Origin of the sequence: Pseudomonas sp. URMO17WK12:I6, from assembly GCF_003253625.1 — a bacterium.
Lineage (GTDB): Bacteria > Pseudomonadota > Gammaproteobacteria > Pseudomonadales > Pseudomonadaceae > Aquipseudomonas.
This window is the reverse complement of record NZ_QKYZ01000002.1, coordinates 286,068-343,738: the sequence shown is the minus strand read 5'-3', so window position 1 is coordinate 343,738 and position 57,671 is coordinate 286,068. Positions and strand designations below refer to the sequence as shown.

The following is a 57,671-nucleotide window of genomic DNA, read 5'->3' as shown; positions in this document are numbered from 1 at the left end:
ACGTCGCTGCGCAACAACAGCATCTCGGAGACTTGCTCGGCGCCCGGCGCATTGCGGTAGATCTCGTTGAACGCCTCGAAGGACGACAAGGCCCGCAACAAGGCACTCCACTGGTAGTAGCCGCGCGCGGAGTTGTCACTCACCTCCTCCGACTCCTCGCCGAACATTTCGTAGCGTGCATCCAGCAGGCGCAGCGTGTTGTCTGCCCGCTCAAGGAAAGTCCCCAGGCGAATGAAGCAGTAGGCATCGTTGCGCATGATGGTGCCCGAGGTCGCACCGCGGAACAGGTGCGAACGCTCCTTGACCCACTCGCAGAAATGGCTGATGCCATAGCGCGCCAGACCATTGCTGGCGATGTTGCGCATCTCCAGCCAGGTGGCGTTGATGTTCTCCCACATGTCGGCGGTGATGCGTCCGCGCACGGCATGAGCATTGGCTCGCGCGGCTTGCAAACAGCAATAGATACTCCCGGGGTTGGTTTCATCCAGCGCGAAGAAGTGCAACATGCGTTCGGTGTTGAGCTCTCCATAACGCTCGTTGTAATCGTCCAGCGTACCAGCGGCGAGCAGCGACATTGCCAGTTCGGCGCGGCCATCGGTACGCCCCGCCTGAGGCATCAACGACAACGAGTAACTGACTTCGAGCATGCGCGCCAGGTTTTCGGCGCGCTCCAGGTAACGGGACATCCAGTAGAGGTCCGAAGCGGTTCTTGAAAGCATGTCTTAGTCCTCCACTACCCAAGTGTCTTTGGTGCCGCCGCCCTGAGACGAGTTCACCACCAGTGAGCCTTCGCGCAATGCCACGCGGGTCAGGCCACCGGGCACCAGACGGGTTTCTCTGCCCGACAGCACAAACGGGCGCAGGTCAATGTGGCGTGGGGCGATGCCGTTTTCGACAAAGGTCGGGCACGTTGACAGGCACAGGGTTGGTTGGGCGATATAAGCTTCGGGGCGTGCCTTGAGGCGCGCGCGGAAGTCTTCGATTTCCGCCGCCGTGGCCGCCGGGCCGACCAGCATGCCGTAGCCACCGGAACCCTGGGTTTCCTTGACCACCAGTTCAGGCAGATTCGCCAACACATGGGACAGTTCTTCCGGTTTGCGGCATTGCCAGGTAGGCACGTTCTTGAGGATCGGTTCCTCGGCGAGGTAGAAGCGGATCATGTCGCCGACATAGGGATAGATCGACTTGTCGTCGGCCACACCAGTGCCGACGGCGTTCGCCAGCACCACGTTGCCTGAGCGGTAAGCGGCAATCAGGCCCGGTACGCCGAGCATGGAGTCCGGGTTGAACGACAGTGGATCGAGATACGCATCGTCGAGACGGCGGTAAATGACGTCCACCTGTCTGGGGCCTGCGGTGGTGCGCATATAGACGTGATCGTCGCGGACAAACAGATCGGCGCCTTCAACCAGTTCCACGCCCATTTCACGGGCCAGGAACGCATGCTCGAAGTAAGCGCTGTTGAAGCGGCCCGGGGTCAGCACCACGGTCGTGGGATTGTCCAGCGGGCTGGAGCTCCTCAGGGTGTCCAGCAGCAGGTTCGGGTAGTGATCGATGGGCGCCACACGCTGGGCGGCGAAGAGCTCGGGGAACAAACGCATCATCATCTTGCGGTCTTCAAGCATGTAGCTGACGCCGCTGGGAGTGCGCAGATTGTCTTCCAGTACGTAGTAGCTGCCATCGCCGTCGCGGACCAGATCGACCCCGGCGATGTGGGCGTAGATGCCCCGGTGCAGATTCAGGCCCTGCATGGCGACCTGATAACCCTCATTGGCCAATACCTGTTCGGCCGGAATGATGCCCTCCTTGAGAATACGTTGCCCGTGGTAGATGTCGTCCAGGAACATGTTCAATGCCTGGACCCGCTGAATGCAGCCCTTCTCGACCATTTGCCATTCGCTGGCCTTGATGCTGCGCGGAATGATGTCGAACGGAATCAACCGTTCGGTGCCCTGCTCGTCCCCGTATAAAGTGAAGGTGATGCCGGCTCGGTGGAACAACAGGTCGGCTTCGCGACGACGTTGATCCAGTAACTCCAGAGGTGTGTCCGCCAACCAACGTGCGAACTCCTGGTAATGTGGGCGGCAGCCACCACTCGCATCATACATTTCGTTAAAAAAAGCTCGGGACATACCCTACTCCTTGCCGCGATACAGACGGCATTTTCTTATAACTTCGCTATTTCAATAAAATCAGGCCTTACGTTGTTTTAGTGAGTACTGTTTCTGTTGAGCACCTCAGTGTGCGTCGTTAACTTCCTGTCTCATTTGGAAACAAATTCCGCATGAATTCGGCAACCTCTTGACGCGTTCCGACGCCAGAGACTTGGCCTTTGCGGTTTGATTTCTGGCGCCCCATTTATAACGTTCCCCCATTATTTTTTTTCGATGAAAAACCACACTTGCGGTGGTTTGAAAGTACTTTTGCAAGGGCTGTGCCCAACTATTGTTACGATCGATAAAAACCGGAAAAACCCTTAGACAAGCCGGAATAGCGACACATCGTTTCATTTTTGAGACGAAAATCGATAAGACTACTGAAACGGTTTTTCCACTTGTAACTTGCACAACTCTGGATCGGACGAAAATGGTGCATTTGGCAACTGATTTGAGTTTTATGCCCTACAAGCGGGAAATTCCTACTCACTGTTTTTATTCTCCGTGTAATACAAGGCGTCCAGCGCGGCGCATTGATGAATACCGACGCACTATTAATGGTCAATAAAATGCACCCGGAGATGACGCCTGAAGCGAAGATGCAAAGTAGTGAAGCATGGAGGACGGCCCGACACTGAGCCTTACCATCCGTACTACGCCAACATCATGTTTCACGTCCCGATGGCCCATCTACAACCCAATAGGCATGCTAGACAGTCGCTGTCCGACGCACGGCATCAGGCCGCGGGCAAACAGACCAGGATAGTTGATCCTGATCAATAGTTTGCCGGTTGATCGCGCACACGCTTGTCGAGCACGCAACGACGCAATGCCATGGATTGCTCACCGCCAGGGTACTCAGAAAGCAAAGGATGTGCCTGCACACATCAGGATGATTGATTCCTGCCTTTTTGGAGCGCCGTCAATGAAGATTTATGTTGAAAAAGACCCTGCACAGAATTGTTGGTGGGTTCACATGGGTCTGTGGATGGCGAGCTTCCGCAGCCTTGATGGTGCCGAGTCTTTTGTCGAGAGATTGAACTCCCGAATCAATGCCCCGCACTCTCTGGAAATGATTACAAACCGTCCTTTGTGGCCGGGAACGATTTCCCGCAGCTCGCCTCTCGATCAGCACGATGAACCTCACTTGGCAAAGCCTGGGCCGAACGTATCAAGCAACTGTTGCCGTACTAGGTCAACACGGACTTGATGAAAGCCACCGGCAACCCGCGCCCCCGGTTCATGCACTGCCTTCCGGCATTCGTTCTGTGAAATCCGAGCGTCCACGCGCGCTTTGCTTTCCCGGGAAATCCCGCCTGCGAAGCTCATTGGCGCGGGCTAACCCACTGGATAAATCACGAGATAACTTTCGACCGCATCGTCTATCGTTGGAAAAAACGCCGTTTCGCCCAGCTTGGCGAAAAGCCCGAATCGCTTTAGCTTGTCCTTGACCGGATCCTTCATCTCGGCCACGCACAACTTGATACCCGCCCCACGCAAGGTTTCATCGAGTTCAGCCAGCATATCGGCAGAAGTTACGTCCACGCTGGTGACCGGTTCCGACGCTACAACCAGCCAACGCACGGGCGAAGGCGATGTTGCCACGGCGTCCAGTACCCGGTCATTGAACAGCTCGGCATTGGCGAAAAACAAAGGCGCATCCCAGCGAAACAAAACCAGGCCTGGGATAAGGCGCGCGTCGGGATAGCGCTTGATATCGTGGTAACCCCGGATCTTTTCCGGGCTGCCCAGAACCGCCGAGTACGGGCGCCAGCCATCCCACAGGAACTCGATGACGGCGATCACGATGGCCAGGCCGATGCCCTCGATCGCGCCCAGTACGACCACACCGATGGTGCAGACGATCGACAGCCAGAATTCCCAGCGCTGGATGCGATAGATTCGTCGCAGGTCGGTCACTTCGATCAGGCCGATGGCGGATGCGATCACCACTGCCGCCAATGCGCTGGTAGGCAGGTTCTGCAACAGGTTCGGCGCCACCATCAGCAATAAGGCAACGGCGATCGCACCGACGACACCGGTCAATTGGGTTTTCGCGCCTGCGGCCTCGGCCACGGGTGTCCGGGATGAACTGCTGCTGATTGGAAACCCCTGAAAAAGCCCGGCGGTCAGGTTGGCGAAGCCGAGCCCGACCATTTCCTGGTTCGGGTCCACATAAGTACGAGTCCGCGCCGCATAGACACGAGAGAGCACACTGGTGTCGGCGAACGAAACGAGGGCGACGGCACAACCACCAATCAGGACGGGGACGATATCAGCCCTGGTGATCCAGGGAATGGCGAATGCTGGCAACCCCTGTGGGAGCGATCCCAGGACCGACACCCCGGCGCGCGCTGCAAGGTCCAGTACACCAACGGCAACGGTCGCGCCTGCCACTGCGACCAGAATGTCCGGCACGCGTTTATTGCCCTTGAGTAGCAGGATCACCGCCAGAGTGCCTGCGCCCACCATGAACGCGGCCCAGTTGGTTTTCCCAGCCATCACTGCTGTAGCGATCGCCCATACATTTCTCAGCGGCCCGTCGGTTTCGATCGAAAAACCGAAAAACTTTGGCAGTTGACTGATCAATACCACCAGCGCAATCCCGTTCATGTATCCGTAGCGGATCGGTTTGGAAAGCAGCTCAGTAATGAAGCCCAGACGCGCGATGCCAGCCAGGATGCACACCACCCCCGAGACGATCGCCATCATGCCCGCGAGGGCGATTGCGCGATGCGGATCGCCGCCGGACAGTGGCAAGACGACGGCCAGGATGACGGCAGCCAGCGAAGAGTCTGGCCCAAGCACCAGAATCCGGCTGGGACCGAACAACGCATAAGCGAGTAATGGAACGATCGTTGCGTAGAGCCCATAAATACCGGGTACGCCCGATGCCACCGCATAGGCGATGCCGACGGGTATCAGCATAGTGGTGAGCACCAGTCCGGCCACGAGGTCGTGGCGCAACCAAATCATTTGGTATCCGCGCAACGTACGCAGTCCCGGGAACCAGCGGTCCCAGAGGGTCTGGCCGTCGTTCGACTTGCGGTGCGCAATCCGCCCCGGTTCCGGGACGGGAGGCACAATATCCGAATGACTCATGGCAATGCAGCCCTTGGCGGAGACTCGCTCGGCAATCCGTCAGAATTTTTCGGGAATTCGCCGCAACGGATAATCCGGCTCGCGATAACCGCCTGCCTTCTCTTGCAGACCGCTCATTCGTTTTATCCAGATCGCGTGGACGGCCCTTCTGCTCTTGACGTTTAACTCCATCAGGCCCCCGGTGAGTCTAGAACATGATCAGCGATCATGAGGGGCGTTCGCCCTGATGAAAAACCAGAGCGAATACCAACCGAATCGACCGTTGCAGGGTTGTCCTGCAACATAGAATCTCCCACAGGGTTTGGATCAACCTGGCTGTCAGGTCAGCAACACTTCGGCCCTGCCTTGCCGCCGTAACGAGCCTCCTGGCGTTCGCGAAAGAACATCTCGTAGCTCATCACCGGCTTGTCCGGGTGTTCGGTTTGCATATGCTCGACGTAGTTGTCGTAGTCGGGCATGCCGACCATCAGGCGCGCGGCCTGACCGAGGTATTTACCGAGGCGACTCAGGTCATTGAACATTCTGCCCTCCTCGATCAAGCATCCGGCAGCGCATGGAATGGCGCTTCTTTATCCGTACGTTCTTTGGTGCCCCAGGCGGCGATACCGACCTTGAGCGCAAAGAACAGGATGCTGAACACCACGAGCAGGAACAACACCGTCAGCGTTGCGTTGGTGTAGGCGTTGTAGATCACATGCTGCATCTGCTCAATGCTCTTGGCCGGCGCCAGCACCTGACCGTTGGCCAGGGCATCGCTGTACTTCTTCGCCAGCGACAGGAAGCCGATCGCCGGGTTGGCGTCGAACAGCTTGATGAAGCCTGCAGTGGTGGTGCAGATCAGCAACCATACCGCTGGCAGCATGGTCACCCACACATAGCGTTGGCGTTTCATTTTGATCAGCACAACGGTTGCCAACATCAGCGCGATACCGGCCAGCATCTGGTTGGAAATACCGAACAGCGGCCACAAGGTGTTGATCCCGCCCAACGGGTCGATCACACCTTGGTACAGCAGGTAACCCCACATCGCCACGCAACCGGCGGTGGCGATCAGGTTGGCGGTCCAGGATTCGGTGCGTTTCAACGCCGGCACGAAGGAACCAAGCAAATCCTGCAGCATGAAACGTCCGGCACGGGTACCGGCATCGACCGCAGTGAGGATGAACAGCGCTTCAAACAGGATCGCGAAGTGGTACCAGAACGCCATGGTGTTTTCACCCGGCAGCACGTGGTGCAGGATCTGCGCGATACCGACCGCCAGGGTCGGCGCACCGCCGGCACGGGCCAGGACGGTGGTTTCACCGATGTCCTTGGCCACCGCTTGCAACGCTTCCGGCGTGATGGCAAAGCCCCAGCTGCTGACTGTCTGCGCAACCGAAACAGCATCGGCGCCGACCAGAGCTGCCGGGCTGTTCATGGCGAAGTACACGCCCGGCTCGATCACCGAAGCGGCCACCATCGCCATGATCGCCACGAAGGATTCCATCAGCATGCCGCCGTAACCGATGTAACGGGCATGGCCTTCGCTGGCGAGCAGCTTCGGCGTGGTGCCGGAAGCGATCAGTGCGTGGAAACCGGACACTGCGCCACAGGCAATGGTGATGAACAGGAACGGGAACAGCCCACCCTTCCACACCGGCCCGGTGCCGTCGATGAACTGGGTCAATGCCGGCATTTTCAGCACGGGCATGGTGATCAGAATGCCGATCGCCAGGGCGACGATGGTGCCGATCTTGAGGAACGTGGACAGGTAATCACGCGGCGCCAGAATCAGCCATACCGGCAACACCGCCGCCACGAAACCGTAGCCGATCAGCATCCAGGTAATCTGCAGTCCAGTGAAGGTAAAGGCTTTGGCCCAGACCGGGTCAGCAGCAATTTGCCCGCCCAGCCAGATCGAACCGAGCAGCAACGCCACGCCGATCACCGAGATTTCACCAATACGGCCCGGACGGATGTAGCGCATGTAGATGCCCATGAACATCGCGATCGGGATGGTCGCCATCACCGTGAAAATGCCCCACGGGCTCTCGGCCAGGGCCTTGACCACGATCAGCGCCAGCACCGCGAGGATGATGATCATGATCAGGAAGCAGCCGAACAGCGCTATGGTCCCGGGGATGCGGCCCATTTCTTCACGGACCATGTCGCCCAGGGAACGGCCGTTGCGGCGAGTGGACATGAACAGGACCATGAAGTCCTGAACCGCACCGGCCAGCACCACGCCGGCAATCAGCCACAGCGTACCGGGCAGATAGCCCATCTGCGCCGCCAACACCGGACCGACCAGCGGCCCCGCGCCGGCAATGGCTGCGAAGTGATGACCGAAGAGTACGTGTTTATTGGTCGGCACATAGTCCAGACCATCGTTGTTGAGTACGGCGGGAGTGGCCCGATTGGGGTCGAGCTGCATCACCTTGGTGGCGATGAACAGGCTGTAATAGCGGTATGCGACGAGATAAATAGCGACGGCTGCGACTACGATCCAGAGGGCGTTGATGGCTTCGCCGCGGCGCAGGGCCACGACACTTAGCGCAAACGCTCCCAAGACAGCCACGGCAAACCAGGCGAGGTGTTTAGCCAGACGGGGCATAGCGTGTCTCCTGCCGACAGTCAGTGACTGCGGCGGTAATTATTATAATTGTGTCCGCTTTGCGGAGCGGGCCCAATATCCACCCATGCTGTCGACAAATAAATCCGCGTTACTACGTACGTGGCGTCTACGTAGTTCTACGTAGACGGTTTGTCATTCTGTCCAGCACCGCTACTGGAGGCGCGTATCTTTGGCATATGATGCCGGGCCTTCGCCCTCCCTCGGTCTGGCCAGGAGTAGAGATGCAGCTCAAACACAAAATCGTCGCGCTCGGCATTCTGCCGCTGGTGTTGGCGATCGCGGTCATCTGCGCGCTGGTGATTTCCCTGAACCGCCAATTGGGTGATCAACAGGCGCAACTGATCGAAGACAGCATTCTGGCCAGCAAGCGCGCAGAGCTGAAAAACTACGTTGAAATGGCACAAAGCCTGATCGCGCCGCTGTACGACAACGGCCGTGGTGACGAACACGCACAGCAACAAGTGCTGGAAGAACTGCGCAAGCTCAGTTTTGGCATCAATGGCTACTTCTTCGTCTACGACCGCGAAGGCCGTAGCCTGATGCACGCACGCCAGTCAGAGCTGGTGGGCCAATACCTGTGGGACATGAAAGACCCTCACGGCCTGCCGGTAATCCAGGCGTTGCTCAAAAGCGCGGCATCCGGCGAAGGCTTTCAACGTTACGCCTGGAACAAACCCTCTTCCGGCCAAGTGACCGACAAGCTCGCCTACGTAGTGATGCTCGATCGTTGGGGCTGGATGCTCGGCACCGGCATCTACCTTGAAGACGTTGAACGCGCCACCCAACAAGCGCGTGCCGAGGTGGCTCAGGGCATCCGCACAACCATGCTGGCGATTGCCGCGGTGGCGCTTGTAGCGGTGCTGTTTGTGTTCGCCAGCGGCATGACGCTGAACGTCAGCGAACATCGCCTGGCCGACAAAAAGCTGCAGCGCCTGACCCAACGTATCGTCAGCCTGCAGGAGGAAGAGCGTTCGCGGGTTTCCCGAGAGCTGCACGACGGCATCAGCCAGCTGCTGGTCTCTATCAAGTTTCAGTTCGAACTGGCCAGCCATGTGCTGGAGAATGGCCAAGACAAAGGCTTGAGCATTTTAAGAGACGCCACCGAGCGCCTGGGGGAAGCGATCGGCGAGGTTCGCAGCCTCTCCCACGACCTGCGCTCATCATTGCTCGACACCCTCGGCCTGCCGGCGGCAATCGGTCAACTCGCCGCCGAGTTCGAGCAACGCAGCGGTCTTGTTGTAACCTTCAACGATAACGAATTCGACTGTCACCTGGCCGATGGCGCCGCCGCCTCGCTGTTTCGCATTGTGCAAGAAGGCCTGACCAACATCGAACGCCACGCCCAGGCAAAACACGTCATCATTACCCTGCACGGTTGCGAAAAGTCCGTACGGTTGACGGTGATCGATGACGGCATAGGTTTCAATGTCGCCCAGGTCGAACGTCGCCAGGCCGGCATTGGCCTGCGCAATATCCGTGAGCGAGTCGAGCATTTTGGCGGTCGATTCGACCTGACCTCGATGCCGGGAAGAAGTGAACTGGACGTGCTGCTGCCGATGAAGCCACCCGGTACAGAACGCTGACTCACCCCATAACAATTAGAGTGAATGCCTGCGATGAACCTGCCCTACCCGATCCGCGTCGCCCTGGTCGACGATCACTCCCTGGTCCGCGATGGCATCAAATCGCTGCTGGCGGTCATGGCGCCGCTGGAAGTGGTGGGCGAAGCCGAGAATGGCGCCGATGCCATTGAGATGGTCGGGCGCTGTCAGCCGGATCTGTTGCTGGTCGACATCAGCCTGAAGGATATCAACGGGCTCGAGCTGACCCGGCTGTTGCGCAGCCAGTACCCGTCGCTCAAGGTGCTGGTGCTGAGCATGTACGACAACTACGAATACGTCAGTGAATCGGTTCGCTCGGGGGCCAGCGGCTATGTGCTGAAGAACGCGCCTTCACGGGAAATCATTGCGGCCATCGAAGCCATTGTCAGTGGTGGGACGTTCTACAGTGCCGAAATCGCCCAACGGCTCATCGCCGATAAAAGTACCGACAACGAACTGACACCACGCGAGAGCCAGGTGCTGTACAAAATGGCTCAGGGGTTGAACAACAAGGAAATGGCTCGCGAGCTGGACATCAGCGTCCGCACAGTGGAAACCCATCGCCTGAGCATCCGCCGCAAACTCAACATCGACAAACCCGCCGCCCTCGTAAAATACGCGATCGATCACGGGATCATCTCTCGTTAGAAGCACTCACACCGCACTCACGTTGACAACACGCGCCGTGCGGATAAACAAAGCACGCACCTTGTCCCAGAAATTTCCCCCCAGTACGAAAAAGCTGCCGACCAACATTGCATCGCCCAACGCCTGGACCTGCCAGAGGTTCGGTCTCAGCCCCGGCCACAGCGTGTCCACGTAAGGTTCGAGAAATGATGAGATCAGTGGCAGGCAAAACATCACCAGGCCAACTCGATGGCGAGCCGGGCCTACTTCCTGTTCAGTCGGTGCGAGCGTGGAAACGTAGCCAAACACGCTGCGCTTGAGTTGCTGAAAACCAGACTTGCCCATGACGGCGATGGCGAGGATCAGCAGAATCTTGTTGCTGATAAACAAAATGCCTGTCAGTGCCGCGATCTTTGGGCCGGGCACATCCGCAGCGGCGGCGAGCGGCACCAACAGCCAGGCGAGCACTGTCAAACTGAGAATCCCGATGCCTGCTTTGAAACGCCAACCGGTGGAGCTGGGGGCAATCTCGTCCTGGGGACTGGTCATGGTCTTCGTACCCTTCTTATTCACCCGAATGAATAACTTTCAAAAGCGTAGCAGTTGCTCAATGCCCTGTTTGTCAAACATGACTTTGTGTTTGTCTTGGCTGTACTAACCTAATCAAAACCGGTTCAAGCCCGCCCAACAGCCAGGGCATTCAACATTAGGGACGCTCGGATGAGGTTTTCCCGTGACCAACTTACAGTGCTGCGATGCTGACGCGCCCGGGTCCGCTGCTTCTACTGGTTGCCCTCGCTATTGGCGGCTGCGTGCGTCTGGGACCGGATTTCCAGGCCCCGGGCGAGGCCTGGACAAAACGCTGGAGCAGCCCTGCGCTTGAACAGGCCAGCCAAAGACGCGCCTATCCCGATGTGCGCCAGTGGTGGCAAGTGTTCGCTGACCCGGTCCTCGACGGGCTGATCGCCGAAGCGGATGCGCACAATTCCAACCTGAAAATTGCCGGCCTTCGTGTCATGGAAGCCCGTGCCCGGTTGGGGATTGCCCAAAGCGGACGCTATCCGCAACTGCAGCAGGCCAGCGCCGAGAGCTTGTACATCAACCGTCGGCAATACGGCGGCAACAACCCGCAAGACAGCCATTTCTGGCAACACAGCGTGGGTTTTGATGTCGGTTGGGAACTGGACTTCTGGGGACGTTTCAGTCGGGCCATCGAGTCGTCAGATGCCAGTTACTTTGCGGCTCAAGCCAATTATGAAGACGTACTGGTACTGCTGCGTGCTCAAGTGGCCGACACTTACTTCTCATTGCGCACCACCGAAGCGCGTTTACGCGTCGCCCGGGAAAACGCCGAACAGCAAAAGCGCAACTTTGAAATCACCGAGAAACTGTTCAACAGCGGCCAGAGCGCCGAGCTCGATTTGCAACAAGCCAAGACCCAGTACCTCGGCACCTTGAGCAGCATTCCGGAGCTTGAAGGGCAAGTACTGCGCACCCGCAACGCATTGGCCGTACTGATCGGACAGCCGCCCAACGCCCTGCCCCAATTGCTCGAAAACCAGGGACTGATTCCGCTGGTAGACCGTGCCGTGCTGCAAGACGTACCCGCCAGCCTGCTGTTGCGTCGACCGGACGTACGCGCCGCCGAACTCAACGTCGCCGCCCAATCGGCACTGATCGGCGTGGCAGAAACCGACTTCTATCCATCGCTGACCTTGCTCGGCAGCATCGTCTGGTCGACCGACACGCTGAAGGGCACCTCCAACAGCCTGGACCTGATCGGCGGCCCCAGTTTGCGCTGGAACCTGTTTGATCACGGTCAGATCAGCAACAACGTGCGGGTGCAGGATGCGCGGTTGCAGCAGCTGATCGAGGTTTATCGCGACAAAGTCCGCGAGGCTGCACGCGAAGCCGATGATGCCGCCAGCGGCCTGAGCAAATCACTGGAACGCGAGCGCATCCTGAGTGAAGCGCAGGTCGCCGCCAAGCGCTCGCTGAGTTTGGCCAACAGCCAATACCGCGAAGGCTACTCGGACTTCCAGCGGGTGCTGGATGCCCAACGCGCATTGCTCGAACAACAGGACAATTACCTGATCAGCCGCAGCAGTGCCGTGAGCAACCTGATCGCCCTGTACAAAGCCCTCGGCGGCGGCTGGTACAGCGCCCTGCCAACCGTCGACCCAGACACTCGCCAACAAATGGAACACCGCACCGATTGGGGCGACCTGCTGCATGAACCAGTCCCTTCGCGAGCCCTCTCTTCCACGTCAGACAAGGTCAAAGCCGATGAGTGAACCCTCACCGCCCGCCACTGAAGCGCCCTCTTCCAAGGCGCCCGAACCGGCTGCCGATCCGGCAAAAAAAGGCATCAAATGGGTGCTGCTGCTGATCGTCCTGAGTCTGGCCTGGTATCTGTTGGCTGACCGTTTCACGCCGTATACGCAACAGGCTCGGGTCGGTGCCTTTGTGATTCCGGTGACGGCCGAGGTGGCCGGTCAGGTGATCCGCGTGAATGTGCGCAACAACCAGGACGTCAAGGCCGGCGATGTGCTGTTCGAGGTCGATCAGCAGCCCTATCAAATAGCCGCCGACCGCGCACGCGCGGATCTTGAGTCTACCCGCCGGCAGATCGGTGCCAGCACTGCCGGCATTGCCTCCGCGCAAGCCTCGTTGCGGGCGGCCCAGGCCAATGAACTCAAGGCCCGGCAGGATAACGAACGCCTTGAAAGCCTGTACCGCCAAGACCGCGGAACCATTTCCGTGCGCCTGCTGGAAGCTTCGCGGGCCAGCCGTGAGCAGGCCGTCAGCCAGGTCGCCGCGGCCCGTGCTGAAGTCCAGCGAGCACGGGAACAGGAAGGCGGCAGCGAGGAAGACAACGCGTTGTTACGCAGCGCCGCCACGGCATTGTCAAAAGCCGAACTCGACATGGCCAACACCCAGGTCCGCGCGCGCTCGGCGGGTTTGATTACCGACCTGCGCACCGACGTCGGGCAATTCGCCGCGGTCGGCACGCCGGTCATGACCTTGATTGCCATTCACGATGTGTGGATCAGTGCGGACATGACCGAGAACAACCTGGGGCGGGTCAAGCCTGGAACTCCGGTGGCGATCGTGCTGGACGCGCTGCCGGGCGAGGTCTTCGAGGGGCGGGTGCGCAGCGTCGGCTACGGCGTCAGCGTGGGGCAGACGCCGGCGCCGGGCACCTTGCCCAGTGTGCAAAACAGTCGCGACTGGTTGCGTCCGGCCCAACGCTTCCCGGTGATCATCGAATTTTCTGACGAGGCGATGCAGGTGCTACGTGACAGTCGCGCCATTCGTGCCGGCGGCCAGGCCGAAGTCATGGCCTTTCCTGCGCAGAATAATCCGCTGAATCCCTTGGGACGCCTGTTTTTCTGGCTGATGAGTTGGTTGTCTTATGCCTACTGATCGCCCGCCCGGATTCCAACGGGCGCCGCGTCTGGCCGTCGGCACGGCGCTGTGCCTGGCCATCAGCTTCGGCCTGGCACTGCCGATTCCGTTTATTGCGCCGGTGCTTTGCGTGTTGCTGTTGGCCACGCTTAACAAACCCCTGCCATTCAAGGCAGGCGTGATGCTGGCAGTGGTTGCGATGCTGACCACCGGCATCGGGCTGTTACTGATCCCGGTCCTGCGTTATTACCCCCTCAGCGGCGTGCTGCTGATCGGTGTCGGTCTGTTCCTGGCCTTTGGTTTCGGGCTGCGCGGCGGCAACACCTTGGTCGTGACCTTTCTGATCATCGGCCTGACGATGATTTCCTCGGCCGGCGTTGCCGAGTTCGATCTGGCGATAATGGTCATCGGTGCCCTGGTCAAGGCCTTGCTCCTCGCCGTCATCGTCGTCGCGATCAGTCACTGGCTGTTTCCCGACCCGGCCAATGCACCCTTGCCACCTGCCGCCAGCGCTATGCCGGCGCAAGAAGTGCCAAGGATAGCGCTGCGTGCCACCCTGATCGTGATCCCAGCGTTCCTGTTGGCGCTGATCGACCCGGCCAGCTATCTGCCGATCATTTTGAAAGCGGTCAGTCTGGGCCAGCAGAGTTCGACGGTAACGACGCGCAACGCCAGTCGCGAACTGCTCGGCTCGACCTTGATGGGCGGGCTGTTGGCCATTATGTTCTGGTGCGCGCTCAGCCTGTTCGTGCACTTGTGGATGTTCTTTCTGTGGATGCTGCTGTTCGGCTTGCTGTTGGCGCGCAAGCTCTATGCCCTGAGTCCGACTCGACAAACCCCGGGGTTCTGGCTCAACAGCCTGGTCACGCTGATCATCCTGCTGGGCCAGTCGGTGCAGGACAGTCTTGCCGGCAAAGACGTCTATACCGCCTTCGCCGTGCGCATGGGGTTGTTTATCGCCCTCACGCTCTATGCCGACCTGATGGTTCACCTGATTGAACAGCGGCAGCGAACGCCCGGTGCTCAGGGCGTTACCTGATAACCCCGCCCTTGCAGGCAGCTGGTATAGGCGGTTGAACTGGTCGACGCGTTGGTCTTTTGCTGCGCCCGACGCTCCTGACGCTGGCGCGCGCCACCAACCACTGCGCCCGCCGCTGCGGTTTGCCCGGCCCGGTTCTGGCGATATTCCTGTTTCACATCGTCGTCGACCCCCTCGTAAAACTCGTCATGCTGACGCCCCCGCACCTCAGCGCCCACCGCCCCGGCAGCGGCACCCACCGCAGCACCGCGCAGTCGCCCGCCCGAGGGTGGTGGGGTTGAGGAACTCTGACTCGCCGCGACGTTGCGGCAATCGTTGATGTCCGCCTGGGTTTGTTGCGAACTCTGCCCTTTCAACGGCACAACCGTTTCGGCCTGGACCTGCGTACAGGCCATCGACACTACGACACACAGACTGAAAGACGATAACCGACTCATGATGACCTCCGACAAGGTCCACTGTGTTGGCGGGCGAGCGTCTGGCTGGGAAGTTCCTGGAACAGCGCTCGATAACTGCTGGAAAACCGCCCCAAATGCCAGAACGACCAGTGCATCGCCACTTGCGCGACTGTCGTGTCGCTGGCCGTTCGGCTGAGCAACTCACGGCGCGCGCTGTTGAGCCGGCGCAAGCGCAACCAATGCGAGGGCGTCATCCCGGTGTACGCCTTGAACGCGTGCTGCAACTGACGCAACGAAACCCCGGCCACCTGGGACAGTTCCAGCAAGTTGAGGGTTTCTTCCGGGGTATCGGCGGCCCATTCGGCGACGCGCTTCATGATCGTTCGCTCTTCGGCCCGACGCTGCAAGCCTGCGCGATCCAGGCACACACAAGCGTTATCGAGGATGAACAAACAGTCCTCCAGCAACTGCTGGGTCAATGCCTCTTTGCTCGGCGGATCCAGCGTCTGCTCCAGTCGCGTCAAGGTGCCGCTCAACCAGCGGCTGAACAGCGCGTTCTGCCCGCAATTGAGCGGCGACATGAACAAGCCTTCGAGCCGCGCCACGTCCAGGCCATGCCGTTGAACGAATTGCGGCCCGAACACCACGGCGATTTCCTGGTAGTTCTCCGGGGTGATCCAGATGTTGCGGCTCTCGCCGTTCAACATGTACAGCGAGTTGTCGCTGCGATCGAAACAGAACGCCAGTGAGCCTTCGGGGGCGCTGAAATTCTGCTCGACCCGGGTGTTCATCTGCTCTTCGTAAATCTCCACGCCTTGCAAGTCCAGATAGCGCACCCGCCCGGCGAAATGCCCCGGTGACATCTGCTGATAGTGCTGCACCCAACCCGGTGTGGCGCGGATCTGCTCGGCCACGTCGGCGGTGTTGAAGGCTTGAACCTGTAACGGATTGCACGCTGTCATGGGGTGACCTTACGCACTCGTTTGGTGCGTTTTGGTGCTGCTTAAAGTGGATAGATGGAACGCCACGGCTCACCCAAGATAGTCGTCAACGCGCCACAGGGGAAGTGTCCGGTGGATGAAGGCGCCTTCCCCGGCGTAATTCAAACCAACAATGAGGTCTTTATGAATGTCCCTTTCGATCAGCTGTTCACGTGGCTGAAAGATCACAAGATTACCGAGGTCGAGTGTGTGGTCAGCGACTTGACCGGCATTGCTCGCGGCAAGATTGCACCCACCAACAAGTTCCTGCATGAGCGAGGCATGCGCCTGCCGGAAAGTGTGCTGTTGCAAACGGTAACCGGAGACTTTGTCGACGACGACATCTACTACGACCTGCTCGACCCGGCCGACATCGACATGGTCTGCAAACCTGTCGCCGACGCGGTTTACGTAGTGCCGTGGGCCATCGAACCCACCGCCATCGTGATCCATGACACCTTCGACAAATTCGGCAACCCCATCGAACTGTCGCCGCGCAACGTGCTGAAGAAAGTGCTGCAGCTTTACACCGACAAAGGCTGGCAGCCGATTGTCGCGCCGGAAATGGAGTTCTACCTGACCCAGCGCTGCGAAGACCCGGACTTGCCACTCAAGGCGCCGCTGGGGCGTTCTGGCCGTGCGGAAAGCGGTCGACAGTCGTTTTCCATCGACGCCGCCAACGAGTTCGATCCACTGTTTGAAGACGTCTACGACTGGTGCGAACTGCAGGGCCTGGACCTCGACACGCTGATCCACGAAGACGGCCCGGCGCAGATGGAAATCAACTTCCGTCATGGCGATGCGCTGGACCTGGCGGACCAGATCACCGTGTTCAAACGCACCCTGCGCGAGGCGGCACTCAAGCACAACGTGACTGCGACTTTCATGGCCAAACCCATTGGTGACGAACCTGGCAGCGCCATGCACATCCATCAAAGCGTGGTCGACATCGCCAGCGGCCAGCCGATCTTCGCCGATGCCGACGGGCAGATGAGCGAGCTGTTCCGGCACCACATCGGCGGCCTGCAAAAGTACATCCCCAAAGTGCTGCCGATGTTCGCGCCCAACGTCAATTCGTTCCGCCGCTTCCTGCCCGACACCTCGGCACCGGTCAACGTCGAATGGGGCGAAGAAAACCGCACCGTCGGCCTGCGCGTGCCGACCTCGAGCCCCGACGCCATGCGCGTGGAAAACCGTTTGCCGGGTGCCGACGCCAACCCTTACCTGGCGATCGCCGCGAGCCTGTTGTGCGGCTACCTGGGCATGGTCGAAAAGGTCGAGCCGAGCGCCGCGGTGCAGGGTCGTGCCTACGAGCGACGCAACCTGCGCCTGCCGATCACCATCGAGGACGCACTCACGCGCATGGAAGAGTGCGAAACCATCAAGCGCTACCTGGGCAGCAAATTCGTCCGGGGGTATGTCGCGGTCAAGCGCGCCGAACACGAGAACTTCAAGCGCGTGATCAGCTCCTGGGAGCGCGAGTTCCTGCTGCTCAGCGTCTAAAAAACACACGCCCGCTCCCACAAAGCCAAATAACTCAAAGAGGTGTCGATATGCGTCTATTGAAATCCGTGGTTCCGGTCGCGCTGGCGGTATTGTTCAGCGCCGGGGCGCAGGCTCAGCCAAGCGTCAGCGTCTACAACTGGACCGATTACATCGGCGAGACCACCCTCGCCGACTTCCAGGCAAAAACCGGGATCAAGGTGATCTACGACGTATTCGATTCCAACGAAACCCTGGAAGGCAAACTGCTCGCCGGCCGCACCGGGTATGACGTGGTGGTGCCGTCCAACCACTTTCTCGCGCGGCAGGTGAAGGCCGGTGCGTTCCTCAAACTGGATCGATCGCAGCTGCCCAACTTCAAAAACCTCGACCCGAAACTGCTGACGCTGCTGGAGAAAAACGATCCGCAGAACGCGCATTCCGTACCGTATCTGTGGGGCACCAACGGCATCGGCTACAACGTCGACAAGGTCAAGCAAGTGCTGGGCATTGATCACATCGATTCCTGGGCCGTGTTTTTCGAACCCGAGAACCTGAAGAAACTCAGCCAGTGTGGTGTGTCGATGATGGACTCGGCTGATGAAGTATTCCCGGCAGTCCTCAACTACATGGGCATGGACCCACGCAGCGAAAACCCTGAGGACTTTAAAAAAGCCGAAGCCAAACTCTTGAGCATCCGGCCTTACATCACCTACTTCCATTCCTCCAAGTACGTCTCGGACCTGGCCAACGGCGACATCTGCGTGGCCTTCGGTTACTCCGGCGACGTGTTCCAGGCGGCCAATCGCGCCAAGGAAGCGAAGAACGGCGTGAACATCGCCTACTCGATCCCCAAGGAAGGCAGCAACCTGTGGTTCGACCTGCTGGCAATTCCCGCCGACGCCAGCAACCCGAAAGAGGCCCACGCCTTCATCAATAACCTGCTGGACCCGCAAGTGATCGCCAAGGTCAGTGCCTCGGTGGGCTATGCCAATCCGAACCCGGCGGCCAAGGCCTACATGGATGCAGAGTTGGTCAATAATCCTGAGGTCTACCCACCCCAGGACGTCCTCGACAAACTCTACATTTCCACCACCCCGCCCCAGGCGATCATGCGTCTGATGACCCGTTCCTGGAGCAAAGTGAAGTCCAACCAATGAATCAGCATGACAAGCAACATGCCCGCTCCTATTACGCGGCATCGGCCAATGGCATGGCACCCTACCCTACGCTGGATTCGGACCTTGAAGCCGATGTCTGCGTGATCGGTGGCGGGTTCACCGGGGTCAACACCGCGATCGAACTGGCGCAGCGCGGGCTCTCGGTGATTCTGCTGGAGGGCCGGCGGATCGGCTGGGGCGCCAGCGGTCGTAATGGCGGGCAGTTGATCCGTGGCATTGGCCATGACGTCAGTGGGTTCGCCCGTTATGTCGGCGAGGAAGGCGTGCGTTATCTGGAGCGTGCGGGCATCGAGTCCGTGGAGCTGGTGGGCAATCGCATCCGTGAACATGGCATCGATTGCGACCTGCGCTGGGGCTTCTGCGAACTGGCCAATACACCGGCGCAGTTCGCTGCGTTCAAGGCAGAGCTGCAAAGCCTCGCCGAGTTGGAGTACGCCCATGAAACCCGACTCGTCGGCCCCGAGCAGATCCGCCAGCAAGTGGTGGGCTCGGACCTTTATGCCGGCGGCCTGATCGACATGGGTTCGGGGCATTTGCATCCGCTGAATCTGGTGCTCGGCGAAGCGCGGCTGGCGCAATTGCTCGGGGTACGGATGTTCGAGCAAAGCCCGGTGCTGGAGTTGGTCCACGGCAGCACCGTGCAGGTTCGCTGCGCCGGCGGTACAGTGCGCGCCGGCAGCCTGGTGCTGGCCTGCAACGCACATCTGGAAGAACTCGAACCGCGCCTGAGCGGTAAGGTGCTGCCGGCGGGCAGTTACATCATCGCCACCGAACCGTTGGCACCCGAAGTGGCCGCTCAGCTGATCCCGCAGAACCTGGCGCTGTGCGACCAGAAAGTCGGCCTTGATTACTACCGGCTCTCGGCGGATCGACGCTTGCTGTTCGGCGGTGCCTGCCATTATTCCGGGCGCGACCCCGTGGACATCGGCGCCTATATGCGACCGAAAATGCTCAAGGTCTTCCCGCAATTGGCGGATGTGCGCATCGACTATCAATGGGGCGGCAAGATCGGCATCACCGCCAACCGTTTCCCCCAGGCCGGCCGCCTGAGCCAGTACCCGAACGTGTTCTACGCCCAGGGTTATTCCGGCCATGGCCTGAACGTGACCCACTGGTGCGCCCGGTTGCTGGCCGAAGCGATTCAGGCCGGGCACAGCCAGGGGCTGGACGTGTTCAGCGCCGTGCCGCACATGACCTTTCCCGGCGGACGAGCCCTGCGCTCACCGCTGCTGGCGCTTGGCATGTTCTGGTACCGGTTGCGCGAATTGCTTGGCTGAAACTCTGTTAACTGCGATCGTTCCACGCTCTGCGTGGGAATGATCGTCCTTCTCCTTCCTCCTGATCAGTCATTTAATTTGCTCAATCGCAAGTCACTTCTATATTGAGGGAGTGCTCTGACATTTCTGCCTCCCGGCGAGTGCGGCCCATGGCGACGACTGCCCCATTGATCATCTGCGAGCACTGCGACTGCGTGTATGAAAAAGTCACGCTCGCCAAACATCAAAAGGCCCTGTGCGTCCGTTGCGGCGGCGTGCTTGCGCGTTACAACGGTTTGTCGGTGCAACAACGCCTGGCGCTGAGTTTCACGGCGGCAGTGCTGTGGACTTTCGCTAATTTCTATCCGGTCATGAGCATCAGCCTCAAGGGCATGAAGAACAGCGCGACACTTTGGGATTCGGTGGTGGCGCTGAGCCAGGGGCCGATCACTTTCATCGCGTTGGTGGCGGCGATTTCCATCATCATCGCGCCGATGTTCCAGCTGCTCCTGTTGATCTGGGTATTGAGCTTCGCCCTTACCTCCCGACGCTCCCCAGGCTTCAAGCTGTGCATGCGCTGGCTGGAAACCCTCAGACCCTGGAGCATGCTGGAAGTCTGCTTGCTTGGGGCGATGGTCGCGGTGTTCAAACTCGCCGGGCTGCTGGATGTGCTGCCGGGTATCGGCATGTTTGCCCTGGCGCTCCTCAGCCTGTTGCTGATCCGCATCGCCGGGCGCGATGTACGTGATTTGTGGGACACCCTATGAACAGGCCACCGCTCGCCAGCGAACTCAACCTGTGCCTGTGCCACAGTTGTGGCATGGCCTGCGACATGACCGATCAACCTCACGAATGCGAACGCTGCGGCGCGCCGTTGCATGCCCGCAAACCTGACTCTCTGACCCGGACATGGGCCTACCTGCTGGCCTCACTGGTATTTTATATCCCGGCCAATCTGCTGCCGGTCATGAACACCAGTCTGTTCGGCAACGGCTCCGACAGCACCATCATGAGCGGTGTGCTGGAGTTCTGGGCACACGGTGCATGGGACATTGCGCTGATCATTTTCATTGCCAGCATCGCGGTGCCGGGCATCAAGTTCGTTGCTCTCTCCCTGCTGCTGATCACGGTGCAACGCGGCAGCTTCTGGGCGCGCAAGGAACGTTCGAGGCTTTACCGTTTCGTCGAGCTGATCGGCTACTGGTCGATGCTCGACGTCATTGTCGTTGCGCTGGTGGCGGCATTGGTGAAATTCCAGGCTTTGGGCGATATCGAACCGCGCCCGGGCATTCTGTTCTTTGGTCTGGTGGTGGTGTTCACCATGCTGTCGGCGATGAGTTTCGACCCGCGACTTATTTGGGATAAAGAGCGGGATAAAGAACGGGATCAAGAGCCGGAAAACCCAAAAGATGAGGAGCGCATGGATGAAGTCCCAAGTCACTGACGGTCCGCATGCCCCTGGCCAGGCCGCGATCAAGACCCGTCGCTTCAGCGTCTCACTGGTATGGATAGTGCCGATCGTTGCGGTGCTGGTGGGGATTTCCCTGGTGGTGCACAGCTGGCTGCAGGAAGGCCCGACCATTACCGTCACGTTCAAGACAGGTAGCGGCCTGGTGGCCAACAAGACCGAGGTCAAATACCGCAATGTGGTCATCGGCCGCGTCTCGGAAGTGAAACTGAGCGGCGACCAGAAACGCGTCGACGCCACGATCCAGCTCGACAAACAGGCCGAAAGCTTTACTCGCGCAGACTCGCAATTCTGGGTTGTGCGGCCCCGTATCGGTGCCGGTGGCGTTTCGGGCATCGATACCTTGCTGTCGGGCGACTACATTGGTGCCGACATCGGCCAGGCCGATGCCCGCTCCAAACACTTCACCGGGCTGGAAAACCCGCCGCCCATTACCTATGGCGAGCCGGGCAAACGCTTCATGTTGCACACTCAGGACCTCGGTTCGCTGGACATCGGTTCCCCCGTCTACTACCGCAAGATCCCCGTCGGGCAAGTGGTGGCGTATGAACTGGATGCCGACGGCAAAGGGGTGAACATCGAAATCTTCGTACACGCACCCAACGATGCCTTCGTCACCGAGAACACCCGGTTCTGGAACGCCAGCGGTATTGATGTGAATGTCGGCGCCAACGGTTTTTCGGTGAAGACCGAATCCCTGTCGGCCTTGTTGGTGGGCGGCGTCGCCTTTCGCGCGCCGGAATACAGTCCCAACGATGAAGTGGCCATCGAGGATAAAGCCTTCGACCTGTTCGAGGATGAGCACACCGCCCTCGCCCCGCCCAACGGCAAGGCACAGTTCCTGAGCTTGCGTTTCGATCAGGCGTTGCGCGGGCTCAAGGTTGATGCACCGGTGGAGTTTCTTGGTGTGGAGATCGGCCGGGTGGTGGCAGTCAATCTGGATTTCGACGCGAAAAAACGCAGCTTCCCGGTCAATGTCGGCATCGTGATCTACCCGCAACGTCTTGGTAAGGCTCACATCAAAATGCTCGAGGCCTTGAAGCATGACCCCAATGACGAATCTGCAACCGTGCGCCTGCTAGGCTCCTTCATCGAAAACGGCCTGCGAGCTCAGGCCCGTAGCGGCAATCTGTTGACCGGTCAGCTTTACATTGCGCTCGACTTCTATCCCAAGGCGGAGAAAGTCGCGTTCGATCCGGCTGCCCGCCCTATCTCTATTCCAACCATTCCCGGCAGTCTTGAGCAGTTGCAGGAAAAACTGGAAAGCATGGTCAACAAAATCAACCAACTGCCTATCGAACGCATAGCCGGCAACCTGGACAGCAATCTCGTCGAACTGCGCAAAGGCTTAGCGCAATTCAACGCCAAGACCCTGCCCGGCGTGCAAACCACCCTGTCGGACGTCAGCAAGACCTTGCAATCGGCCAGTTCGACCCTCGCCGAAGATTCGCCGCAACGGGAACAACTGAGCCAGACCCTGGACGAGCTTGGACGCATGTCGCGGTCGTTGCGTGAACTCTCGGACTACATGGGACGGCATCCGGAATCGCTGATTCGCGGCCGCCCCGACAATGCCGCGCCGATGGATCTGCAAGGGCCACCGCGCAACTGACCACAGGAGCTACCCATGGCATTTTCGCTGAAGATCACGCTGGTCACTGCGTTGTTGCTACTCGCCGCTTGCCGCAGTGAGCCGATTCAATTCCACACCCTGACCCCGGCTCAACCGAGCGGTGCAAGCGGCGGCGCGGACATCCAGATCGAAAGCATCACCGTGCCGCCCCAGGTCGACCGTCCGCAGATCGTCATTCGTCAAGGCAACGCCGGCCTGGCAATCCTCGAAACACAATGGTGGGGCGCAAGCCTGTCGGAGGAACTGCGCAGTGCCCTGGTCGATCAACTGGTCAACAGTAACCCGCAGCGCAAAGTGTCGTTGCGCCTGGACGTTCAGCGTTTTGATTCGATACCCGGTCAGTACGCATTGATCGACGTCAAATGGCGCCTGCGCAAACTCGGCGAAGGCGATGCTGCATTAGTCACCTGCCGCAGCACCTTGCAGACGCCTTCCGGCACGAGTATCGATGAGTTGGTGGTGGCTCATCAGAACAATGTGAAGCGCTTGGCCGCCACCATCAGCCAGGCTACCGCCGGCACATCGAAAAGCTGCCCGGCAACTAAATAACAGTCATCAGACGCCTTCCAGTTCAATGGTGAAACAACTGCCGTTGGGCTGAAGGCTGCTGTGTTCCACTCGCCAATTCTGATGGGTGCAAATCCGTTGGACCAGTGAAAGCCCCAGTCCCAGGCCTTCTCCCCGGCGCTCGTCACCGCGAACGAACGGTTGAAACATCGTATGGCGTTTTTCTTCCGAAATGCCTATGCCACTGTCTTCGACGCTGAAACCGCGCGCCCGCAGGGTCAGGCGAATGTAGCCGTGATCGGTGTAATGCCAGGCATTGCGCAGCAAATTGCCCATGACCGATCGCAGGAACGTCAGGTTATGGCGATCCGACGAAACCTGTTCATTGTCGTAGATAAACTCGATGCCTTTTTCCCGGATCAGCGGCGCCCAGATATCCACGAGAGCATCGGCGACTTCTTTGAGCGTCGCACTTGCTGCGGTATCAGAGTCTTCCCGATCGCGAGCCAGCATCAGAAACGTATCGACCAATTGCCGCATTTCGTCGCTCGCGCGGGCAATTCGACTGACTTGAGCCACAGAGCGCCGGTCAAGCGAGGGATTGGCTAGCAGCAATTCGCAGGAACTGCCCAATACCATCAATGGCGTGCGCAGTTCGTGGCTGACATCGCTGGTAAAGAGTTTTTCCCGGTCCAGTGCCTCACGCAACCGGCCCAGGGTCTGATCGAAGGCAAGTGCCAGCGCTCCCACTTCGTCGGCCGCGTAGTCGGGATGAAGCTCAGGGGCCAGTTCCAGCAACTGCTCACGTTGACGCACCTGGTGCGCCAGACGAATGACCGGCGCCATCACACGCCTGGCCAGCATCCGGCCTAACAAAACCGCGAGCAGGATGCTCAAGACGAACCCGACGACCACCACTGAGAATAACGCCTGTTCACGCTGTTCGACGCTTCGCCGGTCTCGCAACAAAACGTATTTGCGACCGCCCACCAGGCTTACCATGGCGTAGTACTTAGAACCCGCGTAGAGCGTTTCCTGAAAACCTGGTGCAAGCGCCGCCAGTTCCTTATCCAGCGCCATCGCACCCGGACCTTCCTGGATGAAAAACAGTTCGTCTTTCTCCGGCTGATGGCTCCACCCGGCGCTGTTTTCCATCGACAGCAAGCGGTGCAGCCCTCCTACCAGGCGGGAAGCCGTGATATTTCGATCCACCACATGCACGGTCGCGACGATGCCCATCGCAAATACGCCCGCGACCAAGGTACTCATCAAGGCAAATACGATGACAATCCGTTTATTCAGACTCAGTTTGAAATCCATTCTGTTGCTTGGCTCCACTGCCGGTTCAAACCGCGCCATCTGCTGAATCGGGCCGATGCCGCAGAGCCGAGACGCGAACCAAAGATAGACCATAGACCACTGTACGTGGTGTTCAAGACAAGCGCTGCAACAACCAACTAAAAAAAAGTACTGAAATTTTTCTACGCAAATTTTTCACATCCCTTTCACTACTCCGACACCTCCCTTGAACTAGTGTCTTTCCAGGACCCTTCAAGCGTTGTTACGCTGGGTTGTATTTGAAAGTTGTTCTCTATTGCGTACCGACGGGTAAACAAAACATGGTTGATCATGTATCGCGCAAACAGCCAGCACGAATCGTTGCATCGCGGCTGGGCAAACTGGTCGCGGCAACGGCCGCTCTGGTTATCGCGGCACTCGTCATGGGGTTTGTCTGGTGGCCCAGATCGCCGATCAACCTGGTGACCGCCGGGTCCGAAGCGACCAACAGCCTGCTCGATCGCTGGCAAGCCGGTGAAGTGGTGGCACTGGTTCGCCATGCGGAACGCTGCGACCAGTCCAGCAATCCGTGCCTTGGCCCCGCCGACGGTATTACCCGAGTCGGCAGCGAAGCCGCCACAGCCGTGGGCCAAGGCTTTGTGCAGCTGGGCATGACCCAGACCGATGTGCTGAGCAGCCCAACCACCCGCACGGCGCAAACCTCGCGTTACATGTTCGGTAAAGACGCGGCGACCCAGGAATGGCTGGTCAGTTGTGGCAAAACCATGCGTAACGATGTGGTGGCGCACAAGCAAGCCCATCGAAATCTGGTGCTGGTCACGCACAGCGGTTGCATCAGCGACTTCGAAGCCCAGACCGGTTTCAAGCACGCGACGACCAGTAAGTATGGCAGTGCCTTGTTCGTGCAAATTGCCGCCGACGGGCAACCTCAGGTACTCGGCATTGTGAATGCCACTGACTGGCAGACGCTGTTGCACGGCAAAGCCTTGAAACAATAATCGCGGAAAAAAAAGTCGAAGCCGAGAAAGCCTTTTTGCTCGGGCAGACTATAACTAGTCCGTAACCATTAGATGGCTGACGCAACTTCTGTAGTCCACATCGCTATTGTGTTGCTTTATGTAAAAAGTTCCGCTAGTGCAAGCGTGCACCTGGCGGAGCAACATCCTTCTGCGCCAAGGTCGAGTCATGACGTCCAATAACTTGTTGCCCCACCCCGACGGCTCTTTATTGCGTGGCACCGCGCGTGCGCTGCCCATCACCGAACGCTGGATCGTGCCCGGCTTGCTGCTGGCGTACGTGGTCTTCTACCTGCTGCCGCTAGTCACCCATGGTCTATGGATTCCCGATGAAACCCGCTATGGCCAGATCAGTCAGGAAATGCTGCTGAGCGGTAACTGGGTGTCCCCGCACTTCATGGGTATCCGCTACTTCGAGAAACCCATCGCCGGTTACTGGATGATCGCCATCGGTCAAGCGGTGTTTGGCGACAACCTGTTTGGTGTGCGTATCGCTTCGGCGCTGAGCACCGGGCTGAGCGTCTGGCTGACTTACCTGATTGCTCGCCGATTCTGGAATGATCCGAGCAAGAGCTTTATCTGCGCCTTGCTCTACATGAGCTTCGGCCTGATCGCCGGGCAAGCCGGATACGCCAACCTCGATCCGCAATTCACGCTCTGGGTCAACTTGAGCCTGGTCGCGTTGTGGTTTGCCATCGATAGCCATTCCTCCCGCGGCAAACTCGGCGCTTGGGCGCTGTTGGGTTTTGCCTGTGGCATGGGCTTCATGACCAAGGGCTTTCTCGCCTGGTTGTTGCCGGTGTTGATCGCCCTGCCCTACATGATTTGGCAGCGACGCCTGGGCGAGCTGTTGCGCTACGGACCACTGGCGGTGGTCGTGGCCGCGGTGGTCTGCCTGCCGTGGGTGCTCGCCATTCACCATCAGGAACCGGATTTCTGGCGGTTTTTCTTCTGGCACGAACACATCCGCCGTTTCGCTGGCGAAGATGCGCAACACGCGCGCCCGTGGTGGTTCTATTTGCCGCTGCTGGTCGCCTCGAGCCTGCCGTGGGCTGCCTTGTTGCCAACGACACTCGTTCAGGCCTGGCAGCAAAAGCGCCAGCCCGTAATCGGCTTTCTGTTGCTCTGGATGCTGTTGCCGCTGGCATTCTTCAGCTTCAGTAGCGGCAAACTGCCGACCTACATCATGCCGTGTCTGTTGCCTCTGGCGTTGCTGATGGGACACGCAGTGATGGAGCTATTGAATCAAGGACGAGGCCGGATCATTCGCATCAACGGCGTGATCAACGTCGTCATCGCCACCAGCGCCCTGATCGCCCTGCTTTATCTGCAAGCCACCAAGGAAGTCTACGAAAACACCGAGATGTTCACCCTGTCCCTGGCGTTCATCGTGTTGCTCGGCTGGATCATCACCAACGCCTTGCAGGTGCTGCGTCCATTGATATTCTGGGCCATGCCGGCACTCGGCATCTGGCTGCTGGTAGCGTTGTTGCCGGCAGCGATGCCGGCGCAGATCGTCAATAGCCAAATGCCTGACCAGTTCATCGCCGAGCATCTGGATGCCTTGAGTCAGACGACATCGTTGCTCAGCAACGATCTGGGCGCGGCGTCAGCCTTGTCGTGGCGCCTGAAGCGACCTCAGGTCGATCTGTTCAACACTGTCGGCGAGCTGAAATATGGCCTCGACGATCCCGCCATGGCGTCACGTAAAGTCACCCTGGACAACGTCGGGCAATGGATGACCGAGGCCCGCAAAAAAGGCGCGGTCGGCGTGGTGATGCGGGTTAACAGTGTCGCGGAGATGCAGGAAGTCGAGATGTTGCCCATCGATGGCAAGCGCTATCAGCGCGGCCACCTGGAGATTCTGATATTCCCGCAGAGCCAACCCTGACACCGTTCTTCCTACAGGAAACCCGCTATGAACCTTCGGGCTAGTGACAGGGGCGCCTTGGCGCTCCTGCTCGGCGCCTCTGCGCTGATTTTGTTGTTGGGCCTGGGCACGCGGGAGTTATGGGGGCCGGAAACCCGCTGGGCCAACATCGCGTTGCAAATGCTCCAGAGCGGTGACTATTTCGATCCCTACCTCAAGGGCGGGCCGTATTACGACAAACCGCTGCCCTCCTACTGGCTGATCACGGCCACCGCCTGGCTGACCGGCGGTTTAGGGCACTGGTCACTACGCTTGTCTTCGGTGGTTGCCGCCTGGCTGAGCGTCTGGCTGGTGTACTTGATCGGCGAGCAGCTAATGCGCAAAGGCACCGGGTTGATTGCCGGGTGGATGCTGGCGACCACCTTTTATTTCGTGTTCTGGGCACGGGTCGCCACCGCCGACATCCTCACCGTCTGCGGTGTGCTGGCGGCGGTGTGGTGGTATTGGCGCGGGCCGCAAGACACGCGTTTCAGCCGTTACCTGGTGTTTTTCCTGCTGTTGTCCCTGACCTCATTGTTCAAAGGCCTGATCGGCTTCATTCTGCCGGGCTTGCTGCTATTACCGCATGTGGTGCAGGACGGTCGCTGGAAAAGCCATCTCAATCTGCGGCTGTGCGGCGCCCTGGTCATCGCCGGGGCGTTTTACATGACGCCATTCATATTGTCGCACCTCTACGGCGCGCCGACTTATGGCGAAAGTGGCCTGGGCCTGGTGCTGCGGGAAAACGTCGTGCGGTTTTTCCAGCCCTTCGACAACATCGGACCGATCTACACCTATTTGATTTACCTCCCGGTCTACACTCTGCCATGGGCGCCTTGCTGGATGCTGGGGTTGTGGTTTGCGCTGCGCCACTGGCGCAGCGTCGAACCCAATACGCGCTGGCTGGTTTGGGGGTTGGGTCTGTTGATGCTGTTTTTCACGGCCAGCGGCAGTCGACGCAGTTACTACGTATTGCCCCTGGTGCCCTTCGCCCAGTTGCTGGGCGCCTGGTGGATCACCCGGCGAATGGCCGAACGCAACGCCACAGACAGGTTCGGTAGTCGCCGATTGAAAATCGGTTTCGGCCTGACCGCTGTGTTGTTGATGGCGATACTCGGTGTGTTCTATCCCTGGACCAACGGCGGTGGCGGCGTGGTTCAGTTCGGTGAGACGGTCAGGCTTGAGGCCAGCAAACGCGCACCGCTCAATACATGGCGCATGGTGATGATCGAGGTGGACAACAAAGTGCCGATGTACCTGCAAACCGGCGGCGCCCCCTTCTATTACGTGCAGCAAAGCCAGGACTTTCCTCGCACCGGCGATACCGCCGCGCTGATGACCTGGCTGGACAACACCAGCGGCCAGCACTGGGACCCGCAACGCACCATCGTTATCACCCAGTACCGCAACGGTGATGCAGTACCGCTGGACTACCTGAGTGCCGACCATCAGGTCATCACCACCACGCCCACCAACGGCGAGCGCATATTCCACGGCCGTGAAGACCAGAGCGTGGCGTATATTCCCCGGGCCGAATAGGTGTCAGTGCAGGCGCTTGCTGTCGATCTTCGTCGCCAGGGTTTCCAGCGCCTCAGTACACGCAGTCAGATCCGGCGACCCGGTTCTGACTTGCTTCAACGCCCGGTCCAGGGACTTGTCGATGGAGGTCCAGCCTTCAGGATCAATCGGTCGCAGTTGTTCCTCGTTTTGGTCCCAGGCACTTTCCAGGTCAGTGATCCTGGCCCTTGCACCTTTCATGTCGCCACTGCCCAGTAGCTTTTTGGTGTCGGTAATGATGGCCATCAGGTAGGACAGATCGCCCATCGACCCGGCGGGAGTGGCTGCTACGGGGATGGCGGCACTGATCTGCTTGCTATCAAACTTGGCCAGCAGGGTCTTCAAGGCTTCGGCACAGGCTTGCGGATCCGGGTTGCCGGAGCGCAGTTGGGACAGTGCACGATCAATCGATTTATCGACCGAAGTCCAGTCAGCCGGCGACTTCGGCTGCAAGGTTTCTTCGGCTTGATCCCACGCTGTTTCCAGATCGGTGATGCGAGCCTTGGCTGCTTTCAGGTCGCCGGCGTCCACTAAACGGGCAGTGTCTACGGTAATCGTCCGGAAACTCGACAAATCGCCAAGGGAACCGGTCACCGTCGAGGCGCTCACCGTCGTTTTACCGGCCGTTGCCTGAGCCGGCACCCAGAACCACCCACCGACGCCGACCGTGCAGACGAACAGCAGTGCCCCCAGGAACGGCGTGGACGCCAGATGCGGGACACGCTTGGGGCTGAGTTTCAATGTTGAACCAACCTTCGCCACCCGAAAGCTTCGCCGGGAAAGCGTCAGCCAGATAGCGCTGGACATGAAAATCGACGACACCGCGCCGGATATCAGACCCAGCACCAGAGCCAGCGAGAACATCTGCAACGGTTCGCAGGCAAACAGATACAGGCAGGTCGACGCCATCACCACTGTCAGCACGGTGTACAGCGAACGCCTCAGGGTCTGGCTGATGCTCAGGTTGATCAGGCTCCACAAGGTCAGCGCATCCACCGGCGGGGACTTTTTCACGTTTTCGACAATGCGTCCGAAGATCACGATCTTGTCGTTCAGTGAATAGCCGATGATCGTCAGCAATGCAGCGATGTAAGTGACGTCGATCTCGAACTTGAACAGCGAGAAGATCGCCGAAACGATGAGGATGTCCTGAACGATCGGCAGCAAGGTTGCCAAGGCGATGGCCCAGGAGAAACGCAGGCCGATATAGATTGCGATGCTGGCGAATGCCGCAATCACCGCATAAATGGCCCGAGTGGCAAAATCCCGTGCAACGCCCGGGTCTGCGGTGTTTTCCTCGTACTCTACGGTCTGATACTTACCCTTGAACGCAGTAATGATCTGCTTCAGATCAGCGGGCTTGAGCACTTCATCGAAGCGTACGGCGATGTGCTGATTCTGTGCACCGCCCACGGCCACGGTGGCCGGGATGGTGCCCGCCCCGGTCATGATTTGCGTGGCGGTTTCCTGAGTGATCGCACGGTCGACGTCGATGTCCAGCGCAGTGCCAGCGGTAAAATCAATGTCCAGGTTCAGGCCGTGAGCGCGGTAATACAGCGAGCCGGAAACGATGGTCAGCAACGAGACCACAATCGCCGTTTTACCCAGGCCCAAGAAGTTGAAACGGCGAGCCTTGGTGGCGCGCGGCTTGCTCTTTCCGATCAACCAACGCTGGCTGACCCACTGGGTATCGACCAGCCACAGCATCAGCTGGCGAATCAGCAAGAAGTTAGTGGCGACACTGATCACGATGCTCACCAGCATGGTCAGCGCAAATCCTTGAATCGGCCCGATGCCGGCCGCGAACAAGGCAATCATCGCCAGCGCGGTCACCAGGTTTGCATCACGTATCGTCGGCAGCGAGCCTTTGAAACCGTTATCCACGGCTTCGCGCAGAGACCGGCCAAGGTCGATTTCCTCGCGAATACGTTCCAGGCAAATGATGCTCGCATCCGCCGCCATGCCAATGCCCAGCACAAACGCGACCACCGCCGACAGCGACAAGGTGGCACCCGAGGCGGTGAATACAATCAGCAATAGCCACAGGTAGACCAGCGTACAAAACGCGGCGATCAAACCGGCAGTGCGGTACAGCCCCACCAGCAACAGGAAAATACAGGCGATGCCGATCAAACCTGCCTGAACGGTTTCCGCCAGCGCGGTTTTGCCGAGTACGCTGCCGACGGTCTGGGTGTATTTCTCGGTCAGCTGCGTGGGCAACCCCTGCGAACTTCCGAGCAGCGAGCGTGATTCTTCGGCGGACGTCAGGCCTGCCAGTTTCACCCGAATATGGTTGGCGCCCTCGACCCGGATGTCCGGTTCGGTAATACCAATGCTGTCGGCGCGTTTACTCAGGATCGCGACCGTCTGCAACAAGTCATCCTTGGCGAGCCGGGTTTTGCCCGGTGCCGGGTTCACAACGTAATAAATCTCGTAACCACCGCGAAACTCCAGCCCGAAGCGCACATGAGTGGCCAGGCTGGAAAATGTCGCAGCCACCAGACAGGCCAGCAGCCCCGTCAGGAGGATGAACGACAGGCGTCGACTGGAAAGGCTCATGGAAGAAATCCAGAAAAGGGACTGAAAAGCGAATCGAAGCCGAAGGGCTCGCTCACCACTGGCGGGCAGTCTAAAGAAGCGAAAATGAACCGCTTGTTAACGAAGTCACATGGCTGTGCGACGGCTTGCCAGTGCGTGCCGGACATGCAATGAATGCACGCCTGCAATGCCTGATCAGGAAGCGAGCGATGAAGGTTCTGGTGGCCGAAGACAATGCCCTGCTGGGTAACAGCATCAAGCGCGGGCTTGAGGAAGAAGGCTGGGTGGTGGATCTGGCCAGGGACGGCAAAGAGGCCTTGTACTATGCCGATGCCAGTGAATACGACGTGTTGGTGCTGGACTGGATGCTGCCGCAGATATCGGGTCTGGAAGTACTCAGCGTGGTGCGCGGCAAGGGCAACGACGTGCCGGTGATCATGGTCACGGCCAGAAGCGAAGTAGTGGATCGGGTGCAGGGCCTGGATCGCGGCGCCGACGATTATCTGAGCAAACCTTTCGAAATGATCGAGTTGGTGTCGCGGCTCAATGCCCTCTATCGGCGCTCGATCGCCCGTGGCTCGAAATCGCTGACACTGGGTAATCTGAACATCGAACTCGACACCTTGCGGGTCAGCATCGGCGGCCGTCCGCTGGATCTCACGGGCATGGAATACAATCTACTGGTGGCGCTGGCCGGCAAGGCGAATCAGTTGCAGACCCGCACGGTATTGCTGGGGTTGCTCTACCCTTTCGACAGCGAGCCGGACAGCAACAGCCTGGACGTGCTGCTCAATCGCCTGCGACGCAAGTTGGCTGGGGCCGACGTCGAGATTGAAACCGTTCGCGGCAAAGGGTTGATCCTTCGTGTGGCGTAACCTGGCACTGAACATCAAAATCGCGCTCACGTTGTTCGTGGTTCAGGCGTGTGTGTTGTTCGTCGGCTATGTGTGGCTGAGTCATTGGGTGCAAACCACCCGGCTCGATGAACTGCGGCACCATCTCGATACCCAGTCGGACGTCATCGAGTCGCTGATCAGCGTCGAAAACGCGCAGTTGGTCTATCAGCGCCAGGGTGAATTCGCCTCGGAACTGGATCACGATCACGACCTGTTTTTTGACTTGTCATCGATATCGGGTGAGATGCTGCAAGAATCCTGGGGACCAACGCCGTCAATGCGCAAAGCGCTTCGCGAGGCCATGAGTCAGGTTCGCGCGGGCGACGAAGAGACTTTCCTGTTCGATGTCGGTCACGAGAAATGGATCGCACAGATGGGCGACCTTGAGCGCGCCAGCCCCGAAGGCCCGCTGAAAGCCAGGCTGCTGGTGGCCACCAACGCGCAACCGGTGCTCAATGCGGTCAACGCCTTCAAACGGGTGGTGGCGCTGGCCGCGATAGGGATATTGCTGTTGACGACGCTTGGCAGTTTTATCGTGGTGTCGCTCTCCACCCGCAACCTTCGCCATTTCGCTCGACAACTGCGCACCTTGAAGCCGCCGGAATTCACCCGCCGGGTGGTGTTCGAGGCGCACTCGGCGGAAGAAAAACTGCTGTTCGACAGCTACGCGCAAATGGAAGCGGCGGTTCAGGAGGTGCTGGAACATCAACGGCTGTTTATCGCCAACGCCTCCCATGAACTGAAGACGCCGATTGCTGCCGTGACCTCTGCGCTGGAGGTCATTCTGGCGCGGCCACGGCACGCCGAAGATTACGCCCAGACCTGTCGTGACGTGCTGGCCGAAATGCAGGTGCTCAAGCGCCTGTCTCTCGGCCTGTTGGACCTTGCGCAACTGGAGGGCACCGCCGAGATTGCCGGGCAGGCAAGCGGGTTGAATGACAATGCGCTCAATGCCGTCGAGCGTTGGCGCAAGGCTGCCGAACTCAAAGGTCTCAGTCTCTCCCTGCATCTGCTGGAGGATTATCAGGCCCAAGTCGCCGGAGGACCGGAACAGTGGGAAGTGGTGTTTGGCAACCTGCTGGACAACGCCATCAAGTACACCCCGGCCGGCGGCGCCGTCGACGTCACGCTGGACGAACATCCGGGCAGCGGTTTGACCATCCTGATCACCGATAACGGTGCAGGCATGTCCGCGCAAGAAGTCCGGCAATTGGGGCAAGTGTTTTTCCGTGCCGACGCCGCACGGTCGCAATCATCGTCGTTCGGGCTTGGCTTTGCCCACTGCAAGCGGATTGTCGAAAGACTGGGTGGACATCTGACGGTTCAAAGTACGCCGCAGACAGGAACACGCGTGACCATTGCCATGATGCGTTATAAGCCTTGAACCCGGCGTCACCTCAGACCAGGCCAAAGTTCAGCCAAGGGGCTCAAAGCCACACTCCGATCGAAGATATCGTTTGAAAGTTGCCCACCACCGTGTCGGCTCAAGTTTTCCGTCGACAGTGAAATGACATCTATTTACGATTTTTTTGACGTTTTTTTCTCATTTGGCGCTCTACATTCGCGGCGACTCAAACATGCAAATGATTCGCATTGTTCCAATAATGAATCTGCGCGTGTTGACTAAAAAAACAGGAGCCGTCGACAGAATGATTTCCCGTATCCCCTCGTTCCTTAAAAACGCATTGCTGACCACTGCTTTCCTCAGCGCCGGTCACGTGTATGCCGCTGCGCAGACGGAGGGTATCGTGGTCTACAACGCTCAACACGAAAGCCTGACCAAATCCTGGGTCGAAGGCTTCACCAAGGAAACCGGCATCAAAGTGACCGTGCGCAATGGCGACGACACCGAGATGGGCAATCAGCTCGTGCAGGAAGGTGCAGCCTCCCCGGCCGACGTGTTCCTGACCGAAAACTCCCCGGCGATGGTGCTGGTCGACAACGCGGGGCTGTTTGCACCGGTTGCGCCGAGCACGCTGGAACAAGTGGGCGCGGCCTATCGTCCGGCGCATGGCAAATGGGTAGGGATTGCCGCACGCTCCACGGTGTTCGTCTACAACCCGAGCAAGCTGGCTGAAGCAGACTTGCCAAAATCGCTGATGGACCTCGCAGCACCGAACTGGAAAGGCCGCTGGGCCGCTTCGCCAGCCGGTGCCGACTTCCAGGCCATCGTCGCAGCGGTACTGGAACTCAAGGGTGAAGCCGCCACCCTCGACTGGCTGAAAGCCATGAAAACCAACTTCACCGCCTACCGGGGCAACAGCGCCGTGCTCAAGGCGGTCAATGCCGGTCAGATCGACAGCGGCGTGATCTATCACTATTACAGCTTCGTCGATCAGTCCAAGACCGGCGAGAACAGCAAGAACACCTCGCTGAGCTACTTCAAACACAAGGATCCAGGTACCTTTGTCAGCCTGTCCGGCGGTGGCGTCCTGGCCTCCAGTCAACACAAGGAACAGGCTCAGGCATTCCTGAAATGGATTACCGGCAAAGACGGCCAGGCGATCCTCAAGAACGGCAACTCGTTTGAATACGCCGTGGGCAAGAATGCAGAGTCCAATCCGAAACTGGTGCCGCTGCAGCAACTCGACGCTCCGACTGTCGACGTCTCGAAACTCGACAGCAAAAAGGCGGTTGAGCTGATGACCCAGGCCGGGTTGCTCTAATTGTTGCCTGAAACGCTACCGGCAGAGGTCGCTGCGGCGTCCTCTGTAAACTTGCGCGCACGCTCTCGCGGCGTCTTCTCGGGCCGCGGCGGCGCCTGGGTGATTAGCCTGTCGGTGCTGATGTCGTTGCTGGCGTTGCTGCCGATTGCTTTCGTGATCGGCGTATCGGTGCAGACTGGCTGGGCGACGCTGGTGACGCTGGTATGGCGCCCACGCGTCGGCGAGTTGCTGATCAACACCGTGCTGCTGGTAGTGCTCACCATTCCCTTGTGCATCGCACTGGGTCTGGCGCTGGCCTGGTTGACGGAACGCACCAACTTGCCGGGGCGGCGCTGGTGGTCGCTGTTGGCGACGGCGCCGCTGGCGGTGCCGGCATTCGTGCACAGCTATGCGTGGGTCAGTCTGGTGCCACCGATTCATGGCCTGTTTGCCGGCGTTCTGGTGTCGGTCATCGCCTATTTCCCGTTTCTTTACCTGCCGATAGCAGCGACTTTGCGCCGGCTCGATCCGGCTATCGAAGATGTCTCCGAGTCGTTGGGGCTCAAGCCCTGGGCAGTGTTCTTTCGCGTGGTGCTGCCGCAGTTGCGCCTGGCCATCTGCGGCGGTGCCTTGCTGGTGGGGCTGCACCTGCTGGCCGAGTACGGTCTGTACGCGATGATTCGCTTCGACACCTTCACCACGGCCATCTTCGATCAGTTCAAGTCCACCTTCAACGGGCCTGCCGCCAATATGCTGGCCGGCGTCCTCGCGCTCTGCTGCCTGGCCATGCTGACGGCCGAGTCGGCTGCTCGCGGCACGGCGCGCTACGCCCGGGTCGGGTCGGGAAGCGCGCGCGAACAAAGGATTGTGCGCTTGAAGTTGCGCACCACCCTGCTCGCGCTGACGCTGCAAGGCATGACCTGTGTGCTGGCACTCGGTGTGCCGTTGATCACCCTTGGCAAGTGGCTGATCGACGGTGGCGCGCAAGTCTGGAACCTGAGCGAACTGCTGCCGGCGCTGGAGCAGACGCTGATGCTCGGGGCCGCCGGCGCGCTCATTACCACATGCGCGGCCATCCCGATCGCCTGGCTGTCGATTCGCTCACCGGGCCCGTTGCAACGTGTGCTGGAAAGCTGCAACTACATTACCAGCGCGTTGCCGGGGATTGTCGTTGCGCTGGCGCTGGTAACGCTGACGATTCATTTTGCCCGGCCGATTTACCAGACCACCATCACGGTGCTGCTGGCGTATTTACTGATGTTTTTGCCCCGCGCCCTGGTGAGTTTGCGCGCAGGCATCGCCCAGGCGCCGGTGGAACTGGAGAACATGGCGCGCAGCCTCGGCCGTTCGCCTGGTCGGGCGTTGTGGCTGATCACTCTGCGCCTGGCCGCACCCGGTGCTGCCGCCGGCGCTGCGCTGGTGTTTCTGGCGGTCAGCAATGAGTTGACCGCCACCCTGCTGCTCGCCCCCAATGGCACGCGCACCCTGGCTACCGGTTTCTGGGCAATGACCAGTGAAATCGACTATGCCGCCGCGGCGCCCTATGCCTTGCTCATGATTCTGCTGTCGCTTCCGTTAACCGGACTTCTTTACCATCAATCCAAACGCACGGCTGGCCGATGAACGCTCTTGAACTCCACTCGATCTGCAAGTCCTACGGTTCTCACCGAGCCCTGGAGAACATCAGCCTGTCGGTGCCGACGGGAAGCCGTACGGTGATCGTCGGCCCGTCCGGTTCGGGCAAGACCACCTTGCTGCGAATGATCGCCGGTTTCGAGTTCCCGGACTCGGGCAGCCTTGCGCTCAATGGTCAAATGCTGGTCGACGGCACCCGCGAGGTCCCCGCGCATCAACGCTTGATCGGCTATGTTCCGCAGGATGGTGCGCTGTTCCCGCACATGACCGTAGCCGCCAACATCGGTTTCGGGCTGGCGGCCAAGGGCGTTGCCAAACAGGAACGTGTCGCCGAGTTGATGGACAGCGTGGCACTGGACTCGAGTATGGCCAATCGTTGGCCGCATGAACTCTCCGGCGGCCAGCAACAGCGTGTCGCGCTGGCCCGGGCCCTGGCGCAACAACCACGGCTGATGTTGCTGGACGAGCCGTTTTCGGCACTCGATACCGGTTTGCGCGCCGCCATGCGCAAATTGGTCGCAAGGCTTCTGGCTGACGCCGGTGTCACGACCATTCTGGTGACTCACGATCAAAGTGAAGCGTTGTCATTCGCCGATCAGTTGGCGGTGATGCGTCAGGGCCGGCTAGTGCAATCCGGACATCCGCTGGACCTTTACCGCTATCCCGCCGATGAACAAACCGCCCTGTTTCTCGGGGATGCCGTGGTCATGCCGGCCAGAATCGAAGCGGGTTGGGCTCATTGCGATCTGGGTCGCATACCGGTCAACAACCACAGAAACAACCGATCAGCGCAAATCATGCTGCGCCCCGAGCAACTTCAGCTGATCAGCGCGCCCCACGGCCTGGAGCAACAGGACGGCTGTCGCGGCGTGGTCACCGAATGCGACTTCGGCGGTAATACCTGCACATTGACCGTGGAATTGCAGACGTTGAACGCTGATGACCGTCCGGGGCGTTCATTGCTGGTGCGCAGTTCCGGCATGCATGCGCCACCCGCTGGGAGCGAGGTTCATGTGTCGACCATCGGCCATGCTCATGTACTGAGCGAACCTTAAGCTTTTGAATCGGTAACGGGCGAGAAACGAAATCGCCCCCGAATATAACAATTCAAAAAAACAACTAAGCAATGCAGCGCAAGTCCATCAAGGCAGACACTTCTGTACGCCTTTCCCTACAAAAAATGCGATGAGCCGGTAGAAGCCTGAACAGTGCCTGTATGGGCTTGAAATAAAACGAATCACCTACCGGTTTTTCATGTTCCTTTCACAAAATCGCGCTTACCCTCAACGGATCACAGATGGCGTCTTGATAGCGTCCAACCCGTCGGGCATGACAAGCAAAGTCAACCGATGTAATTTGTCACAAATTACTGGCAACTGCTTGATGCCGCTTTTGTTTTAGCGTCTACGCTAATGTTGGATCCAACGTTCAAGCCTGATAGTCTAATTTTTTTTCAGTTCCGAGGTGCCCATGAGTCAGGCGTTTCTCCCCTTCTCTCGCCCGAGTATCGGCGATGAAGAAATTGCTGCGGTAGAGCAAGTACTGCGCTCTGGCTGGATCACTACCGGGCCGAAAAACCAGCAACTGGAAGAACACTTCGCCAACTATGTTGGCTGTCGGCATGCCGTCGCATTGTCCTCGGCCACCGGTGGCATGCACATTACTTTATTGGCCTTGGGTATCGGTCCCGGCGACGAAGTCATCACTCCGTCCCAGACCTGGGTGTCCACCGCCAACATGATCTGCCTGCTCGGTGCGACGCCGGTTTTCGTCGACGTTGACCGCGACACGTTGATGAGCGACCTGGAGAGCATCGAAGCGGCGATCACGCCTCGCACCAAGGCAATCATTCCGGTGCATTACGCCGGCGCGGCATTCGACCTCGATCCGCTCTACGCTCTGGCCGACAAACATGGCATCACCGTCATCGAAGACGCGGCTCACGCGGCGGGCACTTTCTATAAAGGTCGGCACGTCGGCGCCCAAGGCACGGCGATCTTCTCGTTCCACGCGATCAAGAACATGACCTGCGCCGAGGGCGCGATGTTCGTCAGCGACGATGAAGCCCTGGCCAATCGGGTACGCATGCTCAAGTTCCATGGCCTGGGCGTCGACGCCTACGACCGCCTCACCCACGGCCGCAAACCCCAGGCCCAGGTGATCGAACCCGGCTTCAAGTACAACCTGGCCGACATCAATGCCGCCATCGCCCTGGTTCAGCTGGAACGCCTGGACGCGATCAACGCCAAGCGCACAGAGCTGGCCCAGACCTACCTGCAACGCCTTGAAGGCCTGCCGGTGCAACCGCTGGCCATTCCGGCCCATGCGCAACAGCACGCCTGGCATCTGTTCATCCTGCGCATCGACGCCGAACGTTGCGGGCTGGATCGCGAGGCGTTCATGAAGGCGTTGCAGGAACAGAACATCGGCACAGGTATTCACTTCATCGCCACCCACCTGCACACTTACTACCGGCAGCGTTTCCCCAACATCTACCTGCCCAACACCGAATGGAACTCGGCGCGGCTGTGTTCGATCCCGTTGTTCCCCGACATGACTACCGATGATGTCGATCGTGTCGTCGGCGCCATTGAAAAAACACTGGACAGAAGCCTGTGAAACCTTATCCGATCCGTTGCGTATCAATCGTCATCCCGGTCTATAACGAGGAGGACAGTCTGCCCGAGTTGCTCCGGCGCACCGAAGCGGCGTGCCAGCAACTGCACCATGACTACGAAATTGTGTTGGTCGACGACGGCAGCCGCGACAACTCGGCGCAAATCCTCGAGGAGGCGGCCAGTCTCGACGGCAGCCCGGTGGTGGCGGTCATTCTCAACCGCAACTACGGCCAGCACGCGGCGATCATGGCAGGGTTCGAACAATGCAAGGGCGACGTGGTGATCACCCTCGACGCCGACCTGCAGAACCCGCCTGAAGAAATCCCGCGGCTGGTGGCTCAGGCCGAACTGGGCTATGACGTAGTCGCCACGGTGCGCAACAACCGTCAGGACTCGGCCTTGCGTCGCTGGCCGTCGAAGCTGATCAACCTTGCCGTGCAACGCTCCACCGGTGTTGCCATGAGCGACTACGGCTGCATGCTGCGCGCCTACCGCCGCACCATCGTCGACGCCATGCTCGCCTGCCGCGAACGCAGCACGTTCATCCCGATCCTGGCCAACAGCTTCGCCCGGCACACCACGGAAATTCTGGTGACCCACGCCGAGCGTGAACACGGCGAATCCAAATACAGCCCGATGCGCCTGATCAACCTGATGTTCGATCTGATCACCTGCATGACGACCACGCCCCTGCGATTGCTGAGCATCGTCGGCTTCGGCATGGCCGGCCTAGGCGTGCTGTTCGCCATCGCGTTGATTGTGCTGCGCATGGCTTTCGGCGCCGGTTGGGCGGGCGGCGGTACGTTCGTCCTGTTCGCCGTACTGTTCGTTTTCACCGGCGGGCAATTCATTGGCATGGGCCTGCTGGGCGAGTACCTGGGTCGCATGTACAGCGACGTCCGGGCACGTCCACGGTTCTTTATCGAAAAAGTTTTACGTAGCACCCCTTCTGCTCCTGCCCCCGTTGTCACCGTTGACGGTCTCACTTCCACTTCTTCAGATCAGGTTCTCTCATGAGTGCAAAAGCTGTTGTCTTCGCTTATCACGATATTGGCTGTGCCGGCATCGAATCCCTGCTTGCCAGCGGTTTCGAGATTGCAGCCGTGTTCACCCATCCCGATGACCCGAAGGAAAATGCGTTCTATGGCTCGGTTGCGCAACTGTGCGCCCGTAAAGGCATCCCGGTGCACGCCCCGGAAGACGCCAACCACCCGCTGTGGATCGAGCGCATCAGCAAACTCAACCCCGAGTACCTGTTTTCGTTCTACTACCGCAACCTGCTGAGCGAACCACTGTTGGCCACGGCCAGCAAAGGCGCCTTCAACCTGCACGGTTCGTTGCTGCCTCGCTACCGTGGCCGCGCACCGGCCAACTGGGTACTGGTCAACGGTGAAACCGAGACCGGCGTGACCCTGCACCGCATGGTCAAACGTGCCGATGCCGGCGCCATCATTGCCCAGGAGCGGGTAGCGATCGAGCGCGCCGACACCGCGCTGACCCTGCACGCCAAATTGCGCCAAGCCGCCAGCGATCTGCTGCGCGACACCTTGCCTGCCTTGCTTCAGGGCAAAATCAGCGAAACCCCACAGGACGAATCCAAAGCCACAGTGTTTGGCCGTCGCACCCCGGCGGACGGCAAACTGGTCTGGAGTAAACCTGCCGAAGAACTGTTCAATCTGGTCCGCGCCGTGACCCAACCTTACCCGGGCGCGTTCTGTGCCGTGGGCGAGCACAAGTTGATTGTCTGGAGCGCGGATGTCGTCAAGGGCAACGAAGGCCAGGCACCGGGCCGGGTTATCAGCGTCGATCCGCTGCGCATCGCCTGCGGCGAAGACTCGCTGGTGGTCAACGCCGGCCAACGCAACGACAACGGTCTGTACCTCAGCGGTCCACAACTGGCCAATGAGCTGGGGCTGGTCGACGGTTCTGTGCTGCGTGGCGCCGAATCGGGCCGTGCACCGCGTCGCACCCGCGTGCTGATCCTTGGCGTCAACGGCTTCATCGGCAATCACCTGTCCGAGCGCCTGCTGCGTGACGACCGCTATGAAGTGTACGGCCTGGACATCGGCTCGGACGCCATCGAGCGCCTGCGCAGCCATCCGAACTTCCACTTCGTCGAAGGCGATATCAGCATCCACTCGGAGTGGATCGAGTACCACATCAAGAAATGCGACGTGGTCCTGCCGCTGGTGGCGATCGCCACGCCGATCGAATACACCCGCAATCCGCTGCGTGTATTCGAACTGGACTTCGAAGAGAACCTGAAACTGGTTCGCTACTGCGTCAAATACAACAAGCGCGTAATCTTCCCGTCGACCTCCGAAGTCTATGGCATGTGCCAGGACGCCAACTTCGACGAAGACAGCTCCAACCTGGTGGTTGGGCCGATCAACAAGCAACGCTGGATCTACTCGATCTCCAAGCAGCTGCTTGACCGAGTGATCTGGGCTTACGGCCAGAAAGGCCTGAACTTCACCCTGTTCCGCCCTTTCAACTGGATGGGCCCACGCCTGGACCGTCTGGACTCGGCGCGTATCGGCAGCTCCCGGGCCATCACCCAGTTGATCCTGAACCTGGTGGAAGGCACGCCAATTCGCCTGTTCGACGGCGGCGAACAAAAACGCTGCTTCACCGACATCGCCGATGGCGTCGAAGCCCTGGCGCGGATCATCGACAACGACAACGATGTCTGCAACGGCCAGATCATCAACATCGGCAACCCGGACAACGAAGCCAGCATTCGTCAGCTGGGCGAAGAACTGCTGCGCCAGTTCGAAGCTCACCCGTTGCGCGACAACTTCCCGCCATTCGCCGGTTTCCGCGATATCGAAAGCAAGGCTTTCTACGGCACTGGCTATCAGGACGTGTCTCACCGCAAACCGAGCATCGCCAACGCCAAGCGTCTGCTTGACTGGGCACCCACCGTGGAGATGAAGGAAACCATCGGCAACACGCTGGACTTCTTCCTGCGCGAGGCCATGCTCGAAATCGCGGACAAAAAACGTTGATGCAGGCAGGCCTTCGAATCGATGTCGACACCTACCGAGGCACCCGTGAAGGGGTGCCGCGGTTACTCGAAATACTCGATGAAGCACAGGTCAAGGCGACGTTTTTCTTCAGCGTCGGGCCAGACAACATGGGGCGCCACTTGTGGCGCCTTATCCGTCCGCAATTTCTCTGGAAGATGCTTCGTTCCAACGCTGCCGGCCTGTATGGCTGGGATATTTTGTTGGCAGGCACTGCGTGGCCGGGCAAACCGATCGGTCGCGACCTCGGGCACCTGATGCGTCAAGCCCAGGCGGCTGGGCATGAAGTCGGCCTGCACGCCTGGGATCACCACGGCTGGCAGGCCAATGCCGGACGCTGGAGCCAGGCGCAACTGATCGAGCAGATTCGTCGTGGCGTCGACAGCCTCAGTGACATCCTCGGTCAAAAAGTCGAATGCTCGGCATCCGCCGGTTGGCGGGCGGACGAGCGTGTGATCGAAGCCAAGCAAGGTTTCGGCTTTCGCTACAACAGCGATTGTCGAGGCCAGCATATGTTCCAGCCAATCCTGACCAATGGTAGTCTGGGCGCACCGCAGATTCCGGTGGACCTGCCGACCTTCGACGAAGTGGTTGGCCCGACCGTTGCGGCCAAAGACTTCAACACCTTCATTCTTGAGCGGTTCTCCCCGCAAAAACTCAATGTCTACACTGTCCATGCCGAAGTAGAAGGGATTCTGATGGCCAACGATTTTCGCCAATTATTGGCCGATGCTCGCCAACGTGATATTCATTTCCAGCCCTTGGGCAATTTGCTTCCCGACGCCCCCGCCATCTTGCCGAAGGGCCGGGTTGTACGCGGCACCCTTGAGGGTCGCGAAGGTTGGCTAGGGGTTCAAGGCGCATGAGCAAACCCTGGGCATTGCCGTTATTACTGGTCGTTCTGCTGCTGGCGTACTTGTTGCCACTGGGCACCCACGGCCTATGGATTCCCGACGAAACCCGTTACGCCCAGATCAGCCAGGACATGCTCCTGAGCGGTAACTGGGTGTCGCCGCACTTCATGAGCCTGCGTTACTTCGAAAAGCCCATCGCGGGCTACTGGATGATCGCTATCGGCCAGGCGCTGTTTGGCGACAATCTGTTTGGCGTACGTATTGCCTCGGTGCTGAGCACCGGGCTGAGCGTGTTGCTGTGCTACCTGATCGCTCACCGGCTGTGGAACGAGCCGCGCAAGAGTTTTGCCTGCGCGCTGCTGTACATGAGTTTTGCGATCATCGCCGGACAAGCCGGCTACGCCAACCTCGATCCGCAATTCACCTTCTGGGTAAACCTGAGCCTGGTGGCTTTGTGGTTTGCGCTGGACAGCACCAGCCGTGGCCAGCGTCTGCTCGGCTGGACTGTACTGGGGCTTGCCTGTGGCATGGGTTTCATGACCAAAGGCTTCCTCGCCTGGGCGTTGCCGGTGTTGATCGCCCTGCCCTGGGTGCTCTGGCAGAAACGCTGGCGGGAACTGCTGACTTACGGCCCGGTGGCGATTATCGTCGCCATCGCGGTGAGCCTGCCGTGGGCCTTGGCGGTGCACGCGCAGGAACCCGATTACTGGCGGTTCTTCTTCTGGCACGAACACATTCGCCGCTTCGCCGGGGATGACGCCCAACACGATGCGCCATGGTGGTTCTACCTGCCGCTGCTGGTGGCGTTCAGCCTGCCATGGGCGGCGTTGCTGCCATCGGCGCTGAAACAGGCCTGGCAGACCCGGCGTCAGGCCAACATCGCTTTCCTGCTGCTGTGGTTGCTGATGCCCTTGCTGTTTTTCAGCCTGAGCAACGGCAAGCTGCCGACCTACATCATGCCCTGCCTGCTACCTCTGGCGTTGTTGCTGGGCCATGCCCTGGCGGACCGACTGAAGCTGGAACAAGGCCGGGTGCTGGGGATCAATGGCCTGCTGAACATGACGCTGGGCCTGATCGTCCTGATTGCGCTGGTTTATCTGCAACTGAAAAAACCGCTGTACACCCACGAACTGCACAACCTGGTATTGGTGTTCATCGGGTTGATCGGCTGGATCATGGCCAACCTGCTGCAGGCCTTCCGTCCCTTGCAATGCTGGGCGGCACCGGCTTTTGGCAGTTTGCTGCTGATCGGCGTGCTGCCGGCCGGCATGCCGGATTCGGTGGTGGCTAACAAGATGCCCGACCAGTTCATCCTCCAGCACGCCCCGGAGCTGGCGCAGACCGACAAGTTGTTGAGCAACGACCTGGGCGCTGCCTCGGCCCTGGCCTGGCGCTTGAAACGCCCGGAGGTGGCGTTGTACAACACGATAGGCGAATTGAAATACGGCCTCGACTATCCTGATCCAGATGCAATACAGCAACGGGTCGATCTCGAGCACGTGCAACAGTGGATGCGCGAAGCGCGTCAGAGTGGTTCGGTCGGCGTGGTGATGCGGGTCAAAGGGGATGACGAACTGCAAGAAATCGAACTGCTGCCCAAGGATGGCAAACGTTATGAACAAGGCAACCTGGTGATCCTGATCTTCCCTCGGGATGCGTCATGAGCCTGTTGCTGCTCCTGACCGCCTGCCTGCTGACTTGCCTTGGCCAGATCGCCCAGAAGTACGCCGTGGAAAGCTGGCGTGGCAAGACCTCGGGCTGGGGCGAGAAACTGCGTTCGCCCTGGCTGTGGCTGGCGCTCGCCTCTCTGGGGCTGGGCTTGCTGGTCTGGCTGCTGGTGTTGCAGCGCCTCGAAGTCGGTATCGCCTATCCCATGCTCAGCCTGAATTTCGTGCTGATCACACTGGTCGCCCGTTTCGTCTTTCACGAAGTCATCGACCGCCGTCACTGGTTGGGCGTGGCCCTGGTGATTGGTGGCGTGGCGTTGCTGGGGCAACACGCATGAGCCTGCGTCGCGGAATCGCCTTTGCCATGGGCAGCGTAGTGCTGGGCACCGCCGCGCAGTTGGGCATGCGCTGGAGCATGACTCGCTTGCCACATCCCGAACAGTGGCTAGCGGCCTTGAGCAGCGGCAGTGTCGATATGCCCGCTGTGATTGTCGTGCTGGCCGCCATCCTCGCCTATGCCGTGTCGATGCTCACCTGGCTCGCCGCCCTGCGGGATGTGCCGCTGGGTCGGGCCTATTCGCTGCTGAGCATCAGCTACGCGCTGGTGTATGTGCTGGCCGCCAGCCTGCCGCTGTTCAACGAATCCTTCAGTCTTTCAAAAACCCTGGGAGTGGCGCTGGTCATCCTGGGGGTCATTACTATTAATTCTCGACCTGCTCGCGCGCCCGAACTTAGGAGTGCATCATGAAAATCAGTGTATTTGGTAGCGGTTACGTTGGTCTGGTGCAAGCCGCCGTCCTGGCTGAAGTCGGCCATGACGTAGTGTGCATGGACATTGACGAGAAAAAAGTTGCGTTGCTGCAACAAGGCCACGTCAGCATCTTCGAGCCGGGGCTGGCCAGCCTGGTGCGTGAAAGCCTGGATGCCAAGCGGCTGCACTTCACCTCGGACGAAAAGTTCGCGGTGCAACATGGCCAGGTGCTGTTCATCGCCGTCGGCACACCGTCCCGGGAGGATGGTTCGGCGGATCTGCAATACGTGTTGTCCGTGGGTGAAGCGGTCGCGCGTCATCGTGAACAGCCGGTGATCCTGGTGGAGAAATCCACGGTGCCGGTGGGCACCGGCGATACGCTACGCGCCCATATCGACCAGTACCTGCTCAAGGCCGGCCGTCAGCTGCAGTTCGATATCGTTTCCAACCCGGAGTTTTTGAAAGAAGGTTCGGCCGTGGCCGATTGCCGGCGCCCGGACCGCATCATCATCGGCTGTGAAGGCGATGAAGTGCGCGACGTGATGCGCGACCTCTATGCACCGTTCAACCGCAACCATGACCGCGTCATGTTCATGGACCTGCGCAGCGCCGAGCTGACCAAATACGCCGCCAACTGCATGCTGGCGACCAAAATCAGCTTCATCAACCAGATCGCCGAACTGGCCGAACACCTGGGTGCCGACATCGAATCGGTACGGCTGGGCATCGGTGCCGACTCGCGTATTGGTTACCACTTCATCTACCCCGGCTGCGGTTACGGCGGCTCGTGTTTCCCCAAGGACATGCGCGCTCTGATCCACAGTGCCGAAGAAGCCCACTGCAACAGCGACCTGCTGCAAGCGGTGGAAGCCATCAACGAGCGGCAGAAACACAAATTGTTCGAACGCATCAACGCGTTCTACAAGGGTGATTTGCGCGACAAGACCTTCGCCGTTTGGGGCCTGGCCTTCAAGCCCAACACCGACGACATGCGCGATGCGCCGAGCCGGGTGCTACTGGAATCGCTGTGGGCTGCGGGGGCCAATGTACGGGCGTTCGACCCGGAAGCCATGCAGGAAACCCAACACCTTTATCCTGACGAACCGAAGCTGATGCTCATGGGCACGCCGGAATCAGTCCTTTCGGGTGCCGACGCTTTGATCATCTGCACCGAATGGCAGCAGTTCAAGGCGCCAGACTTCGACCTGATCCAGCAACGCCTGAATGCACCGGTGATTTTCGACGGACGTAACCTGTACGACGCAGAGCGCCTGGCCCGCAGCGGCTTCCTGTATTTCCCGATGGGCCGTGGTGAATCCCGCAAATTGCCAATTCCCCTTCAGCAATGGCCATCGGCCTCAGGCGTTGCGTGAGTACGGTATCGCCCAGCATTCGTCGGCAGTCCTTAGGGTTCGGGCTGCTGACGTTCATGCTGTTCATCGCGGGGGTCTATCAGCAAACAGCAATCGGTTTCGATTCGCGGTTCGTGCTGTTCGCCCAGGAGATGCTGCGCCACGGGCCGTCGTTTTTCCCGACCACCTATGGCCAGCCCTATGCCGATTACTCGGCGCTGTCTACGGTGTTTGTCTGGCTGTTGTCCCTGCCGTTCGGTCAGGTCAATAGCCTCACCGCGTGGTTGCCGACTGCCATCGGCGCTGCGGTGATCGTCACGTTGATGTACCGGTTGGTCGCGCCCTGCTCCACACGCTGGGCGCTGCTGAGCATCGCGTTGATGTTGCTCACCAGTACATTTGTCACTGAAACCCGTGCCGTGTCCCAGGACCTGATGCTGGCGGCCGTGGCCTTTTCGGTGTTCTACCTTGGGTACGCCGCCGATCATTTCGCGATGCCCCGTCGGTGGCCGCTGATTTTTGTGCTGCTGCTGTTGGGCTTCGGGATTCGCGGGCCGATCGGGCTGGTTATCCCCACCGGTATGTTGTGCAGCTACTACCTGCTCAATCGCCAATGGTCACGGTTGTTCGGTTTTGGCCTGTTGGCGGCGGTGTTGTTGGTGGTGTGCGTCGGCGCGCTGCTGTGGCTGGCCGAAGCCAGTGGTGGAACGGCCTTCATGCATGACGTGGTGCGCATGCAGTTCATGGGGCGCATGGACGGCAGTGAAGGCGTCAGTGGCTCGCTGTATTACTTCACCGCTTCGTTTGGCAACTATGCGCTCGCTTATCCATTGGCACTGCTGGTATTGGCCGCGGTCTGGCTGACGAATCCACGGCAGGCAGGTCCGGCATTACGCTTGTTGCAATACTGCACGGCGGCCGGGTTGATCGTGATGATTGGCTTATCGATTCCCCAGGCGAAAAAGGCCCGTTACCTGCTGCCGATGCTGCCCATGGCGGCGATCATTGCGGCGTACCCGTTTCAGGTGGCGCAAGGTCGGGTATTCGGTTGGTTGCGGGGTTTGATGCAAGGGCTGTGGCTGGTGATACCGGGGGTGTTGATTGTCGCATTGCTGATCATTCAGCGGCGTCTGCCAGCACAACCTCCTGCCTTTGTGCCGGTATTGATCGTGCTTGCGGCTCTGCAAGTCATCACACTGGCGGCTTGGTTCCGCGCTCACTGGCGAGCCGAGGTACTGGCCTGTTGCGCAGTCCTGGCGCTGTGGTCGGTTTATATCCTGGTGTATGAACCGGTCGAACGTCAGCTTTACGACACGCAAGCCTTCAGTCGAGCCGCGTTCGCAGAGATTCAAAAAGCGCCGGCGCCGTTGGTGCTGCACGGCATGGGCAAAGACGCCAAGGCGATCAAGTTCATGGTCAATATCGAGCAGGACTTTCAACCGGTGTTCACCGAATCGACACAGGAACTGGAAGCCCTCTCGGGGCCGGCCTGGCTGATGATGGACCGAAACGACTACAACGCCCTGCAAGGCACTCCGCTGGGTGCCCAGCCACCGGTATTGAGCGGACGTTTCGATAAGAACGATTTCGTATTGCTGCACACGCCGCCCTTGTAGGAACTGCCGTAGGCTGCGATCTTTTGATGGTTTCGATATTGCTGAAGAGCAAGATCAAAGATCGCAGCCTGCAGTAGCTCCTGCGTATCCATGTATTGTCCTTTAGTTACTGTTAACCACACTTGAACGCCTACGTTTGAGGTTAAACCGGCGCCTTCAAATCCACCCCCAGCGACTGGGCAAACGCCTTCACCAACGGACTGCGCACAGTGTTGTGGCGCAGGATCAGATTGAACGGCGTGACGATGTTGATCAGGTCCGGACGCACCGCCCGAAACTGTCCCTGAGCCACCAGGTTTGCCGCGTAATGCTCGGGCAGAAAACCGACGAAACGCCCCGTCTTGACCAGCAGCGCCACAGCTTCCACTTGAGTCGCCGAAGCGGAAAAGCTGTCGTAGCGGGCAAAGTTCAGTTTGTCCCGATGGATCGCGTAGCGGTGGTTGATGCACTCGTAATCCTGCAGCACATTGCCGCCCATGTCCGCCTCCGGCACCGAGAACAGTGGATGACCGACGGCGCAATACACATACGAGCGTTCTTCATACAGCGGGAAGTAATCGAACTCTTCTCTTTTTTGATAAACCGGCACGATCCCGGCCACTAACCGCCCCTCGACCACACCTCTTTCCACCTCATCTAACTGGGAGGCCTGAAGTTGAAATCTTACTTTCGGCGACTCTTCATTTATTCTTCTAAGCGCCGCAACTAACGGAGAATTCGAGTCCGTAATTGTATTATCAATGACGCCCACCCCAAGGTCGCCAATAAGTTCATTCTGCGCCGAACTAAGCCGATCACGAAAGTTATCGACCGAGGCAAATAAATCGATCGACGCCTGATACACCAGGCGCCCTTCTTCGGTCAGGTGAAACCCTTCCCGCCCCCGGGTACACAGGCGCATGCCGATGCGAATCTCAAGGTCGGAAATCTGTTTGCTGATGGCCGCCAAGCCCACGTTCAGCTCATTCTGCGCCGCACTGAAGCCGCCAGCCTCGACCACGGCCTTGAATACTTTGAGCAGTTTGAAGTCCAGGCCGCTGAGGGCCAACGGCGCCCGATGTACCGTTTTTAACGGCGGGTTTCCGGAATTGGAAAGTGGGGTTTCCATAATGCTTATTTACCTCTGGCGCCCTATTCAACAACCTGTGCCCAACAACAAAAACAGTGCTGGCTAATAATAATGAACACAGAAAACAAGGCTTGGCAACCGTTAATAAATTCCGCCGATCAGTGCCAACTCACTGATTTCGAACTATTAAAAGCTGACACTTCGATCAGCTCTCGCCCTTTAGCAACTGCCCTCTTGAACACTGCTTGGCCATGACCACACCCGAATAATTTCCGGGAAGTGTTTCAGGCTCTGCACACCGATATCAGTTCGCGTTACCGACGAGGAAAACAACAATGTCTCAAACCACCGACCGTCTCTGGGGTGCCCGCTTCAAGAGCGGCCCGTCCGAAGCCTTGGCGGCGCTGTCCCGTTGCCCCGAGCGCTACTTTCGCCTCACCCCGTACGACCTCGCCGGCTCCAAGGCGCATGCCCGGGAATTGCAGCGCGCCGGTCTTCTGAGTGAGCAGGAAACCCAGACCATGCTCGACGCCCTGCAGCGCATCGGTGATGACTTCCGTGCCGGCAGCATCGCGCCGACCCTGGATGACGAAGACGTGCATACCTTCATCGAGCGCCTGTTGACCGAACGCCTCGGCGCACTGGGCGGCAAGCTGCGCGCAGGCCGTTCGCGCAACGACCAGACCGCCAACGACCTGCGGCTGTTCCTGCGTGATCACGTCCGTACGTTGGCCGTTGAAGTGCTGGCCTTGCAGCAAGCACTGGTGGAGCAGGCCGAGCGACACGTCGAAAGCATCTGCCCGGGCTTCACTCACCTGCAACAGGCCCAGCCGATCGTCTTCGCTCATCACTTGCTGGCCCACGCCCAATCGATGCTGCGCGACGTACAGCGTCTGGTGGACTGGGATGCGCGCACCTCGCTGTCGCCACTGGGTGCAGCAGCCATGGCAGGCTCCGCGATCGCTCGCCTGCCCCAGCAGTCGGCCAGGGAAATGGGCTACAGCGGCGTGTGCGAAAACTCCATCGACGCCGTGGCCAGCCGCGATCACGTCGCCGAGTTTCTGTTTATCGCCAGCATGCTCGGGATCAACATTTCCCGCCTCGCCGAAGAGTTCTGCCTATGGTCGTCGCGGCAATTTCGCTGGGTCGCTTTGGACGATGCCTACGCCACCGGCAGTTCGATCATGCCGCAGAAGAAAAACCCGGACATCGCCGAACTGGCCCGGGGCAAGGCTGGCCGCTTGATCGGCAACCTGACCGGTCTGCTGTCGACGCTCAAATCCCTGCCGCTGTCCTACAACCGTGACTTGAGCGAAGACAAGAACGGCGTGCTCGACAGCGTCGACACCCTGCTGCTGGTGCTGCCGGCCATGGCCGGGATGGTCGCGACCATGAAGGTCAACGTCGAAGAACTGCGCCGTCAGGCACCGCTGGGTTTCACCCTTGCCACCGAAGTCGCCGACTGGTTGGCGGTGCGCGGCGTGCCGTTCAAGGAAGCGCATGAAATCACCGGCGCATTGGTCCAGGCCTGTGAGAAACACGACATCGAACTGTGGGAAGCCTCGCCGGCGCTGCTGGCCGAGATCGATCCGCGCCTGACACCTGAGGTGCGCGACAGCCTGACCCTCGAAGCCGCCATCGCCGCCCGTAGTGGCTGGGGCGGTACCGCGCCGCAACAGGTGCGCGAGCAGATCGGCCGACTGAAAACCGCCCTTGTCGCGCAGCACGAGTGGACCGAGAACTATCAGGGCTTCCGCCTCTGATAGACAACGCAAAACCTTGTAGGAGCCGGCTTGCTGGCGATGGTGTGTCAGCTGAATTGATGTCGACTGACACTCCATCGCCAGCAAGCCGGCTCCTACAAGGGGATTGTGCTTGATCTGAAAGAACAGTGTACGGAGAACCAACATGAGCCAGACACAGGCAGAACGACTCCAGGCGGAGCGCAAACTGGCGGAAAACCAGTTCGATATCACCCAGTACCAACACGTGCCACGGCGTTATTACGGGCGAATTTTTTTCGCCAGCGTCATCGTCATTGCGATTATCGGCCTGGTACGAGCCTTCGCCGAAGGCAAGATCGAATGGTCGTACATCGGCCAGTTCCTCACTTCGCAAGCGATCATTTGGGGCTTGCTCAACACCATCGTCATGGCGGTGCTGGCGATGGCGCTGGGCATTGTCTTCGGGGTGATCACGGCGATCATGCGCATGTCGGCCAACCCGATCCTGCGCTATGTGGCGCTGACCTACACCTGGCTGTTCCGTGGCACGCCGCTGATCCTGCAGCTGTTGCTGTGGTTCAACCTGGCGCTGATCTTCCCCACCATCGGCATTCCCGGCCTGTTCGAAATGGACACCGTGAGTCTGATGACACCCTTCGTAGCCGCCCTCCTCGGCTTGAGCATCAACCAGGGCGCCTATACCGCCGAAGTGGTGCGTGCCGGCCTGTTGTCGGTGGACACCGGCCAGTACGAAGCCGCCAAGTCGATCGGCATGCCGCGCCTGCAAGCCTTGCGCCGGATCATCCTGCCCCAGGCCATGCGGATCATCATTCCGCCAGTCGGTAACGAATTCATCGGCATGGTGAAAATGACCTCCCTGGCGAGCGTCATCCAGTACTCGGAACTGCTCTACAACGCGCAGAACATCTACTACGCCAACGCCCGTGTGATGGAGTTGCTGATCGTTGCCGGTATCTGGTACCTGGCCACGGTCACCGTGCTGTCCTTTGGTCAAAGCCGTCTGGAGCGTCGTTTCGCTCGCGGCGCCGGCAAGCGTTCTTGAGGAGCCCAACATGAGAAGCATCGTCAAGGCCGTGAGCCTGAACAAATATTACGACCAGTACCACGCCCTCAAGGACATCAACATCGAAGTCGAGCAAGGCGAAGTGCTGTGCATCATCGGCCCGTCCGGCTCCGGCAAAAGTACCCTGCTGCGCTGCGTGAATCAGCTGGAAAAAATCGACAAGGGCGGTCTGTGGGTCGACGGCGAGCTGGTGGGTTACCGGATCGTCGGCAACAAACTGCACGAGCTCAACGAATCGCAGATTGCCCGCCAGCGCCTGGCCACCGGCATGGTGTTCCAGCGTTTCAACCTGTTCCCGCACATGACTGTGCTGCAAAACATCATCGAAGGGCCGTGCCAGGTGCTCAAGCGTTCGCCCAAAGAGGCGCACGAAGAAGCCGTGGAACTGCTCGCTCGCGTCGGCCTGGCCGACAAACGCAACAGCTACCCGATCGAACTGTCGGGTGGTCAGCAACAACGTGTCGCCATTGCCCGTGCATTGGCCATGCGACCCAAGCTGATGCTGTTCGATGAACCCACTTCGGCACTCGACCCGGAACTGGTCGGAGAGGTGCTGTCGGTGATGCGCGATCTGGCGCAAACCGGCATGACCATGATCGTCGTCACCCATGAACTGGGCTTCGCTCGCGAGGTTTCCAACCGCATGGTGTTCATGGACGGCGGGCAGATCGTGGAGGCTGGAAGCCCCGAAGAAATACTAATAAGTCCGCAAAACCCACGCACCCAAAGCTTCATTTCTGCCGTTCGAACCTAAGGGCCGTGCTTGGAAAACAAGAGCCGCCTAACAACACTCATAAGAGAACGACCATGAAGAACCTAGTCATCCCAGCAGTACTTGCCAGCGTCCTGGCATCCGGTTTCGCCTTCGCTGCCGAGTTGCCGGCCAGCATCAAGGACAAGGGCGAGATCGTTGTTGCGATCATGCCGAACTACCCGCCGATGGATTTCAAGGACCCGGCCACCAACACTCTCACCGGCCTTGACTATGACCTGGGCAACGCCCTGGCCGAACGTCTGGGCGTGAAGATCAAATGGCAGGAAACCGGCTTCGAGCAAATGATCAACGCGCTCACGACCGACCGCGTGGACATGGTGCTGTCAGGCATGACCGACACCGCCGAGCGTCAGGCCAGCGTGACCTTCGTCGATTACTTCACCAGTGGTCCGCAGTTCTACACCTTGCAGAAAAACAAGGACACCAACGAGATCGTCGACTTGTGCGGCAAGAAAGTCGGCACCAGCCGCCGTACCACCTTCCCGGCGGAAATCGCCGCGTGGAGCAAGAAAAACTGCGAAGCCGCCGGCAAACCCGCGATCAACGTGATCGGCACCGAGGGCTCGGCCGACGCCCGTGCGCAATTGCGTCAGAGCCGTATCGACGCGGCCATGCAAGGCAGCGAAACCCTGCCGTACCTCAAGACCCAGGAAAAGGACATGTACAAAACCGTGGGCCTGCCGATCTCCAAGCAGTTCTCGGGCATGGGTGTGAGCAAGAAAAAACCTGAGCTGAGCGAAGCGGTGAAAGTCGCGTTGCAAAGCATGATCGATGACGGCAGCTACCAGGCGATCCTGAAGAAATGGGACCTGGAACTGGGCGCGATCAAGACCGTGACCATCAACGCCGGGAAATAACACGGTTCGTAGCAGCTGCCTCGCGGGCTCGGCAGCTGCTACGGGTGTTTCAACTATTAATTCTGGAGCGCCACACGATGTCCTCCTCGCTGCAACCCACCTGGCCCGACCAGCACCTGGCCTGCCTCGCCCTGGCCTTCGACCTCGATGGCCCCACCGGCGATGCCATGCTCAACGGCTCGATCTGGCGCAAGCCCGAGTATTTCGGTTTCGGCGGTTACGGCCCCTATCGGGCGCTGCCGCGGATTCTCGATCTGCTGGATGAGTTCCGGATCCCGACCACGTTTTTCGTTCCGGCCTGGGTCGTGGAGAACTGGCCGAAACAGTGCCAGGCGATTGTCGAGCGCGGGCATGAGGTGGCCTATCATGGCTACAAACACGAATCTTTTTACGCCCTGACGCTGGAGCAGCAGAAGGACGTGATGCACAAATCCCGCGAGGTGTTCTGGAAGTACCTGAACATCCGCGCTGAAGGTTTCCGCACGCCGTCCGGCGACTGGCGGGCCGAAACGCCGGCCATGCTGGTGGAAGCCGGCGTGACCTATTCCAGCAGCATGCGCGGCGATGACCGGCCCTACCTGGTCAAGGTGCCGGGCTTCGATACACCACTGGTGGAAATCCCCGGCCGCTGGGAAATGGACGACTACGCCTCCCTCGCCTACACCCGCGCACCGGACTTCCCTTCCGGGCTGGACCGAACCGCCAGCTACGAACTGACCCTCGATAACTGGTGCCGCGAGTTCGATGGCGCCATGGCTGAAGGGCTGTGCCTGACCACCCTGTTCCATCCCAAGATCACCGGCAAACCGGGCCGCATCCTGTTACTGGAAAAACTCTTCGAACACATGCGCCAACGCGATGACGTGTGGTTCGCCACCTGCCGCGATGTCGCCCACTGGTGGCTGAAGGAGCATCACCATGGCTGATTCCATTGTCTGGCCCAACGGCTACCGCTGCGCCGTGGTGCTGACCGTCGATTACAACGACATCCACGGCATCCTCACCCAGGCGCCGGAAGTCGCCGGGCGCGACAAGACCTTGTCGGTGTGGCGCTACGGCACCCAGCGCGGGGTCGAGCGTTTGCTTGGCGTGTTCGCAGAACTGGGGGTTTCCAGCAGCTGGTTCGTGCCCGGCATCGTTGCCGAGGAAAACCCGCAACACCTCCGGGCGATCCAGGCCGGCGGGCACGAGATTGCCTGCGCCGGCTACCACCATCAGCACTACGACAACCTGACCCTGGCCGAGCAAAGCGCCGAGATCGCCAAGGGCTGCGCGGCCTTGAGCGCGCTGACCGGTCAGCGTCCGACAGGCTTTCGCATTCCCGCCGGCAATGGCGCACCCGGCTTCATCGAAGCGTTGCGCGAGCACGGTATCCGTTGGTCCTCGTCATGGCGCGGCGATGATTTGCCCTTCGCGCACCCGACGGCGCCCGAGGTGATCGAGTTGCCGTTGCACTACGAACTGGAGGACGAGCCCTATTTCGCCTTCAACCTCAGCCCGGCGGTGCCACCGGCGCAATCGCGCATCGCCTCTTACAGCCACACCCTTGGCAATCTGAAGATGGACTTCGCCGGGTTTCACCGGTTCGGCTTGTGTTACGTACTGCGGCTGCATCCGGAAATCATCGCCACCCCAGGGCGGATCGGCGTGTTGCGCGAGTTGCTGCAAAGCATTCAGCAGCACGATGACGTGTGGATCGCCACCGGTGCCGAAGTGGCTCAGTGGTGGGCCGAGTCGGCAGCGCCGGTGACCGAGGATCACCCGGCCGCTGTGTACGAGCGTCATTATCGGGATTACGGCGTATGAGAGACCAGGATGGGGTTATGCGAATGGCGCGGCTGGCGCAGTTCTGCGTCGATACCCGTTTCGAAGAGTTACCCGCTGCGTTGGTGGAGCAAGCCAAGCGGCACATTCTCGACACCTTCGGTGCAGCCCTGGCCGGAGCCGGCAGCGATGTCGTCAGACAGGCGCGTCAGGTGTTCAAGGGGGAAGCCGGCAGCACGTTGGTCTGGGGCACCGGTCAGCGAGTCGGCGCGGCGCAAGCCGCCATGCTCAACGGTATCGCCGCGCATGCCCTGGAGCTGGACGATACCGGCGGCTGCGACCATTCCGGCGCGGTGGTGCTGCCGGCGGTGATGGCGGCGCTGTCGATGTCGACGCTATCGGTTTCTGAAGCGTCAATTGATGGTCGCGAACTGATCACTGCCGTGGTGATCGGCTACGAAATCGGCCGTCGGGTGCTCGAAGCCTGCGGCAGTTACTCGGCCCATAACGGCGCCGGTTGGCACTCCACGGCGACGTGCGGAGTGTTTGGCGCGGCGGCGGCCAGTGCACGGATTCTGGGGCTGGATGCACAACAAACCTTGTCGGCACTGGGCATCGCCGGCAGCTTCAGTGGTGGTCTGTGGGCGTTTATCCATGACGGCTCGCAAAGCAAAAGACTCCACAGCGGACGCGCCGCCGAAGGTGGATTGCTGGCCGCGCGGTTTGCTCAACAAGGCATCACCGGCCCGACAAAAATGTTCGATGACGTCTGGGGCGGTTTCCTCAAGACCCTCGCGGCGGACACCGCCGCGCCCGAGGCGTTGGACGCCGAACTGGGCCTCGTATGGAAACTCGCGCGCTGCTCGATCAAGCCCTATGCGGCTTGCCGTGGGACCCATTCGGCGATCGACGCATTGGGCCTGTTGCTCGATCAATTGCAGGTCAGCGCCGAGCAGGTCGAGGACGTTCAGGTATCGCTGTGCGGATTCCTTCAAGACATGTGCGGTGGCCAGGACGTCAGCACGTTGCAGGCGGCGCAGATGAGCCTGCGTTATGCCCTGGCGGCCCGGCTGCTCCATGGGCATTGCCGATTGGAAGCCTACGACGATGAACAGCGCCGCCACCCGCGGATTGCGCACTGGATGTCGCGTATTCGCCTTGAAGTCGCCCCGCAACTGTCCGAGGATGGCGAGCCTGTGGTCAGCGTGCGGACCGTGGACGGTCAGCAAGCAAGCCTGTGCGTTGAGGTGCCGTTGGGGGCGCCGGGCAATCCGCTGAGTGATGCGGCGCTGGAGGAGAAATTCTTCAGCCTGGCCGGACGGGTGATACCGCTGCAGCAGGCAAAAGAGCTGCTGGAGCAGTTGTGGCGGCTGGAAGAACTGGAGTCGGTTCGGGCGCTTGATCGGTGGCTGAGTTGAGCCTGGCGTTGCGCGTCGAACACCACAGAACCTGAATAAGGACATTTGCCCCACCGTGGCCACTTACTCCCTCGTTATCCGCCGGCTGATGATCTGCTCGCTGACCATCGTCGTCAGTCGCGCCATCACCAGCCCGTTGCTCACGCTTT

48 protein-coding genes and 1 pseudogene (2 of these 49 cut by a window edge) are annotated in these 57,671 nt (G+C 59.6%); 38 read left to right on the top strand and 11 right to left on the bottom strand.

What is annotated here, in order from left to right; genetic code table 11:
- Together F475_RS05260 and F475_RS05255 are read right to left on the bottom strand one after the other, a co-directional pair.
- Window positions 1-719, bottom strand: the 5' portion of a protein-coding gene (locus F475_RS05260; protein WP_019578892.1) for an alpha-E domain-containing protein. It extends 232 nt beyond the left edge of the window; only the first 719 of its 951 coding nucleotides appear in the window; the start codon lies at window positions 717-719; the stop codon falls past the left edge of the window.
- Between the two features lie 3 nt (window positions 720-722).
- Window positions 723-2,132, bottom strand: coding sequence for a circularly permuted type 2 ATP-grasp protein (locus F475_RS05255; RefSeq protein WP_111453329.1), 1,410 nt, complete (start codon window positions 2,130-2,132; stop codon window positions 723-725).
- Between the two features lie 1,176 nt (window positions 2,133-3,308).
- Between F475_RS05255 and F475_RS05245 the strand changes: the two are divergent.
- Window positions 3,309-3,419: pseudogene (locus F475_RS05245) on the top strand (ornithine carbamoyltransferase); the annotation flags it as partial.
- Between the two features lie 75 nt (window positions 3,420-3,494).
- On the opposite strand, the gene F475_RS05240 reads toward F475_RS05245, so the two are convergent.
- The 3 genes from F475_RS05240 to F475_RS05230 all read right to left on the bottom strand — a co-directional run bounded on the left by F475_RS05240 (window position 3,495) and on the right by F475_RS05230 (window position 7,851).
- Entirely contained in the window at window positions 3,495-5,258 is a 1,764-nt protein-coding gene (locus tag F475_RS05240; RefSeq protein WP_111453328.1) for a SulP family inorganic anion transporter, read from the bottom strand.
- 323 nt (window positions 5,259-5,581) lie between these two features.
- Window positions 5,582-5,779, bottom strand: coding sequence for a YbdD/YjiX family protein (locus F475_RS05235; protein ID WP_007938220.1), 198 nt, complete (start codon window positions 5,777-5,779; stop codon window positions 5,582-5,584).
- A 14-nt stretch (window positions 5,780-5,793) separates the two neighbouring features.
- A complete protein-coding gene (locus tag F475_RS05230; RefSeq protein ID WP_111453327.1) occupies window positions 5,794-7,851 on the bottom strand; it encodes a carbon starvation CstA family protein in 2,058 nt (685 codons plus the stop codon).
- 242 nt (window positions 7,852-8,093) lie between these two features.
- On the opposite strand from F475_RS05230, the gene F475_RS05225 reads away from it, so the two are divergent.
- Both F475_RS05225 and F475_RS05220 read left to right on the top strand, forming a co-directional pair.
- Window positions 8,094-9,455 (top strand): cache domain-containing protein, encoded by a 1,362-nt coding sequence (locus tag F475_RS05225; RefSeq protein WP_018925860.1) that lies wholly within the window; start codon window positions 8,094-8,096, stop codon window positions 9,453-9,455.
- Window positions 9,456-9,488: 33 nt separating this feature from the next.
- Window positions 9,489-10,121 carry a response regulator transcription factor gene (locus F475_RS05220; protein ID WP_018925859.1) on the top strand — a complete coding sequence of 211 codons (633 nt, stop codon included), beginning with the start codon at window positions 9,489-9,491 and terminating at the stop codon, window positions 10,119-10,121.
- 6 nt (window positions 10,122-10,127) lie between these two features.
- Here F475_RS05220 and F475_RS05215 read toward each other — a convergent pair whose 3' ends face one another.
- The gene (locus tag F475_RS05215) at window positions 10,128-10,649 is read right to left on the bottom strand and encodes a transporter suffix domain-containing protein (RefSeq protein ID WP_111453326.1); all 522 of its coding nucleotides are present in this window, start codon (window positions 10,647-10,649) and stop codon (window positions 10,128-10,130) included.
- Window positions 10,650-10,855: 206 nt separating this feature from the next.
- Between F475_RS05215 and F475_RS05210 the strand changes: the two genes are divergently transcribed.
- Genes F475_RS05210 through F475_RS05200 form a run of 3 tightly spaced genes read left to right on the top strand, consistent with a single transcriptional unit; the run spans window position 10,856 to window position 14,547 of the window.
- Window positions 10,856-12,394 carry an efflux transporter outer membrane subunit gene (locus F475_RS05210; protein ID WP_111453325.1) on the top strand — a complete coding sequence of 513 codons (1,539 nt, stop codon included), beginning with the start codon at window positions 10,856-10,858 and terminating at the stop codon, window positions 12,392-12,394.
- The gene (locus F475_RS05205; protein ID WP_111453324.1) at window positions 12,387-13,526 is read left to right on the top strand and encodes an HlyD family secretion protein; all 1,140 of its coding nucleotides are present in this window, start codon (window positions 12,387-12,389) and stop codon (window positions 13,524-13,526) included. The genes F475_RS05210 and F475_RS05205 overlap by 8 nt, the downstream gene beginning before the upstream one ends.
- A complete protein-coding gene (locus tag F475_RS05200) occupies window positions 13,516-14,547 on the top strand; it encodes a DUF2955 domain-containing protein (RefSeq protein ID WP_111453323.1) in 1,032 nt (343 codons plus the stop codon). Before F475_RS05205 ends, F475_RS05200 begins: the two co-directional genes overlap by 11 nt.
- On the opposite strand, the gene F475_RS05195 is transcribed toward F475_RS05200, so the two are convergent.
- Window positions 14,532-14,984: a YMGG-like glycine zipper-containing protein gene (locus tag F475_RS05195; protein WP_111453322.1), complete on the bottom strand. Its 453-nt coding sequence runs from the start codon at window positions 14,982-14,984 to the stop codon at window positions 14,532-14,534. The two genes, F475_RS05200 and F475_RS05195, sit on opposite strands and share 16 nt — an antisense overlap.
- Window positions 14,981-15,907, bottom strand: coding sequence for a helix-turn-helix domain-containing protein (locus F475_RS05190; protein ID WP_111453321.1), 927 nt, complete (start codon window positions 15,905-15,907; stop codon window positions 14,981-14,983). The genes F475_RS05195 and F475_RS05190 overlap by 4 nt, the downstream gene beginning before the upstream one ends.
- 162 nt (window positions 15,908-16,069) lie before the next feature.
- Here F475_RS05190 and F475_RS05185 point away from each other — a divergent pair, with 162 nt between their 5' ends.
- The 7 genes from F475_RS05185 (at window position 16,070) to F475_RS05155 (ending at window position 23,494) form a co-directional block, all read left to right on the top strand.
- Window positions 16,070-17,428, top strand: coding sequence for a glutamine synthetase family protein (locus F475_RS05185; RefSeq protein ID WP_018925852.1), 1,359 nt, complete (start codon window positions 16,070-16,072; stop codon window positions 17,426-17,428).
- A gap of 50 nt (window positions 17,429-17,478) precedes the next feature.
- Window positions 17,479-18,567, top strand: a complete 1,089-nt coding sequence (locus F475_RS05180) for a polyamine ABC transporter substrate-binding protein (protein ID WP_019578877.1) — start codon at window positions 17,479-17,481, stop codon at window positions 18,565-18,567.
- Window positions 18,564-19,865 (top strand): FAD-binding oxidoreductase, encoded by a 1,302-nt coding sequence (locus tag F475_RS05175; RefSeq protein ID WP_111453320.1) that lies wholly within the window; start codon window positions 18,564-18,566, stop codon window positions 19,863-19,865. Before F475_RS05180 ends, F475_RS05175 begins: the two co-directional genes overlap by 4 nt.
- 149 nt (window positions 19,866-20,014) lie before the next feature.
- Window positions 20,015-20,611 carry a paraquat-inducible protein A gene (locus tag F475_RS05170; protein WP_111453319.1) on the top strand — a complete coding sequence of 199 codons (597 nt, stop codon included), beginning with the start codon at window positions 20,015-20,017 and terminating at the stop codon, window positions 20,609-20,611.
- The gene (locus F475_RS05165) at window positions 20,608-21,288 is read left to right on the top strand and encodes a paraquat-inducible protein A (protein WP_111453318.1); all 681 of its coding nucleotides are present in this window, start codon (window positions 20,608-20,610) and stop codon (window positions 21,286-21,288) included. The genes F475_RS05170 and F475_RS05165 overlap by 4 nt, the downstream gene beginning before the upstream one ends.
- Window positions 21,269-22,924 (top strand): intermembrane transport protein PqiB, encoded by a 1,656-nt coding sequence (locus tag F475_RS05160; RefSeq protein ID WP_111453317.1) that lies wholly within the window; start codon window positions 21,269-21,271, stop codon window positions 22,922-22,924. The genes F475_RS05165 and F475_RS05160 overlap by 20 nt, the downstream gene beginning before the upstream one ends.
- A gap of 15 nt (window positions 22,925-22,939) precedes the next feature.
- Entirely contained in the window at window positions 22,940-23,494 is a 555-nt protein-coding gene (locus tag F475_RS05155) for a membrane integrity-associated transporter subunit PqiC (RefSeq protein WP_064617815.1), read from the top strand.
- Window positions 23,495-23,500: 6 nt separating this feature from the next.
- Here F475_RS05155 and F475_RS05150 read toward each other — a convergent pair whose 3' ends face one another.
- Entirely contained in the window at window positions 23,501-24,772 is a 1,272-nt protein-coding gene (locus tag F475_RS05150; protein ID WP_111453316.1) for a HAMP domain-containing sensor histidine kinase, read from the bottom strand.
- A gap of 299 nt (window positions 24,773-25,071) precedes the next feature.
- Here F475_RS05150 and F475_RS05145 point away from each other — a divergent pair, with 299 nt between their 5' ends.
- From F475_RS05145 to F475_RS05135, 3 genes are all read left to right on the top strand, one after another.
- Entirely contained in the window at window positions 25,072-25,749 is a 678-nt protein-coding gene (locus tag F475_RS05145; RefSeq protein WP_111453315.1) for a histidine phosphatase family protein, read from the top strand.
- 187 nt (window positions 25,750-25,936) lie between these two features.
- The gene (arnT, locus tag F475_RS05140; RefSeq protein WP_064617811.1) at window positions 25,937-27,658 is read left to right on the top strand and encodes a lipid IV(A) 4-amino-4-deoxy-L-arabinosyltransferase; all 1,722 of its coding nucleotides are present in this window, start codon (window positions 25,937-25,939) and stop codon (window positions 27,656-27,658) included.
- A gap of 27 nt (window positions 27,659-27,685) precedes the next feature.
- Complete coding sequence (locus F475_RS05135; protein WP_018925842.1) at window positions 27,686-29,215, top strand: glycosyltransferase family 39 protein; 1,530 nt, start codon at window positions 27,686-27,688, stop codon at window positions 29,213-29,215.
- 3 nt (window positions 29,216-29,218) lie between these two features.
- Here F475_RS05135 and secF read toward each other — a convergent pair whose 3' ends face one another.
- Window positions 29,219-31,792 (bottom strand): protein translocase subunit SecF, encoded by a 2,574-nt coding sequence (gene secF / locus F475_RS05130; protein ID WP_111453314.1) that lies wholly within the window; start codon window positions 31,790-31,792, stop codon window positions 29,219-29,221.
- A 188-nt stretch (window positions 31,793-31,980) separates the two neighbouring features.
- On the opposite strand from secF, the gene F475_RS05125 reads away from it, so the two are divergent.
- From F475_RS05125 to F475_RS05060, 14 genes are all read left to right on the top strand, one after another.
- Complete coding sequence (locus tag F475_RS05125; RefSeq protein ID WP_018925840.1) at window positions 31,981-32,646, top strand: response regulator transcription factor; 666 nt, start codon at window positions 31,981-31,983, stop codon at window positions 32,644-32,646.
- Window positions 32,636-34,051 carry a HAMP domain-containing sensor histidine kinase gene (locus F475_RS05120; RefSeq protein WP_111453313.1) on the top strand — a complete coding sequence of 472 codons (1,416 nt, stop codon included), beginning with the start codon at window positions 32,636-32,638 and terminating at the stop codon, window positions 34,049-34,051. The genes F475_RS05125 and F475_RS05120 overlap by 11 nt, the downstream gene beginning before the upstream one ends.
- Window positions 34,052-34,316: 265 nt before the next feature.
- Window positions 34,317-35,333, top strand: a complete 1,017-nt coding sequence (locus tag F475_RS05115) for an iron ABC transporter substrate-binding protein (protein ID WP_111453312.1) — start codon at window positions 34,317-34,319, stop codon at window positions 35,331-35,333.
- Between the two features lie 3 nt (window positions 35,334-35,336).
- Window positions 35,337-36,935, top strand: coding sequence for an iron ABC transporter permease (locus F475_RS05110; protein WP_111453405.1), 1,599 nt, complete (start codon window positions 35,337-35,339; stop codon window positions 36,933-36,935).
- Entirely contained in the window at window positions 36,932-38,002 is a 1,071-nt protein-coding gene (locus F475_RS05105; RefSeq protein ID WP_018925836.1) for an ABC transporter ATP-binding protein, read from the top strand. Before F475_RS05110 ends, F475_RS05105 begins: the two co-directional genes overlap by 4 nt.
- A gap of 415 nt (window positions 38,003-38,417) precedes the next feature.
- Window positions 38,418-39,566 (top strand): UDP-4-amino-4-deoxy-L-arabinose aminotransferase, encoded by a 1,149-nt coding sequence (arnB, locus tag F475_RS05100; RefSeq protein WP_018925835.1) that lies wholly within the window; start codon window positions 38,418-38,420, stop codon window positions 39,564-39,566.
- Complete coding sequence (gene arnC / locus F475_RS05095) at window positions 39,563-40,582, top strand: undecaprenyl-phosphate 4-deoxy-4-formamido-L-arabinose transferase (RefSeq protein ID WP_018925834.1); 1,020 nt, start codon at window positions 39,563-39,565, stop codon at window positions 40,580-40,582. The genes arnB and arnC overlap by 4 nt, the downstream gene beginning before the upstream one ends.
- The gene (gene arnA, locus F475_RS05090; RefSeq protein ID WP_018925833.1) at window positions 40,579-42,573 is read left to right on the top strand and encodes a bifunctional UDP-4-amino-4-deoxy-L-arabinose formyltransferase/UDP-glucuronic acid oxidase ArnA; all 1,995 of its coding nucleotides are present in this window, start codon (window positions 40,579-40,581) and stop codon (window positions 42,571-42,573) included. The genes arnC and arnA overlap by 4 nt, the downstream gene beginning before the upstream one ends.
- Window positions 42,573-43,457, top strand: coding sequence for a 4-deoxy-4-formamido-L-arabinose-phosphoundecaprenol deformylase (arnD, locus tag F475_RS05085; protein WP_111453311.1), 885 nt, complete (start codon window positions 42,573-42,575; stop codon window positions 43,455-43,457). Before arnA ends, arnD begins: the two co-directional genes overlap by 1 nt.
- Entirely contained in the window at window positions 43,454-45,109 is a 1,656-nt protein-coding gene (gene arnT / locus F475_RS05080; RefSeq protein ID WP_018925831.1) for a lipid IV(A) 4-amino-4-deoxy-L-arabinosyltransferase, read from the top strand. Before arnD ends, arnT (F475_RS05080) begins: the two co-directional genes overlap by 4 nt.
- Window positions 45,106-45,450 (top strand): 4-amino-4-deoxy-L-arabinose-phosphoundecaprenol flippase subunit ArnE, encoded by a 345-nt coding sequence (gene arnE / locus F475_RS05075; RefSeq protein WP_018925830.1) that lies wholly within the window; start codon window positions 45,106-45,108, stop codon window positions 45,448-45,450. Before arnT (F475_RS05080) ends, arnE begins: the two co-directional genes overlap by 4 nt.
- A complete protein-coding gene (arnF, locus tag F475_RS05070) occupies window positions 45,447-45,860 on the top strand; it encodes a 4-amino-4-deoxy-L-arabinose-phosphoundecaprenol flippase subunit ArnF (RefSeq protein ID WP_019578860.1) in 414 nt (137 codons plus the stop codon). The genes arnE and arnF overlap by 4 nt, the downstream gene beginning before the upstream one ends.
- Complete coding sequence (locus F475_RS05065; RefSeq protein ID WP_018925828.1) at window positions 45,857-47,236, top strand: UDP-glucose/GDP-mannose dehydrogenase family protein; 1,380 nt, start codon at window positions 45,857-45,859, stop codon at window positions 47,234-47,236. The genes arnF and F475_RS05065 overlap by 4 nt, the downstream gene beginning before the upstream one ends.
- Window positions 47,209-48,831: a glycosyltransferase family 39 protein gene (locus F475_RS05060; protein WP_111453310.1), complete on the top strand. Its 1,623-nt coding sequence runs from the start codon at window positions 47,209-47,211 to the stop codon at window positions 48,829-48,831. The genes F475_RS05065 and F475_RS05060 overlap by 28 nt, the downstream gene beginning before the upstream one ends.
- A gap of 142 nt (window positions 48,832-48,973) precedes the next feature.
- Here F475_RS05060 and F475_RS05055 read toward each other — a convergent pair whose 3' ends face one another.
- Window positions 48,974-49,939: a LysR family transcriptional regulator gene (locus F475_RS05055; protein WP_064617794.1), complete on the bottom strand. Its 966-nt coding sequence runs from the start codon at window positions 49,937-49,939 to the stop codon at window positions 48,974-48,976.
- 296 nt (window positions 49,940-50,235) lie between these two features.
- On the opposite strand from F475_RS05055, the gene argH reads away from it, so the two are divergent.
- The 8 genes from argH to F475_RS05015 form a co-directional block, all read left to right on the top strand.
- Complete coding sequence (argH, locus tag F475_RS05050) at window positions 50,236-51,663, top strand: argininosuccinate lyase (RefSeq protein ID WP_111453309.1); 1,428 nt, start codon at window positions 50,236-50,238, stop codon at window positions 51,661-51,663.
- A 145-nt stretch (window positions 51,664-51,808) separates the two neighbouring features.
- Complete coding sequence (locus F475_RS05045) at window positions 51,809-52,687, top strand: amino acid ABC transporter permease (RefSeq protein ID WP_111453308.1); 879 nt, start codon at window positions 51,809-51,811, stop codon at window positions 52,685-52,687.
- Between the two features lie 10 nt (window positions 52,688-52,697).
- Window positions 52,698-53,462: an amino acid ABC transporter ATP-binding protein gene (locus tag F475_RS05040; RefSeq protein ID WP_064617790.1), complete on the top strand. Its 765-nt coding sequence runs from the start codon at window positions 52,698-52,700 to the stop codon at window positions 53,460-53,462.
- Window positions 53,463-53,515: 53 nt separating this feature from the next.
- Window positions 53,516-54,340 (top strand): ABC transporter substrate-binding protein, encoded by an 825-nt coding sequence (locus F475_RS05035; RefSeq protein WP_111453307.1) that lies wholly within the window; start codon window positions 53,516-53,518, stop codon window positions 54,338-54,340.
- A 77-nt stretch (window positions 54,341-54,417) separates the two neighbouring features.
- The gene (locus F475_RS05030; protein ID WP_111453306.1) at window positions 54,418-55,266 is read left to right on the top strand and encodes a polysaccharide deacetylase; all 849 of its coding nucleotides are present in this window, start codon (window positions 54,418-54,420) and stop codon (window positions 55,264-55,266) included.
- On the top strand, window positions 55,259-56,146 hold the full coding sequence (locus F475_RS05025) for a polysaccharide deacetylase (RefSeq protein ID WP_111453305.1): 888 nt from the start codon (window positions 55,259-55,261) through the stop codon (window positions 56,144-56,146). Before F475_RS05030 ends, F475_RS05025 begins: the two co-directional genes overlap by 8 nt.
- 17 nt (window positions 56,147-56,163) lie before the next feature.
- Window positions 56,164-57,522, top strand: coding sequence for an MmgE/PrpD family protein (locus F475_RS05020; RefSeq protein ID WP_111453304.1), 1,359 nt, complete (start codon window positions 56,164-56,166; stop codon window positions 57,520-57,522).
- Between the two features lie 55 nt (window positions 57,523-57,577).
- On the top strand, window positions 57,578-57,671 hold the 5' end (the start) of the coding sequence (locus F475_RS05015; RefSeq protein WP_111453303.1) for an MFS transporter. It continues 1,085 nt past the right edge of the window; only the first 94 of its 1,179 coding nucleotides appear in the window; it begins with the start codon at window positions 57,578-57,580; its stop codon lies off the right edge, out of view.

Coding starts and splice junctions, on each gene's coding strand:
- F475_RS05145 (WP_111453315.1), top strand. CDS start 25,072: ATGGTTGATCATGTATCGCGCAAACAGCCAGCACGAATCGTTGCATCG.
- F475_RS05020 (WP_111453304.1), top strand. CDS start 56,164: ATGCGAATGGCGCGGCTGGCGCAGTTCTGCGTCGATACCCGTTTCGAA.
- F475_RS05060 (WP_111453310.1), top strand. CDS start 47,209: ATGGCCATCGGCCTCAGGCGTTGCGTGAGTACGGTATCGCCCAGCATT.
- arnB (WP_018925835.1), top strand. CDS start 38,418: ATGAGTCAGGCGTTTCTCCCCTTCTCTCGCCCGAGTATCGGCGATGAA.
- F475_RS05150 (WP_111453316.1), bottom strand. CDS start 24,772: ATGGATTTCAAACTGAGTCTGAATAAACGGATTGTCATCGTATTTGCC.
- F475_RS05235 (WP_007938220.1), bottom strand. CDS start 5,779: ATGTTCAATGACCTGAGTCGCCTCGGTAAATACCTCGGTCAGGCCGCG.
- F475_RS05065 (WP_018925828.1), top strand. CDS start 45,857: ATGAAAATCAGTGTATTTGGTAGCGGTTACGTTGGTCTGGTGCAAGCC.
- argH (WP_111453309.1), top strand. CDS start 50,236: ATGTCTCAAACCACCGACCGTCTCTGGGGTGCCCGCTTCAAGAGCGGC.
- secF (WP_111453314.1), bottom strand. CDS start 31,792: ATGAGCCTTTCCAGTCGACGCCTGTCGTTCATCCTCCTGACGGGGCTG.
- F475_RS05190 (WP_111453321.1), bottom strand. CDS start 15,907: ATGACAGCGTGCAATCCGTTACAGGTTCAAGCCTTCAACACCGCCGAC.
- F475_RS05205 (WP_111453324.1), top strand. CDS start 12,387: ATGAGTGAACCCTCACCGCCCGCCACTGAAGCGCCCTCTTCCAAGGCG.
- F475_RS05135 (WP_018925842.1), top strand. CDS start 27,686: ATGAACCTTCGGGCTAGTGACAGGGGCGCCTTGGCGCTCCTGCTCGGC.
- F475_RS05230 (WP_111453327.1), bottom strand. CDS start 7,851: ATGCCCCGTCTGGCTAAACACCTCGCCTGGTTTGCCGTGGCTGTCTTG.
- F475_RS05215 (WP_111453326.1), bottom strand. CDS start 10,649: ATGACCAGTCCCCAGGACGAGATTGCCCCCAGCTCCACCGGTTGGCGT.
- arnE (WP_018925830.1), top strand. CDS start 45,106: ATGAGCCTGTTGCTGCTCCTGACCGCCTGCCTGCTGACTTGCCTTGGC.
- arnT (WP_064617811.1), top strand. CDS start 25,937: ATGACGTCCAATAACTTGTTGCCCCACCCCGACGGCTCTTTATTGCGT.
- F475_RS05055 (WP_064617794.1), bottom strand. CDS start 49,939: ATGGAAACCCCACTTTCCAATTCCGGAAACCCGCCGTTAAAAACGGTA.
- F475_RS05040 (WP_064617790.1), top strand. CDS start 52,698: ATGAGAAGCATCGTCAAGGCCGTGAGCCTGAACAAATATTACGACCAG.
- F475_RS05210 (WP_111453325.1), top strand. CDS start 10,856: ATGCTGACGCGCCCGGGTCCGCTGCTTCTACTGGTTGCCCTCGCTATT.
- F475_RS05045 (WP_111453308.1), top strand. CDS start 51,809: ATGAGCCAGACACAGGCAGAACGACTCCAGGCGGAGCGCAAACTGGCG.
- arnT (WP_018925831.1), top strand. CDS start 43,454: ATGAGCAAACCCTGGGCATTGCCGTTATTACTGGTCGTTCTGCTGCTG.
- F475_RS05200 (WP_111453323.1), top strand. CDS start 13,516: ATGCCTACTGATCGCCCGCCCGGATTCCAACGGGCGCCGCGTCTGGCC.
- F475_RS05175 (WP_111453320.1), top strand. CDS start 18,564: ATGAATCAGCATGACAAGCAACATGCCCGCTCCTATTACGCGGCATCG.
- F475_RS05035 (WP_111453307.1), top strand. CDS start 53,516: ATGAAGAACCTAGTCATCCCAGCAGTACTTGCCAGCGTCCTGGCATCC.
- F475_RS05180 (WP_019578877.1), top strand. CDS start 17,479: ATGCGTCTATTGAAATCCGTGGTTCCGGTCGCGCTGGCGGTATTGTTC.
- F475_RS05160 (WP_111453317.1), top strand. CDS start 21,269: ATGAAGTCCCAAGTCACTGACGGTCCGCATGCCCCTGGCCAGGCCGCG.
- F475_RS05125 (WP_018925840.1), top strand. CDS start 31,981: ATGAAGGTTCTGGTGGCCGAAGACAATGCCCTGCTGGGTAACAGCATC.
- F475_RS05195 (WP_111453322.1), bottom strand. CDS start 14,984: ATGAGTCGGTTATCGTCTTTCAGTCTGTGTGTCGTAGTGTCGATGGCC.
- F475_RS05115 (WP_111453312.1), top strand. CDS start 34,317: ATGATTTCCCGTATCCCCTCGTTCCTTAAAAACGCATTGCTGACCACT.
- F475_RS05155 (WP_064617815.1), top strand. CDS start 22,940: ATGGCATTTTCGCTGAAGATCACGCTGGTCACTGCGTTGTTGCTACTC.
- arnD (WP_111453311.1), top strand. CDS start 42,573: ATGCAGGCAGGCCTTCGAATCGATGTCGACACCTACCGAGGCACCCGT.
- F475_RS05165 (WP_111453318.1), top strand. CDS start 20,608: ATGAACAGGCCACCGCTCGCCAGCGAACTCAACCTGTGCCTGTGCCAC.
- arnF (WP_019578860.1), top strand. CDS start 45,447: ATGAGCCTGCGTCGCGGAATCGCCTTTGCCATGGGCAGCGTAGTGCTG.
- F475_RS05170 (WP_111453319.1), top strand. CDS start 20,015: ATGGCGACGACTGCCCCATTGATCATCTGCGAGCACTGCGACTGCGTG.
- F475_RS05240 (WP_111453328.1), bottom strand. CDS start 5,258: ATGAGTCATTCGGATATTGTGCCTCCCGTCCCGGAACCGGGGCGGATT.
- F475_RS05105 (WP_018925836.1), top strand. CDS start 36,932: ATGAACGCTCTTGAACTCCACTCGATCTGCAAGTCCTACGGTTCTCAC.
- F475_RS05025 (WP_111453305.1), top strand. CDS start 55,259: ATGGCTGATTCCATTGTCTGGCCCAACGGCTACCGCTGCGCCGTGGTG.
- F475_RS05030 (WP_111453306.1), top strand. CDS start 54,418: ATGTCCTCCTCGCTGCAACCCACCTGGCCCGACCAGCACCTGGCCTGC.
- F475_RS05185 (WP_018925852.1), top strand. CDS start 16,070: ATGAATGTCCCTTTCGATCAGCTGTTCACGTGGCTGAAAGATCACAAG.
- F475_RS05255 (WP_111453329.1), bottom strand. CDS start 2,132: ATGTCCCGAGCTTTTTTTAACGAAATGTATGATGCGAGTGGTGGCTGC.
- F475_RS05220 (WP_018925859.1), top strand. CDS start 9,489: ATGAACCTGCCCTACCCGATCCGCGTCGCCCTGGTCGACGATCACTCC.
- F475_RS05225 (WP_018925860.1), top strand. CDS start 8,094: ATGCAGCTCAAACACAAAATCGTCGCGCTCGGCATTCTGCCGCTGGTG.
- arnA (WP_018925833.1), top strand. CDS start 40,579: ATGAGTGCAAAAGCTGTTGTCTTCGCTTATCACGATATTGGCTGTGCC.